We start from the raw sequence: 57117 nt of genomic DNA, 5'->3' as shown, positions 1-57117 counted from the left end.
TTCGGGCGCCTTGATCGAATAGTCGATGCCGAGGATCGACACGACATTGATCGGCTGCTCCTGCAGTCTCATGCGCCAACAACGCCCGCGCTGGCGCGCTCGACCAGGGCCTGGATGCGTGCTGCGGTAGCGCCGTTCTTCTCTTCCTGCTCCATCAGCGACAGCTGCAGGGTTTCGTTCTCTTCCTTGGCCTGGGCCAGTTCCTGGCCAAGGGCGGTGTTCTGCTCGATGAGTTGAGCGTTTTTCTGCATCAGGTCGCTGACCAGTTGCTCGATTTGATTCAGGGAAGCTTCCAGCATGGGTCTATCTCAGGTTGTTGCGAGGGGCACACACGATAAAGAAAAGTGCGCCCTATCGCCATTAAATATCGGATTCATAAGGTGTCGAACCCGCAGATTGACAGGGTAATCGACCCCTTGTTCCGACCTGGATCAACCGCCGGTCAGGAAAAGGTCAGCGGTTGCACCATTTTCCCCGAACGCATTCAAGACTGGCCAGTCACGACCGATAGCCCGGCAAGTCATATTTTGTCGCTCTTTTCCCACTTGCCTGGATCCTCCTCTCCATGTCCCTACGCAACATGAATATCGCCCCGCGCGCGCTTCTCGGCTTCGCGCTCATCGGCCTGCTGATGCTCGGCCTTGGTATCTTCTCCCTGGTGCAGATGGGCAACATCCGCCAGGCGGGCGTTGCCATCGAGCAAGTCAGCGTGCCCAGCATCAAGATCCTCGACGAACTCACCGCGCTGAACCTGCGCATGCGCACGCTTTCCTACCGCCTGCTGCTCAACCGCGAGCCGGCAACCCAACGCGATACCCTCGATCTGCTGGACCAGCGCAACAGCCAGATCGACCGGGCACGCCAGGCCTACCTGCCAATGATCGTCGCCGCCGACGAACAGGCAGCATTCGACCAGTACGGTCAGTTGCTCAACCAGTACCGCCAGTTGGAATCGCGCATGCGCACACTGAGCCAGGCCGACCGCCTGGATGAATTGCGTGACCTGCTCAACCGCGACCTGCTGGCCAACTCCGAGCAGATCAACAAGGTCATGGACACCTTGGTACGCATCAACACTGACCAGACTCGCGCCACCAACGAAAAAGCCGCCAACCAGTATGCCGGCGCTTTCGCTCTGGTGATCGGCCTGCTGGTTGCCGCCACCGTACTGACCTTCGCCTGTGCTTTCCTGCTGACCCGCAGTATCGTCAAGCCGATCGAAGAAGCACTCAAATGCGCCGAGCAAGTCGCCGACGGCGACCTGACCCACGTCATCCGCGCAGAGGGCACCGACGAAGCCGCCCGGCTGTTGCGCGCCATGGCGCGCATGCAGGACAAGCTGCGCGACACCTTGCAGCAGATCGCCGGCTCCGCCACCCAGCTGGCCTCAGCGGCAGAAGAGTTGAATGCCGTCACCGACGAAAGTGCCCGTGGCCTGCAGCAGCAGAACAATGAGATTGAACAGGCCGCCACTGCAGTCACCGAAATGACCAGTGCGGTGGAAGAAGTGGCGCGCAATGCCGTGAGCACTTCAGAAGCCTCCAGTGAAGCCAGCCGCTCCACCGGTGATGGTCGTGACCTGGTGATGGAAACCGTGGGTGCGATCGAGCGCATGAGTGGTGATGTGCAGGCCACCGCCAAGCTGATTACCCACCTGGCAGAACAGTCGCGCGACATTGGCAAGGTGCTCGACGTGATCCGTGGCCTGGCCGACCAGACCAACCTGCTGGCGCTCAACGCAGCCATCGAAGCCGCGCGGGCCGGTGAAGCGGGCCGTGGTTTTGCCGTGGTCGCCGATGAAGTGCGGGCATTGGCCCATCGTACACAACAGTCGACCAGCGAAATCGAGCGCATGATCGGCAGCATCCAGGGCGGTACGGAAGAGGCGGTAGAATCGATGCGCACCAGCACCGAGCGTGCGGAGTCGACACTGAACATCGCCCGTGGCGCGGGCATGGCACTGGACACCATCGCCGGCGCGGTGGCGCAGATCAACGAGCGCAACCTGGTGATTGCCAGTGCGGCCGAAGAGCAGGCCCAGGTAGCGCGGGAAGTGGACCGCAACCTGGTGAACATCAATGACCTGTCGGTGCAGAGTGCTACCGGGGCGCATCAGACCAGCGCGGCGAGTGCCGAGCTGTCGCGCCTGGCGGTAGACCTCAATGGCCTGGTAGCCCGGTTCCGCACCTAGAAGCATTCGCGGGCACGCCCGCTCCCACAAGGTTCACCGCAGTCCTGAAGATAGCGATGACCCTGTGGGAGCGGGCGTGCCCGCGAAGAATCCAGACTGGCCACTGGATCAGTAATCGATCCGCACATCCCCTTTCGGCACGCTGCAGCACGACAGGATGTAGCCCTCGGCTTCGTCCTCTTCGGTAATCCCGCCGTTGTGCTCCATCTCCACCTCGCCGCCCAGCTTGAGCACCTTGCAGGTGCCGCAGATGCCCATGCCGCAGGCTTTCGGGATCATCAGACCAACCTTGGCTGCCGCCGCATGCACGGTCTCGCCCGGGGCGATGCGGATGCTCTTCTCGCTGCCGATGAACTCCACCAGATTGAGGTCGGAAACGTCCAGCTCAGGTGCATCGGCCGCCTGCTCGGCGTGCTCCACGGCATCGGCCTTGGCTTCCGCCGGCGTCGCGCCGAACGACTCCTCGTGGTAATTCGCCATGTCGAAGCCGACCGCTTCGAGCAGGCGCTTGACCGCTGTCATGTACGGCGTCGGGCCGCAGCAGAACACCACGCGCTCCATGTAGTCCGGCGCGATCAGTTCCATCAGCCGCTGGTTCAGGTAACCGCGGTAACCTGCCCACGGCTCGCCCAGGCCATGCTTTTCGCAAATGATGTGCAGGCTGAAGTTGGGGATGCGCGAAGCCATCTGCTCCAGCTCGCGGTGATAGATGATGTCCTTCGGCGAACGGGCGCTGTGCACGAACACCATGTCGACATTGGCGTTGGTGTCGTAGAACCAGCGCGCCATCGACATCACCGGGGTAATGCCCACGCCACCCGACAGGTACAGCACCTTGCCCGACGGGAAGTCGATGGCGTTGAAAAGGCCCACAGGGCCGTGCACCGGCAGCTCGAGGCCTTCGTGCATGGTGTCGTGCAGGAAGTTGGAGACCAAGCCGCCCGGCACGCGCTTGACGGTGATAGAGAAGCTGTAGGGCACTGACGGCGAACTGGAGATGGTGTAGGACCGCATCACGGGCTTGCCTTCGATCTCCAGCTCCAGGGTGACGAACTGCCCTGGCTTGAAGAAGAACATGATCGGCTGGTCGGCCATGAAGCAGAAGGTGCGCACGTCCCAGGTCTCCTGGATGACCTTGACGCAGCGCACGATGTGGCGGCCGTTGGCCCAGGTCTGGGTAGTGACCGGATTGAGGAAGGTATCGGACATGTTCATCTCCAGCGGCCGACTATGGCCCTTTTCATGGCTGCGATAATGCGCAAGCTGAAGGCGACGCACATTCCTGCCTGCGACATCGACGTGCTTATCGCGACCAGCCCCGTGGCACAAGGGCTGGCGCGTCGTTATTCAAATCGGCCATGTCGCCCATGGATACGGTTCGCGGCGTCTTCGGACGCACACTCCACGGCAAAAGAACTAGCTGTTTTATCTGAAGCAGCCTTGCGGCACCACAACAACGATTAGCCACCTTTTGCCGGCCGCATACGGCCCCGAGGAATACACGATGGACGTCACCGCAACCCTGAGCCTGGGCGATCCACTTGAACCTGCACGCAAGGCTACCGCCGAGATGCTGCAGACCCGCGAGCGCACCTACTCGCTGCCCCAGCCTTTCTACACCGACGAGCGTCTGTTCCAGATCGACATGCAGGAGATCTTCCATAAAGAATGGTTGATCGCCGGCATGACCTGCGAGATCCCGGCCAAGGGCAACTACATCACCCTGCAGATCGGCAAGAACCCGATCATTGTGGTGCGCGGTGCCGAAGGCAAGGTGCATGCCTTCCACAACGTCTGCCGCCACCGCGGCTCGCGCCTGTGCGTCAGCGAGAAAGGCAAGGTGGCCAAACTGGTGTGCCCATATCACCAGTGGACTTACGAGCTGGACGGCCGCCTGCTGTTCGCCGGCACCGAGATGGGTGCTGACTTCGATATGAACCAGTACGGCCTCAAGCCCGTGAACGTGAAGGTTGCCGGCGGCTACATCTTCATCAGCCTGGCGGAAAACCCGCCTGCCATCGACGAGTTCCTGGCCACGCTGGACCATTACATGGAACCGTACGACATGGAGAACACCAAGGTGGCGGTGCAAACCACCTTGATGGAAAAGGCCAACTGGAAACTGGTGCTGGAAAACAACCGCGAGTGCTACCACTGCAACGGTTCGCACCCGGAACTGCTGCAAACCCTGCTGGAGTGGGACGACACCAACGACCCGCGTGCCAGCCAGGAATTCAAGGACCACGTGGCCGCCTCCGCCGCTGCCTGGGAAGCCGAGAAGATCCCGTACCTGCACAAGAGCCACGGCCTGCGTAACCGCATCGTGCGCATGCCGCTGCTCAAGGGCACCGTGTCGATGACCATGGACGGCAAGCAGGCCTGCCAGAAGCTGATGGGTCGCATCAAGAACCCGGACCTTGGCTCGATGCGCATCCTGCACCTGCCGCACTCGTGGAACCACTGCATGGGCGACCACATGATCGTGTTCACCGTGTGGCCGATCAGCGCCCAGGAGACCATGGTCACCACCAAGTGGCTGGTGCACAAGGATGCCGTCGAAGGTGTGGACTACAACCCCGAGAACATGCGCAAGGTGTGGGACGCCACCAACGACCAGGACCGCCGTCTGGCGGAAGAGAATCAGCGTGGGATCAACTCCACGGCGTACCAGCCTGGCCCGTATTCGAAGACTTACGAGTTTGGTGTGGTGAACTTCATTGACTGGTACAGCGGGCGGCTACTGAACAACCTGGGAGCAGAGCCGGCACCGTATCTGAAGGAAGTGCAGGCGCAGTAAACCGTACCACCCACCGGCACGGCAAATTGCCGTGCCAGTGGGTTTATGGTCGCCTTATGTCCCGATTCGGAGACGGAGGCGGCGCACTGGCTTCAGTACCCCAGCGACGCCACGCATCCGCAGCTGCTCGACCTGCCGAAGCGATCCTGGCCCCTAGTGCCATGCTTCTGCCCCACACGTACGAAGCCCCTTCGAAAACCATCCGCACACCGGTGACTTCATAGACCGTCTCCCAGGCTACCCTTACCCCCGACACTCCGGGCTGTCCTACCCCCCTCCATACAGCCTGTGCCGCCTCGGCGTTGGAGAACAAGCCACCGCTGATGTTCCCAATTGCGTTGCCCAGCCCCAGGCGACGGCCGTGACTGGTCAGTACATTACCAATCCACCCTTGTTCGACTCCGCTCATTGCGGTGCCTGCAACCCCCATTACTCCTGTGTAGAAAAGGCTAGTATTACCAATCCGGGATCTTAGGCTCGGCGCGGTATATTCCGCACCGGAATGCTGGCTTTGCAGGTCGGCGACCACGTTTCTGGCCGTTCGTGCGACAGCCCCGCCCAGCGTCACCGAACTTGAAAACATGCTTATGCCACTGATCGCCGGGCTAATCACGTCGACCCGGTTGCGGGCGGAGGTGACCGGGTAAGCGCCACTGGGGTCGACCCGGTTGATCGGGTCGCCATTACAATAGGCATAGGCATTCAGCCCACCATCTGAGAAAGGGCTGAGTGAGTCGGCAGAGTGAAAGCGCATCAGCACAGGGTTGTAGGTTCGCCGGCCGTTGCCCAGGTGATAGCAACCCGTCAGGCGATCGACCATCTGCCCGGCGAAGGCAATATTCCTTGCACCAGCATAGGCCCCGTATGCTGAATACGACCTTGGAATCCCGCCCATATGGGTAGGGATAACGGGTTGCAGCATGCCATGCATGATGAACGCTCAGCCGATAGTGATCGCTCATTCTACTCGCCTGAAACAGGACTGCTAACTGATAGAAATGATAGGTTCTTGGTACTTATTCACAGGTTTTGACTTGGGTGATCCTGAGTTTTTACCTGCACTCACCAAGAACGTATGCCAGAGCAGTGTTAGAGCCCGATTGGCTGTTTTCTGATCAAAGCATTCGAAGACAGGAACGGCGGGGCCTACAGCCGCTCTCAAACAGATTATCCACAGAGCGGCTAACAGAGATTGTGGGAAAGCCCCGACAAGAACCAGCATTGACCGCCTCAGGCGAAGCCGACGGAAGCTGATCATTTTATGATCTAAACCGTGTAAGCGCCGTTATATAAGGCTCCTAGCCATGCACCAACAATTTATCCACACCTTGGCGAACAGATTCCGTGGGCAAAACGGAGCGTACCTGACAGTTCGTCCAGTTTGCTGGAATCCAGGCATGTGACGGGGGAAATGAATAACTTATGCACAGGGAACTGGGCTATGGATTGTGTCGCAGGGGCCGCAGCGCGGCCCCAGGATCTGGATTCTGCCTCAGGATTGTCAGGGGGCTGCCAAGCGGCCCATCGCGTCACACAGGCCGCCCCCACGGGACTCAGCGCAATACGCCCTCTTCCACCAGCAACTTGAGGATCGCCTCAGCGCCTTCCTGCGGCGAAACGTCCTTCAGCACCTTGCCACCACCGCCACTGGCCTTGGCCGTCGCGGCCTTCATGCGGTCGGCGCCACTCTTGGCCTTGATCACCTTCAAGCGCTTGGGCCTTGGACGGGCCGGTTGCAGCTCGGCTTCAGCCAACAGCTCATCTTCGACAATGGCCACGTTACGCGCCGCCAATACCCCCCGACGCGCAGGCCCAAAAGCACTCTGGCGCGGCTTGGGCGCAGCGTTATCCACAGTCGCCAGCAATGGCAGACGCACCTTCAAGCGACGCCGCTGACCACGCGGCAGAGCCTGCAACACCTGCGCGGTGCCGTTGTCGATCGACTCCACCTCAGCCAACCCGACAATCAGCGGCCAGCCGAGCTTTTCGGCCAGCAGGAACGGCAACATGCCCGACCCCTCGCCAGTCTCGGCCTGGCTGCCAGTCAGCACCAGTTGGGCCCCGGCGTCGCGCAGATAATCGCCCAGCACGCCCAGCACATCGGCCCCGGCCGGTTGCTCCAGCACATCGAGGTGGTCCAGGCCCATGCCCAGGTAAGCGCGCAAGGCCTCTTCCTGTGGATCGCCCGCATGCACCACCTGCAAGTTATCCCCAGCCAGCTGCAAACCCAGCTCCACGGCACGGGCATCCTGCTCGGCGCGGCGGGCGCGGCCAGAGCTGGGGTGGGCACCAATGGAAACCAGGCTGATCACTTTCGTACTCATGCTCGTGCCCTTATGCCGCGTCGCGCTGGCCGCCGCTGCGGTAGTTGTCCACAGCCTCGATCAGCGCCTTGAGAATCGCCGAGCTGTCGCCAATCACCGACAGGTCAGCCCGTTTGATCATGTCGCAGCCCGGGTCCATGTTGATCGCCACCACCTTGTCGCAGGCACCGATACCCTGCAGGTGCTGGATCGCGCCCGAGATACCCACAGCCACGTATACACGCGCGGTAACCCAGGTGCCGGTTGCCCCCACCTGGCGGTTGCGCGGCATAAAGCCATCGTCCACTGCCACCCGCGAGGCACCTTCGGTAGCGCCGAGGGCTGCGGTGGCCTTGTGGTACAGGTCCCAGTCCTTGACTCCGTTGCCGCCCGAGACGATGAACTCCGCTTCGGCCATGGCAATGGTGGCCGGGTCGACGGCCACCGAGCCAAGGTCTTCGATGCGCGGCAGGCTGCGTACCACGCTTGTGGACAACTCCACCGGCAGCGCTTCGTGACGGGTTTCGCTGACCGGCTCGGCGCACTCGGCCGCCGCCAGGATCAGGCGCGGCACGGCGCGTTGCAGGTCTTGCTGGCCGGCACCGGCGCGGCCGATGCACTGGCCGTCCTTGACCTGCCATACCCGCGTTGCCGGGCGCTCGCCCAGCGCGGCGCCCAGGCGCCGACCCAGTTCACCGCCACCGGTGCGGCTGTCGGGCAGCAGCCAGTGGCGCGGCGCGAACTGGTTATCCACAGCCCGCAGGCCTTGCACCAGTTGCTCCGGTGCATAACCTTCAAAGGCCTCGCCTTCGATAACCAGGAGGCGGTCGACACCGGCTGTGGAAAAGTTGCTTTCCTTGTGCTCGTTGAACACCACGGCCAGCACCGCCCCGTCGCTGCCGGCCAGGCTGTGGGCCAGGCCAAGCAGGTCGCGGTCGTGGCTGCTCAGGCGGCCGCCAACCATGTCCGGCACGACGGCAATGTAGAACGCCGGCGCCGCCACCTGGTGCAGGGGCAACTTGACCTCGGCTGCTGCCGTGCGCCGCCCGCCCGCGCCGGTGCCCTGCTGGGCGCCGCTGCGGTCGATGCGCTTGATGCCGGCCGGGCCGACAAAGCCCGCGGCAATTGCATGTGGGTTCTTGCGGATGATGCCGTTAGGCCCCATCCAGCTGGTCTGCTGCGTCTGCATCGCGGCATGCAGCGGGTGCAGACGGTTACGGGCGATCCACTCGGCGCGTGGGTCGCGGCGGATAATGTCGCTCATCAGTGCACCTCCGCAGGTTCACGTTTAGCCGTTTGCGGCTTTGGGACAGTGGATGCGTCCTCTTCGATCAGCACGTCGGCCACCAGTTCAGCCAGGTCCTTGATCTGCGGGCGCGGTTCCACCACGCCTTCAAGCATGGCAGTGCACTGCGGGCAACCCACGGCTACCAGCTCGGCCTCGGTCTCACGGATGTCGTCCATGCGCATATCGGGAATACGCTGCTTGCCAGGGATGTCAGTGATCGGCGCACCGCCACCACCACCGCAGCAACGGGAACGGAAGCCCGAGCGCTGCATCTCGCGCACCTCGATACCCAGCGCCTTGAGCACTTCGCGCGGGGCCTCGTACTCGCCGTTGTAGCGGCCCAGGTAGCACGGATCGTGGTAGGTGACGCTGCCGCCCTTGTGCTGACCAAGGTTGAGCTTCTTGGCCGCGATCAGTTCGGCGATGTAGGTGCTGTGGTGCTGCACCTGGTAGTCACCGCCCAGGGCGCCGTATTCGTTCTTCAGCACATGGAAGCTGTGCGGATCGCAGGTGACGATGCGCTGGAACTTGTACTTGGCCAGGGTCTGGATGTTGCGCTTGGCCAGTTGCTGGAAGGTCGCCTCATCGCCCAGGCGGCGCGCCACGTCGCCGCTGTCGCGCTCTTCCAGGCCGAGTACGGCGAAGTCCACACCCGAGGCTTTCAACACTTTGACAAACGAACGCAAAGTACGCTGGTTACGCATGTCGAAGGCACCATCACCGACCCAGAACAACACTTCGGTCGCTTTCACTTCAGACAGCAGCCGCAGGTTAAGGTCGGCAGCCCAGTTCATGCGCCCGCCGGGGGCGAAGCCGCCAGGGTTGTCGGTGGCGATCAGGTTGTCCAGCACCTCGGCGCCCTTGTTCGGGGTGGCGCCCTTTTCCAGGGTGAGGTGGCGGCGCATGTCGACGATGGCATCGACGTGCTCGATCATCATCGGGCACTCCTCGACGCAGGCACGGCAGGTGGTGCAGGACCACAGCGTCTCGGCGTCGACCAGGCCATTGACGATCGGCTGGTGTGGATTGCCGCCGTGTTCGCCGATCGGTTTGCCAGGGTATGGGCTACCGGCGAATTGCGCGTCAGTGCCACCGGCAAGGCCGATGACCATGTCCTGGATGAGTTTTTTCGGGTTCAGCGGCTGGCCAGCGGCAAAGGCCGGGCACATGGCTTCACATTTACCGCACTGCACGCAGGCATCGAAGCCCAGCAGCTGGTTCCAGGTGAAGTCCACCGGCTTTTCCACGCCAAGGGGAGCGTTCGGGTCTTCCAGGTCCAGCGGCTTGAGGCCGGTGGAGCGGCCGCCGCCGAAGCGATCGGCACGGCGGTGCCAGGCCAGGTGCAAGGCACCGGCGAAGGCGTGCTTCATCGGGCCGCCCCAGGTCATGCCAAAGAACAGCTCCGACACACCCCACAGCACGCCCAGGCCCAGAACGGCGACCATCACCCAGCCACCGGTGTTGGCCGGCAGGATACCGGCGACCGGCAGGGTGGCAATGAAGAAGCTCACGGCGAACGCCAGCAAACTCTTCGGCAGGCGCATCCACGGGCCCTTGGACAGGCGAGAAGGCGGGTTGAGGCGGCGTTTGAAGACAAAGATCGCACCGGTGAACATGATCACCGTAGCCACCAGCAGTGCGTAGCCGAGGATCTTGCTCTGCAGGCCAAAACCATGCACCAGAATGGCCAGGACAGCAGACAGCACAAAGCCGCCCGCAGTGGCCACGTGGGTCTTGGACATGTATTTGTCGCGCTCAACCACGTGGTGCAGGTCCACCAGGTAGCGGCGCGGCATGGCCAGCAGGCCGCCGATCAGGTTGACCTTGGACGGCCGGCCACGGCGCCACATGCGCACCCGGCGCAAGGCACCGAGCACTGCCAGGCCAAGGGCAGCGAACAGCAGGATGGGTAGAAGGGTGTTCAACATGGGAGACTCCCACAAACAGCTGGATTCTTGCGCCGACCAGAGGGCGAGACTGGCCCCATGTAGGAGCGGGTTTACCCGCGAATGCGTCCGGTCAGGCAACAGTGTTGTCAGTGCTGACGCATTCGCGGGTAAACCCGCTCCTACAGGGATCGCGCCCGATGGCGGCGACTGTTAACGATCAGAAGTCCTTACACAGGCGCAAGGCGTCGTAAATCGCCGCATGCACGTTGCGCTGGGCCACGCAGTCGCCGATGCGGTACAGCAGGTAGCCTTCGCCCGGCTGGCTCAGGATCGGCTGTGGCTTGATGGCGAACAGCGCCTCCACGTCGATCTGGCCCTTGTTGCGCGAACCTTCCTTGAGCGCGTAGTACAGCTCTTCGTCAGGGCGCACACCGTTCTCAACCACGACTTGATCGACCACGCGCTCTTCCTTGGCGCCGGTGTATTCGTTCTCCAGTACCGCAACCAGCTTGTCGCCTTCGCGGTAGACCTTTTCCAGCATCATGTCGCCGGTCATGATCACTTCTTTGGGGTACATGCTGCGGTAGTAGGTGGGGAAGGTAGTACCACCCATGGCCACGCCTGGCTTGATATCGTCGGTGACGATCTCGACCTGGCTGCCTTTGTCAGCGATGAAGTCAGCTACCGACATACCGGTGAATTCGCAGATGGTGTCGTACACCAGCACGTTCTTGCCCGGCGCTACCTTGCCATCGAGCACATCCCAGCTGCTGACCACCAGCCCTTCAGCGGCGCCCCAGTGCTCATTCTGCTCCAGGAACGAGTGCCCACCTACCGCCAGCACGATGACGTCCGGGCACAGGTCCTGGATGGCAGCCACATCAGCGGCGGTGCCAAGGCGCAAGTCGACTTTCAGGCGAGCCAGTTCAAGCTGGTACCAGCGGGTGATACCGGCAATCTGGTCACGCTGCGGTGCCTTGGCGGCGATGGTGATCTGCCCGCCAATCTGGTCCCTCTTCTCGAACAGAGTTACGTCGTGGCCGCGTTCAGCAGCCACGCGGGCCGCTTCCATGCCGGCAGGGCCTGCGCCAACCACCACCACCTTGCGCTTGACGCCGGTGGTTTTTTCGATGATGTGCGGCACCCCCATGTATTCACGGGAGGTCGCGGCGTTCTGGATGCACAGCACATCCAGGCCCTGGTACTGGCGGTCGATGCAGTAGTTGGCACCGACGCACTGCTTGATCTGGTCGATCTGGCCCATCTTGATCTTGGCGATCAGGTGCGGGTCGGCCATATGCGCACGGGTCATGCCGACCATGTCCACGTAGCCGCCTTCAAGGATGCGCGTGGCCTGGTTCGGGTCTTTGATGTTCTGCGCGTGCAGCACCGGGACCTTGACCACTTCCTTGATACCGGCCGCCAGGTGCAGGAACGGCTCCGGCGGGTAGCTCATGTTGGGGATGACGTTGGCCAGGGTGTTGTGGGTATCGCAACCCGAGCCGACCACGCCGATGAAGTCGAGCATGCCGGTGGCGTCGTAGTAGGCGGCGATCTGCTTCATGTCCTCGTGGCTGAGGCCATCGGGGTGGAACTCGTCACCACAGATACGCATGCCCACGCAGAAGTCGTCACCCACTTCGGCGCGTACGGCTTTCAATACTTCCAGGCCGAATTTCATGCGGCCTTCAAAGGTGCCGCCCCATTCGTCGGTACGCTTGTTGACCCGCGGGCTCCAGAACTGGTCGATCATGTGCTGGTGCACCGCCGACAATTCCACGCCGTCCAGGCCGCCCTCTTTGGCGCGACGCGCAGCCTGCGCGTAGTTGCCGATTACCCGCCAGATCTCTTCCACCTCGATGGTTTTGCAGGTGGCGCGGTGCACAGGTTCGCGAATGCCCGACGGCGACATCAGCGTCGGCCAGTTGAAGCCGTCCCAGCGCGAGCGACGGCCCATGTGGGTAATCTGGATCATGATCTTGGCGCCATGCTTGTGCATGGCGTCGGCAAGGTTCTGGAAGTGCGGGATGATGCGGTCGGTCGACAGGTTGACCGATGCCCACCATTCCTGCGGGCTGTCGATGGCCACCACCGACGAGCCGCCACAGATGGCCAGGCCGATGCCGCCCTTGGCCTTCTCTTCGTAATACTTCACGTAGCGGTCGGTCGTCATGCCGCCGTCAGTGGCGTAGACCTCGGCATGCGCGGTGCTGAGCACACGGTTGCGGATGGTCAGTTTGCCGATCTGGATCGGCTGGAACATTGCTTCGAATGCCATGACGCTATCTCCGGCTTACAACGGCTTTGTAACGAACAGGCCATCTTCGTGGCCTTCTTCCGACCCGCCATAGACCTGCTCGGCCACGGTGCGGATCTTGCTGCCGCGGGCAGCGAGAATCTGGTCCATCGCGCCAGCGAACCAGCCGGTGAACATGTAGTCGACCTTGCGGCCGCACTTGCCATAGACGTACACGAACGCAGAGTGCTTGAGCTTGACGCTGCAGGTACCTTTATCCAGGTCGATATCCTGGATCTCGAACAGGCCCCAGCCACGCTGGCTCAGGCGCTTCATGTAGTGCTCGAACACCGCCACGCCTTCCAGGCCATGGCACTCGGCCTCTTTTTCACACCAGTGCCAGGCAGACTTGTAGCCAGCCTTGTAGAGGATCTCGGCATAGGCGTCGGCGCCCAGCACTTCCTCGATGCCCATATGGTTATTGACGAAGAAATGCCGAGGCACATACAGCATCGGCAAGGCGTCGCTGGTCCAGACACCGGTCTCGCTGTCGACTTCGATTGGCAATTGCGGGGCGATTTTGGCCATGGAAACTCAACTCCATAAAATTTTTTGTGGGTGCCCCGGCGTTGCTGGCAGGGGCTATCAGGCTTGGAGAGCGGCTTACTCGCCCCAGACATCCTTGAGGACGTTTACCCAGTTCTCGCCCATGATCTTGCGCACCACGCGCTCGGAATGGCCGCGTTTGAGCAAGGTCTCGGTGAGGTTGGGGAATTCGCCGACAGTGCGAATGCCCAGTGGGTTGATGATCTTGCCGAAGTTGGTCAGGCGGCGGGCGTAGCCCTTGTCATGGGTCAGGTATTCGAAGAAGTCCTGGCCGTGACCCTGGGTGAAGTCGGTACCGATACCGATGGCGTCTTCACCGACGATATTCATGGTGTACTCGATGGCCTCGGCGTAGTCATCGATGGTCGAGTCAATGCCTTTGGCCAGGAACGGCGCGAACATGGTGACGCCAACGAAACCGCCGTGATCGGCGATAAACTTCAGCTCTTCGTCCGACTTGTTGCGCGGGTGCTCCTTCAGGCCCGAAGGCAGGCAGTGCGAGTAGCACACCGGCTTTTTCGATTCGAGGATGACTTCTTCGGAAGTCTTGGAGCCGACGTGGGACAGGTCGCACATGATGCCGACACGGTTCATCTCGGCAACGATCTCGCGACCGAAGCCGGACAGCCCGCCGTCACGCTCGTAGCAGCCGGTGCCCACCAGGTTCTGGGTGTTGTAGCACATCTGCACGATGCCCACGCCCAGCTGCTTGAACACGTCCACATAAGCGATCTGGTCCTCGAACGCATGGGCGTTCTGGAAGCCGAAGAGGATGCCGGTCTTGCCCAGCTCCTTGGCCTTGCGGATGTCGGCGGTGGTGCGCACCGGCATCACCAGGTCGCTGTTGTCGCGGATCAGCTTCTGGCTGGACGCGATGTTATCGACGGTAGCCTTGAACCCTTCCCAGACCGACACCGTGCAGTTGGCCGCCGTGAGGCCGCCTTTGCGCATGTCTTCGAACAGCTCGCGGTTCCATTTGGCGATGATCAGGCCATCGATGACGATGCTGTCGGCGTGTAGTTCGGCTGGGCTCATCAGGCTGTCCCCTTTTATAGAGTTGGGTCGCGCCAAACCTTCTGCCGGCGCTTTGAGGCCAGCATATGCCTGTGCCCCGAGGCGCCCCGGTGCAAAAACGACAGGGGGTTTGCCGAAAGCGTCAATGCGCGACAAGAGCGCGTCTGGCGCGTGTTCCGGGGATGAGAGACAGTCTCGATAACGACATTTGCGGCCGGTACATGAACATTTGGTCAGGGAGCTACCACCTGACCTCTGGCTGAGCGAGAATCCCTGCGATTCGACAGCCTGTTGAGGAGAAAACGGATGAAATCAATGGCATGGCTGGTGCTGCTGGCCATCGTGAGCGGGGCCCAGGCCGGTGAGGAAGAAAGCACACCTTGCGACAATGTGGAGAACGACCAGCAAACCTTCGCCTGTGCAGCATTCAACAAACAGGTCGCCGAGCGTGAGCTGCAGTCGGCCTATGACGACCTGGTTGCGCGCATGCGTGATCAGTTCGGCGACGAGGCAGGCCTGATGTCGCGAATAGAGGCAGCCGAGAAAGTCTGGAGCCAACTGCGCGATGCAGACTGCAAGGTCGAAACCCATGCTGAACAACCCGGCAGCAACGCCTACCAGATCGCCTGGAACAGCTGCATTGCACAGCGCAGCGATGAGCGAGCGGAGTATTTGCGCAGCCTGGGCTCGCAAAACAGTGACGAGCCGGCACCCGAAGATTGATCAGCACGCGCGAGTGAAGGATCAACTCCAGAGGAACAACATGCCGCTGATGCCCCCTGCGTAATTACTCGATAGTGCCCTCAGACCACGTGCTCACCATGTGTGTCTTGGAACTCACAACTATCAAGGAATTACAAAGTGGCTGACATCAAAGTTGAAATGGAAAAAATCCGCAAAGAGGGTCAAGAGCGCGTAGCCGCTACCGGCCAGACCATCTGCATCTTCGCTGACAATGTGCCTGCCAACATTGCAGAAGACATCCTGGCCGGCATGCGCTTGATGACCGAACTGGCCAACAAGAAGTTCGACAAGGAGACCCAGCAGCGCGAGTGGTACAACTTCTACAACGATGGCCTGATCAAGTTTGGCTGGACCATGACGGGCGCAGCACATGCCGAAGATGCCATTGATGAGGACAACCTGACCCTGGCAGAGCTGATTACCAAGTCCGTCACCATCAGCGTCTCCGCGGACCCTCGTCGCGCCGCCTGCGCCAGGCGAGTTCTGCAAATTGTCGTGCAGAAACCGGAAGTCAAGGCGCACCTGGAAAAGCACAGCCATAGCGAATCCGGCAAATCGAGCAACTTCGTGGTCGCCCAGTGCGAAATGACGCCACAAGGCCTGCCCGCGATGCACATGACCAGCTTCCAGGCCAGCTACGACTCGAAAGTCGAGCGTGAAGGCGCCCTGACGCGCAAGGTCGACAAAACCTCTACCCGCGTCTATCGCGCTTCGCAACAAGGCACGTTCAGCGTTCGTCACTTCGACGCTGCACGTGACCTTGTGAATGAGAAGATCAAAGGCGACCTCGGCGCGTTTCTCGCTATCTGATTAGCGAGGCCGGGTACCAGAGCGCGCTGGTACCCGGTTCTGGTCATCTGCATCCATCAAGGAGCAATGCCATATGGGTGATACGAGCCTGGATACCCGAATATTCGAGGAGCGGCTAAGCATCAAGCCTGCGCCCTGGCTGACACTCGATACATGGGAAGATTTGCAGCTATGCCTGCGTTATTCACAAGCAGTGGCCAATGAAAAATACTCGATGGAAACCCAGCCTCAGCAATGGTTCACTGTCGCTCGCGCCACCTTGCAATCATTGAAATTCACCCTGTTCGAACATACTCATAGAACCATCGTGTATGAGCCGAACTTGCTTGCGTTAAGCGATGTTTACAGTGGCTATCTCCCCCCGCCCCGCGAGAAAGGACCTTGGTTCAAGAGCCTCGAAGAGAATGTTCAAGCCGCTCTGCAATCGGCAGGTACGCGTACCTTCACCGTCATGAACGCCTCTTCACATCTAAGTATTGAAATGGACCATGAAGGGGACCATGTCCCGGTTGCGATCCTGTTTTATGCCTACTGCATTACCGACCCGGTCGAGCCCACCAGAAAGTTGAACCTGGTATTTGACCATCTGGGTGCACGCTTCAATGCAGCGGGTTTCGCCCCGCTTCGCGAGGATCTGCAAGCAAGGAATCGTGAAAAGCTAAGGGCCATTCTCGAGCGAGAACTGGATTGAAGCTCACTTTGTACCGCTGGGCCGTCGCTCTTCCCGCGGGCACCGTCCAAACCTCAGCTTGTAGCGCCGCGTGAAATAGGATGGCAGTTCAAACCCGCACGCAAGGCTGACTTCAGTCACCGACATGTCGGTCTGGGCCAACAGCTGGCGCGCCTTGTCCAGCCGTAACCCAAGATAGAAACCGCTCGGTGTTGCATCAAGGTGCATGCGAAACAAACGCTCCAGTTGACGCCGTGTCACCTTGATCGCGGCAGCCAGTTCCAGCGTAGTCAGCGGTGGCTCGATGTGTTTTTCCATTTCTCCAATGGCATGGACCAGCTTCTTGTTGCTGATGCCATAACGCGCACCGATCTGCATGCGCTGGTGGTCCTGGCGCTGACGGATACGACCCAGCACGAACTGCTCGGACACCTTGACCGCCAGTTCGCTGCCGTGAGATTGGGCAATCAGGTGCAGCATCAAATCGATTGAGGCCGTTCCGCCGGCACAGGTGATGCGGCTGCGGTCAATCTCGAACAGCTCCTGGGTAGCTTGAAGGCCTGGGTAGCGCTCCTTGAATGCCTCAAGCGCCTCCCAATGCAATGTCGCCCGGTAGCCCTCGAGCAGCCCTGCCTCGGCCAGCACCATCGCGCCCGTATCGATGCCCCCGAGCATGACAGCTTCGTGGTTGAGCCGGCGCAACGCATGCAGCAGTTTGGGTGCGACATTGGCCAGTGGTTCGAAGCCCGCGACCACCAGCAGGATGTTGGCCGGCTCGCCCTCCCCCAGGGCGGCATCGGCATTGATCGACATGCCATTGCTCGCCAGCACCGCCTCACCGTCCAGGCTAAGCACCTGCCACCGGTACAACTGCCCACCAAAACGATTGGCCACCCGCAGTGGCTCCACCGCCGAAATGAACCCCATGGCAGAAAAGCCGGGCACCAACAGAAAGGCAATCGTCTCCATCATCCTCTCCTCCACAGAAACTGGTCGCCCCGGTGCTAATTCCTGTCGCTAGCGTGCGCTTGGGCAAGGTAGCGCCAGCGTAGCGTATTCACACGGTCCGCAGAGGCCGCCCTCAATAACAATATGCACTGCCGATGGAGAGCCACCATGCACAGCTTGATCCGCCGCAGCCTGTTGCCCCTTGCCCTGAGCAGCATCGTCGCCACCCCGCTTTTCGCCGCCGAGCCCGCCGCCTGCAAAAACGTGCGCCTTGGCGTGGTCAACTGGACCGACGTCATTGCCACCAGCGCCATGGCCCAGGTACTGCTCGACGGCCTGGGGTACCAGACCAAACAGACCAGTGCCTCGCAACAGATCATCTTCGCCGGCATACGCGACAAACGCCTGGACATGTTCCTGGGTTACTGGAACCCGATCATGACCCAGACCATTACCCCGTTCGTCGATGCCAACCAGGTCAAGGTGCTGGACAAGCCAAGCCTGGAGGACGCGCGCGCCACCTTGGCCGTGCCGAAATACCTCTACGACAAGGGCCTGAAGACCTTCGCCGACATCCACAAGTTCGAGAAAGAGCTGGACGGCAAGATCTATGGCATCGAACCGGGTTCCGGCGCCAATACCCAGATCAAGGCGATGATCACCAAGAACCAGTTCGACCTGGGCAAGTTCCAGCTGGTCGAGTCCAGCGAGGCCGGCATGCTCGCCGCCGTCGACCGCGCGGTGCGGCGCAAGGAGGCCGTGGTGTTCTTCGGCTGGGCGCCGCACCCGATGAACGTGAACATCGACATGGCCTACCTGGGTGACAGCCAGGATGCGCTCGGCCCTGACGAAGGCCGTGCGACGGTGTGGACGGTGACGGCGCCGGACTACGCCGAACGCTGCCCCAATGCCCACCGCCTGCTGGCCAACCTGAAGTTCAGCGCCGAGGACGAGAGCCGCATGATGCAGCCACTGCTCGACCACAAGGACGCGCTGGAATCGGCCCGCCAGTGGCTCAAGGACCACCCCGAGGACAAGGCCCGCTGGCTTGAGGGTGTGACCACCTTCGATGGCAAGCCGGCTGCGGACAACCTCAAGCTTACCGCCAACTGACAGGGCCCTTTCGCGGGCATGCCCGCTCCCACAGGTACAGCGCCACACTCGGGATCACATTGATCCTGTGGGAGCGGGCATGCCCGCGAAAACGCCAACACCGACATCACAAGGAACTGCACCATGAACCACGACGTCATCATCACCTGCGCCCTCACCGGCGCCGGCGACACCGCCTCGAAAAGCCACCTGGTCCCGGTCACCCCCAAACAGATCGCCGAATCCGCCGTAGAGGCCGCCAAGGCCGGCGCCACCGTGGTCCACTGCCACGTCCGCGACCCGCAGACCGGCCGTTTCAGCCGAGATGTAAACCTCTACCGCGAAGTCATGGAGCGTATCCGCGAAGCCGACGTGGACATCATCGTCAACCTCACCGCCGGCATGGGCGGCGACCTGGAAATCGGCCCGGGTGAAACGCCGCTGGCGTTCGGCCCGGGCACCGACCTGATCGGCCCGCTGGAGCGCCTGGCCCATGTCGAAGCACTGTTGCCGGAAATCTGCACCCTCGACTGCGGCACCCTCAACTTCGGCGATGGCAACTCGATCTACGTGTCCACCCCGGCCCAACTGCGCGCCGGTGCCAAGCGCATTACCGAACTGGGGGTGAAGGCCGAGCTGGAAATCTTCGACACCGGCCACCTGTGGTTCGCCAAGCAAATGATGAAGGAAGGCCTGCTCGAAGACCCGCTGTTCCAACTGTGCCTGGGCATCCCTTGGGGCGCACCGGCCGACACCACCACCATGAAGGCCATGGTCGACAACCTGCCCGCCAACGTCACCTGGGCAGGCTTCGGCATCGGCCGCATGCAAATGCCGATGGCCGCTCAGGCAGTGCTGCTGGGCGGCAACGTGCGGGTGGGCCTGGAAGACAACCTGTATCTGGACCGTGGGGTGCTGGCCAGCAACGGCCAATTGGTGGAACGCGCGAGCGAGATCATCACCCGCATGGGTGGCCGCGTGCTCAGCCCGGCAGAAGGCCGGGAAAAAATGAACCTCAAGCGCCGCTGATCCTTTCAACGATCGCAAATGCGCCGAAGACCCTGATGACTGTGTTTTACCCTGAGGACTAGCTATGCCCTTTATCACTGAAATCAAAACCTTCGCCGCCCTGGGTAGCGGCGTGATCGGCAGCGGCTGGGTCGCCCGCGCCCTCGCCCACGGCCTGGACGTGGTGGCTTGGGACCCGGCGCCCGGCGCCGAACAGGCACTGCGCAAACGGATCGCCAACGCCTGGCCGGCACTGGAAAAACAAGGCCTGGCCCCTGGCGCATCGCAAGACCGCCTGAAGTTCGTGGCAACCATCGAGGAATGCGTGCACGACGCCGACTTCATCCAGGAAAGCGCGCCAGAGCGCCTGGACCTCAAGCTTGAGTTGCACGCAAAAATCAGCGCCGCAGCCAAGCCTGACGCAATCATCGGTTCCAGTACCTCGGGCCTGCTGCCAAGCGAATTCTACGAGTCGTCCACTCACCCGGAGCGCTGCGTTGTCGGCCACCCGTTCAACCCGGTGTACCTGCTGCCGCTGGTCGAGATTGTCGGCGGCAGCCGCACCTCACCCGAAGCCATTGAAGCCGCCAAAACCATCTACACCGCACTCGGCATGCGCCCACTGCATGTGCGCAAGGAAGTGCCAGGCTTCATCGCCGACCGCCTGCTCGAAGCGCTCTGGCGCGAGGCCCTGCACCTGGTCAACGACGGCGTGGCCACCACCGGCGAAATCGACGACGCGATCCGCTTCGGCGCAGGCTTGCGCTGGTCGTTCATGGGCACGTTCCTTACCTATACTCTGGCCGGTGGCGATGCCGGCATGCGCCATTTCATGTCGCAGTTCGGCCCGGCTCTGAAGTTACCCTGGACGTACCTTCCGGCACCGGAGCTGACCGACAAGCTGATCGACGACGTGGTAGACGGCACTTCCGAGCAACTGGGCGAGCACAGCATCGCCGCACTGGAGCGCTACCGCGACGACACCCTGCTGGCGGTGCTGGAAGCGGTGAAGACCAGCAAGGCCAGCCACGGCATGTCGTTCGGCGATTAAGGAGACCAAGATGCCTGCTCTGATCACCTACCGCACCACGGTCCAAGAGGACTGGGTCGATTACAACGGGCATCTGCGGGATGCCTTCTACCTGCTGATCTTCAGCTACGCGACCGATGCGCTGATGGAGCGCATTGGCCTGGACGCCGACAGCCGAGGGCAAAGCGGTAATTCGCTGTTCACGCTGGAGGCGCATATCAATTATCTGCACGAGGTGAAGCTGGCCACCGAGGTGTGGGTGCAGACGCAGATCATCGGCTTCGATAAAAAGCGACTGCACTTGTATCACAGCTTGCATCGATCAGGTTTTGACGAGGCGTTGGCCGCCAGTGAGCAATTGCTTTTACATGTGGACCTGGCGGGGCCAAAGGCAAAGCCATTTGGAGAATCCAGCACCCATCGACTACAAAGCGTGGTCGATGACCAACGGGATTTACCAACGCCAGCCTTTACAGGCCGTGTGATAAAGATTCCTAGTTGATACCAACGAGAGCAGTCAGACCATGGCTGCTCGCTAGGCCTCGGTTATTGTGGGATATCGAGATTTATCCAGCTTTGGTACCTACCGTTATCACATGTCAATAACTCAGGCCCCGGCTTCAAGCTGGGCTGAGAGCCTAGGCAAAGGTTGCGATTATAACTCTGTATTTTCAAGGTATGATCGGGCTGCGCTGATACCATCCAGAGAAGACCATCTTTGACTGTTGCAGGGCATGACTCAGCCAAAACATAATTATCAGCCCGCGCGACCATACATTTACCGCCCGGAGCCACAATCCTGAACGTACCCGCCTCGCCCCACGGCTCTAACGTCCATTTTTGCTGGGGGCCAGGAGAGCATGCGACGAACTGGATACTTGATCCGGCAAAATCCTGCAGGCAGGGGTGAGTGGAACCTTGATCCAGCCGACCTTTATTTTTAAGCACTCCCGGCATGGGAGGGTAGAAACTCTCTATACTTGCCCTACGCTCGTTGATCGCGCGGGCGACATCATGATGTGCGACAGTTCCCAGAGGTTGTCCTTGATAACTCAGCCGCGGATTGGAGTAAAACGGTACTCTCGGACATGTCGGGCTACAGTTAGCAGACATCTGAGTTCGGAATCTGAGGTTCCCCCCATCCGGAGCGTAGCGATATCCATGGATATAATTATCACTTTGCCCATCCCAGTTATGAGTCATGCCAAAGTTGTGGCCGATCTCGTGGGCTAACGAGGTAATGCAATTAATCGCCGAAAAGCCTTGCGTCTTATTACTCGACGGCTTACCCGCGCCGCAAAACTCACTATTGGCAACGTACATCGAGACTAGATCAGCCCTAAGCTCCACCCTTTTGGCATTGACAGCGGGATTATTATATTGAACCTCATTGAGGAGCGTTCCAAAGTCTTTCCCCACTTCGTCAATAGCAGAATCTATAAACCCCGCAAACTCGTAAGTAATATCCACCTTGCTATTTTTTGCAATTTGATTTACATCCTGCAACCCTAGCATCAAATCAGCACGATAGTTTGGATTTTTCGCGCGAGACTGCACTGTACTTACAAATAGCAGCCTTATTATACTGTAGGCAGACGAGACCTGCTGCGATTCTTCTAGAGCAGGGGATGCCGGAAACCCAACGTCTACGCCCAGTGCATCTTCAGAGGGTAACTTTGACTCATCAACCTTGATCAGCACGTGCGTATCTGAACCGATATAAACCAATCGGTATCGCTGGCCATCCACCAAAAAATTGCCTGCCAACTGATTACCAAGGCGAATGATTGACATATAATACTCAGGATCGAAATCAATTTCTGCTTCCGCCCCTGAGCGGCCTGCCTTCCACTTTGAAGGCTGATAGCCAACCCATCCTTCGTACCCATCAGCCAAGACATTGAAGTTCCGCCGGTTAAACTTCTCAGCCTTTCGATTCGGCAGTGTTATAGCTATATTTTCAGTGTTCCCTCCAATCAATGATGCATCAACATTCACTAGCGTGAATTCTTCATTAGCGGGGTCGGCCAACAAAGTTTTTAGATGACCTTTTGCTGTTTTCTGAAGCATCTGGCGGTTTTGAGTAGGCTGCAGTGTAAACAGCTGCGGAACAACACTCGCAACAGTACTCGTTTGCGGGGTAGATGACGAACATGAAGCCATTATCAAGGTCGCGCCCAGGACAATGATCATGCAGATATTCTTTTTCACGTTTTCCGCTCCTGTGGAATCCATCTGCCACAAAAGAGCACAAATTTCTGCAGTCCGTCACCTGACATAAATGCTAGGTGTATGAATGTATAGGGGAGTCTGGCGGAATAAAAATAACCCCGGAAAGCCGTGAGCTACCGGGGCCAAGAGCGAGCAACATCCACTGTGCGTGAGCGAGGGTGACCAAACCCTCTGTACCGTGAATGGCTCCAGTGTGCGTGCTTGCCTGGCAGGGGATTTAGTCGTAAACGACCTGTTCTTAGCCAAAGCAGCCATGGCGACATTCTGTCCTTGCGAGGCTGTCGCGCACGTCACAGAATCGGTCGTAAATCACAGCAGCACTCTCTTAGCGATAAAAGGGACAACAGCCATGATGCATGCGGATTTGATTGATCAGGACGACCTCGCCGGCCACCTGCGCTCGCGCGGTTTCGATATTCCTGCAGGAGCCAGTGCCGAGCAGGCTTGCGAAGCGGTGGTGCGTGGGCTGACCGAGCCCAATGCACGGGCGCTGAAGGGGATGGTGGAGCAGATGTACACCGGTAGTGCGACGATCCTGCCGGCGGTGCGCCAGGCCATCGACAAGCAACTGTTGCCGGCATTGGCGCAGTTCAACAAACGCGCGTAATTCATTTACCCAGGACCGGACCCTTCGCGGGACAAGCCCGCTTCCACAGGATCACCGCTGGCTCAAGCTCAGCGGGTGACCTGCGGGAGCGGGCTTGTCCCGCGAAAAAGTCGACTCGGTGTCAGAGCCTTACACTGGCAAAGGTCGACTCGTTGCGTGCCTGGCTCAGGGCCGCCATCGGCCCGCTGTGCGGCGACAGGGTCATGGCCTGCGGAATCGGCATCATGGCCACCTGCTGCGCGGTGTTGGACCCCACGCGCTCGTCACGCGGCGGAATGCCGAAGTACTCGCGATAGCACTTGGAGAAGTGCGGGGTCGACACAAAGCCGCACACCGATGCCACTTCGATGATCGACATCGGCGTCTGCTTCAGCAGCTGCCGCGCACGGATCAGGCGCAACTTCAGGTAGTAGCGCGACGGCGAGCAGTGCAGGTACTTCTGGAACAGGCGCTCCAACTGGCGTCGCGAAACCGCCACATACACTGCCAGTTCGTCCAGGTCGATCGGTTCCTCCAGATTGGCCTCCATCAACGCGACGATTTCCTGCAACTTCGGCTGGTTGGTGCCAAGCATGTGCTTGAGCGGCACGCGCTGGTGGTCTTGCTCGTTGCGAATACGCTCGTAGACGAACATCTCGGAAATCGCCGCCGACAGCTCACGGCCGTGATCACGGCTGATCAGGTGCAGCATCATGTCCAGCGGCGCGGTGCCACCGGAGCTGGTGAAGCGGTTGCGGTCAAGGGTGAACAGGCGGGTGCTCATGTTCACCCGCGGGAAGGCTTCCTGCATCGCGGCCAGGCATTCCCAGTGCACGCTGCAATCGAAGCCGTCGAGCAGGCCAGCGCAGGCCAGTGCCCAACTGCCGGTGCACACGGCACCCAACCTGCGCGACTGACGGGCCTGGGCTTGCAGCCAGGTGACGTGTTCACGGGTGACGGAGCGCTGGATGCCAACACCACCACAGACAATCACGGTGTCGATGGGCGGAGCATTGCTGATTGCGGCATCCGGTGTGATTTGCAGGCCATCGCTGGCCCACACCTGGCCGCCATCGATCGTCAGCGTGTGCCAACGATACAGCTCACGGCCAGACAGCTGGTTGGCCATGCGCAGCGGCTCGACCGCCGATGCCAGGGAAATCAGGGTGAAATTGTCCAATAGAAGAAACCCGATGGACTGGGGTGTTGTGCGGTTCTGGGTTGGATTCCCGGAGGTGTACGACGTCATCGCGATTTCTCCTCACACAAATGCAGGGTGTGCCTCAGGCGGGCACTTACTTCTTGTTATGACCCCTCGGTCATTTTCCGGGGGTAGGCTTGCCAATCTCAACGCAAACGCCGTGCCTAAAATTGAACGGCTATCCAAAAAAACCTGAAAACGACGCCTTTACTGGGCATTTCAAGTGCTTGCATCGTGTTGGCCAGTCGTCCAGAACAGGCGAGCTAGCGCGTTGCCTGTAACGGTTGAGCAGTTTAGTGACACGCGCCGCGTGGGTTTCCCAGAAGCGACACCTTTAAGTGTCACCGACAACCCTCACACTGATCGCGACATCCGACGATCGGTAGCGTGCCACCGCACCATAAAGAGGCATTGGCGGTTGTGTTGCACCTGCATCAACCTCAAGGGCCTCTTCGCGGGCAAGCCCGCTCCTACAGGGATTTCACCGTTCCTGTAGGAGCGGGCTTGCCCGCGAAGACGCCTTGAAGGTCAGATCAGCAAATCAGCACTCGATAGCGCTGACCGCCAGGCCGCCGCGCGAGGTCTCTTTGTACTTGTCGTGCATATCGGCCCCGGTATCGCGCATGGTGCGGATTACCTGGTCGAGGGAAATGAAGTGCTCACCATCGCCGCGCAACGCCATCTGCACCGCGTTGATGGCCTTCACGGCAGCAATCGCGTTGCGCTCGATGCAGGGCACTTGCACCAACCCGCCCACCGGGTCGCAGGTCAGGCCAAGGTTGTGTTCCAGGGCAATTTCAGCGGCGTTCTCAACCTGTGCCGGGGTGGCGCCGAGTACTTCGGCAAGGCCTGCTGCGGCCATCGCGCAGGCCGAGCCGACTTCCCCCTGGCAACCCACTTCGGCACCAGAGATCGAGGCGTTCTTCTTGCACAGGATGCCCACGGCGGCGGCGGCCAGGAAGTAGTCGACAACGCTGGACTCATCAACCTCATCACTGAAACGCATGTAGTAATGCAGCACTGCCGGGATGATGCCTGCCGCGCCGTTGGTAGGCGCGGTCACCATGCGCCCACCGGCGGCGTTTTCTTCGTTGACTGCCAAGGCGAACAGGTTGACCCACTCCATGGCACTCATGGTCGAGCCGATCACGTTGGGCTTGCCAATTTCCTGCAGGCTGCGGTGCAGCTTGGCGGCGCGCCGGCGCACGTTCAGCCCGCCGGGTAGCGTGCCCTCGTACTTGAGGCCGTTGTTGACGCATTCCTGCATGGCTTCCCAGAGCTTGTACAGGCCAGCGCGGATGTCTTCCTCGCTGCGCCAGACCTTCTCGTTGGCCATCATCAATTGCGACACGCTGAGGTCGTTTTGCTTGCACAGGCGCAGCAGTTCGGCGGCGCTGTTGAAGTCGTACGGCAACACCGTCTGGTCAGCATCCAACACACCGCTGGCGGCTTGGGCTGCATCGACCACAAAGCCGCCGCCCACCGAGTAATAGGTGTCGCGGTGCAACTCGCCCTGCTCGCCTTCGGCAATCAGGGTCATGGCGTTGGGGTGATACGGCAGGTTCTCGTCCAGCAGCAGCATGTCACGGGCCCAGACAAACTCGATGGGCAAGCGGCTATCCAGCTGCAGGGTGTTGGTTTCGCGCAGGTCGGCTATACGCGGCACGATCTGGGTCGGGTCAATGGCGTCAGGCCACTCGCCCATCAGGCCCATGATGGTGGCGTTGTCGGTGCCATGGCCGATACCGGTGGCCGACAGCGAGCCATACAGGCGCACTTCGATCCGTTTTACACGCTCCAGCTCACCGCGTTCTCGCAGGCCCTGAACGAACAGGGCGCCAGCACGCATGGGGCCGACGGTGTGGGAGCTGGAGGGCCCGACACCGATCTTGAACAGGTCGAACACGCTGATGGCCATTGTCGAATCACCTCTTGCTGGGCTTGTCTCTGCGCGCCATGCGCAGGGCGGGGTAGCTGCTAGGCTCAAACAGCGGGCCGCCTTGAATGCCAGCATCATCGGGCTTTTACCGCCCACCTCGCCGTCTGCAACCGACGTACTTTTGTCCAGCAGCGCCGCGCTGTTTTCAACCAGGAACTGCGCTCACCGCGCCGTTTTCCAGCGGCCTGGTGACGCAAAAATGCGTACGAGGGGGTGGAAAAATCCATAAGCGACATCGCCCATACTGGATACGACCCGTTCCGTACTGGATACGACCCCACCAGTAGGCGATTGCCCGGCGCTGGAGGATTATCGAAAGCGACTCGTAAAGCACGGCCACGCATCCTGCCCTCTGCAGGCCTGGTCGACCGGACCCTCAGAAAGCCCGGCGACCCACGCGAACCCGAAGACAATATCTCAGGAGTCCATCCATGAAAGGTTCACCCTCGCTGTTGCTGGTTGCGTTGCTGTCCGCGCCATTGCTGGCCCAAGCAGCCGAACCCGAGCAATGTCAGACTGTACGCTTCTCCGATGTCGGCTGGACCGACATCACAGTCACGACCGCGACCACCAGCGTTGTGCTCGAAGCCCTGGGTTACAAAACCCACACCACCATGATCTCGGTACCGGTGACCTACAAGTCGCTGGCCACCGGCAAGGACCTGGACGTGTTTCTCGGCAACTGGATGCCGACCATGGAGAACGACATCAAGCAGTACCGCGATGCCGGCACGGTAGAAACCGTGCGCGCCAACCTGGAAAACGCCAAGTACACCCTGGCAGTCCCCCAGGCGCTGTACGACAAGGGCCTGAAGGATTTCAGCGACATTCCAAAGTTCAAGAAGGAACTGAACGGCAAGATCTACGGCATCGAACCGGGTAACGACGGTAACCGCACCATCCAGAGCATGATCGACAAGAACGCCTTTGGCTTGAAGGACGCCGGTTTCAAGATCGTGCAGTCCAGCGAGGCGGGCATGCTGTCGCAGGTTGACCGCGCGCAGAAACGCGGCGAGGCATTGGTGTTCCTCGGCTGGGAGCCACACCCGATGAACACCCGCTTCAAGATGCAGTACCTGACCGGCGGGGACGAATTCTTCGGTCCCGACTTCGGTAAGGCGACCGTGCTGACAAACACCCGCAAGGGATATACGCAGGAATGCAGCAACGTTGGCCAATTGCTTAAGAATCTGTCGTTCGAGCTCAAGGATGAAAGCACCATGATGGGCTATGTCCTGGACGACAAGATGAAACCCGAAGCCGCCGCCAAGAAATGGATCAAGGACAACCCAGGCAAGCTGGATGCCTGGCTGGCCGGCGTTACCACCGTGGATGGCAAACCTGGCCTGGAGGCGGTCAAGGCCAAGCTTACGCAATAACGAACTACGCAGTAGCGCTACCTCGGGGCAGGACCGTGCCTGCCCCGGGTTGATTTCAATCTATGCAGGTGGAAGCTCGCTATCATGCTTATCGATCAGAAAATACCCCTGGGCCAGTACATCGCGTCGTTCGTCGAATGGCTGACCCAGAACGGCGCGAATTACTTCGACGCCATCGCGCAAGGCCTGGAGTTCATGATCCACGGCGTTACCAGCGCCCTGACTTTCTTCAACCCGTTCGTGCTTATCGCCCTGTTCGCCGCCCTGGCGCATTTCATCCAGCGCAAGTGGGCACTGACCGCATTTGTCGCCCTGTCGTTCCTGCTGATCCTCAACCTGGGTTACTGGCAGGAAACCATGGAGACCCTGGCGCAGGTCACCTTCGCCACAGTGGTATGTGTGGTGATCGGCGTGCCATTGGGCATCCTCGCCGCGCACAAGCCGATGTTCTATACCGCCATGCGCCCGGTGCTCGACCTGATGCAGACGGTGCCCACCTTCGTCTACCTGATCCCAACCCTGACCCTGTTCGGCCTGGGCGTGGTGCCGGGGCTGATCTCCACCGTAGTGTTCGCCATCGCCGCGCCCATTCGCCTGACCTACCTGGGCATTTGCGACGTGCCGCAAGAGTTGATGGACGCCGGCAAGGCCTTTGGCTGCTCGCGTCGTCAGCTGCTTACCCGTATCGAACTGCCGCACGCGATGCCAAGCATCGCCGCCGGTGTCACTCAATGCATCATGCTGTCGCTGTCGATGGTGGTCATTGCCGCCCTGGTTGGCGCTGATGGCCTGGGCAAACCTGTGGTCAACGCACTGAACACCGCCGATATCTCCCTGGGCTTCGAAGCGGGCCTGGCGATCGTGCTGCTGGCAATCATGCTCGACCGTATCTGCAAGCAACCGGAACTGCCGGTAAGGGGTGAGGCATGAGCATCATTCGTTTCGAAGACGTCGACGTCATCTTCTCCAACAAACCGCGCGAGGCACTGGCGCTACTGGACCAAGGCCAGACCCGCGAGCAGATCCTCAAGCAGACCGGCCTGGTGGTGGGTGTCGAAAAGGCCAACCTCGATATCAACAAAGGCGAGATCTGCGTGCTGATGGGCTTATCCGGCTCGGGCAAGTCGAGCCTGCTGCGCTGCATCAACGGCCTCAACACCGTCAGCCGTGGCAAGTTGTTCGTCGAGCACGAAGGCAAGCACATCGACATTGCCAACTGCTCCGCGGCCGAGCTGAAGATGATGCGCACCAAGCGCATTGCCATGGTGTTCCAGAAGTTTGCCCTGATGCCTTGGCTGACGGTGCGCGAGAACATCAGCTTTGGCCTGGAAATGCAGGGTCGCCCGGAAAAGGAACGGCGCAAGCTGGTCGACGAGAAGCTTGAGCTGGTGGGCCTGACCCAGTGGCGCAACAAGAAGCCAGATGAGCTTTCTGGCGGCATGCAGCAGCGCGTGGGCCTGGCCCGGGCGCTGGCGATGGATGCCGACATCTTGCTGATGGACGAACCGTTCTCGGCCCTGGATCCACTGATCCGCCAGGGCTTGCAAGATGAGCTGCTTGGCCTGCAGGCCAAGCTGAGCAAAACCATCGTGTTCGTCAGCCACGACCTGGACGAGGCGCTGAAACTGGGTACCCGCATTGCGATCATGAAAGACGGTCGGATCATCCAGTACAGCAAGCCGGAGGAGATCGTGCTGAACCCGGCTGACGAATACGTGCGCACCTTCGTCGCCCATACCAACCCGCTGAACGTGCTGTGCGGGCGCAGCCTGATGCGCAGCCTGGACAACTGCAAGCGGGTCAATGGCTCGGTGTGCCTGGACCCAGGTATCGATTCGTGGCTGGACCTTGGCGAAGGCGGCGCGCTCAAGCGTGCACGCCAAGGCCAGAACGGGCTGGACATGCAGAAATGGGCACCAGGACAAGATGTGGAACTGCTGGAGCGCAGGCCGACCGTGGTGCACGCCGACATCGGCATGCGTGAGGCACTGCAGATTCGTTATCAAACCGGCAACAAGCTGGTGCTGCAGGATAACGACAGGGTGGTGGGGATACTCGGGGATACCGAGCTTTACCACGCACTGCTCGGCAAGAACCACGGTTGAGGCAATTGGGGCCGCTTCGCGGCCCTTTCGCAGGCACGCCCGCTCCCACAGGTTTGGACTGCCCCCAAGAAGTTGGACACCAATCCAACTCTTGGGGGGCAGTCCAGGTTTGCTGAGATCTCTGTGGGAGCGGGCGTGCCCGCGAAGGGCTGCAAAGCAGCCCCGATCAATGGATCAGCGAACGACGATCCCGCGCGAAGCCATGTAAGCCTTGGCTTCAGGCACTGTGTACTCGCCAAAGTGGAAGATGCTGGCCGCCAACACCGCGCTGGCATGCCCTTCCAGGATGCCGTCTGCCAGGTGCTGCAGGTTACCCACACCCCCCGAGGCAATCACCGGAATCCCCAGCGCATCACTGATAGCGCGGGTAACGCCCAGGTCGAAGCCGTTCTTCATGCCGTCCTGGTCCATGCTGGTCAGCAGGATCTCGCCAGCGCCCAGGCCTTCCATCTTCTTCGCCCACTCGACTGCATCCAGCCCGGTCGGTTTGCGCCCGCCGTGAGTGAAAATCTCCCAGCGCGGCGCTTCACCTGGCCCGGAGACTTTCTTGGCATCGATGGCGACAACGATGCACTGCGAACCGAAACGCTCCGCCGCCTCGCCGACAAACTCTGGGTTGAACACCGCGGCGGTGTTGATCGAGACCTTGTCGGCACCGGCGTTGAGCAGGTTGCGGATGTCCTGCACGGTCCGCACGCCACCACCAACCGTCAGCGGGATGAACACCTGGCTGGCCATGCGCTCGACGGTATGCAGCGTGGTATCGCGCCCATCGACGCTAGCGGTAATGTCGAGAAAGGTGATTTCGTCGGCACCTTGCTCGTCGTAGCGACGGGCGATTTCCACCGGGTCGCCGGCATCACGGATGTTCTCGAACTTGACGCCCTTGACCACCCGGCCGTTGTCCACGTCCAGGCAAGGGATAATGCGCTTGGCCAGTGCCATGGTTCAGTCCTCAGCCTTGGTAATTGTCACAGAAGGCCTGGGCCTCAGCGACATCCAGGGTGCCTTCGTAGATGGCACGGCCGGTGATGGCGCCGATGATGCCCGGGGCCTTGGCGTCCAGCAGGGCCTTGATGTCACCCAGGTTGTGAATGCCGCCCGAGGCGATCACCGGGATACGGGTGGCTTCAGCCAGTGCCTTGGTGAAGGGCACGTTGCAGCCCTGCATCATGCCGTCCTTGGCGATGTCGGTGTAGACGATCGCCGAGACGCCATCGGCCTCGAAACGCTTGGCCAGGTCGATGACCTGCACCGAGCTCACTTCGGCCCAACCGTCGGTGGCGACGAAACCGTCCTTGGCGTCCAGGCCGACGATGACCTTGCCCGGGAAGGCTTTGCACGCTTCAGCGACGAACTCGGGCTGCTTGACGGCCTTGGTGCCGATGATCACGTAGCTGACGCCAGCCTTGACGTAGTGTTCGATGGTTTCCAGCGAACGGATACCGCCGCCGATCTGGATCGGCAGGTTCGGGTAGCGCTTGGCGATGGCGGTAACCACTTCACCATTGACCGGCTGGCCTTCGAAGGCGCCGTTGAGGTCAACCAGGTGCAGGCGGCGGCAGCCACCCTCGACCCACTTGGCGGCCATGCTCACCGGGTCGTCGGAAAATACCGTGGAGTCTTCCATACGGCCCTGGCGCAGGCGCACGCAAGCACCGTCCTTCAGATCGATAGCGGGGATAATCAGCATCTTGGGAACCTGTCTATTTGTTGGGTTTCAGGGCTTCTCGAGTGCCCACAGGTCGCTTTCGATGCTCTCGAACCGCTCCTTGAGGTGCAGCTGAACATCGGCAATCGCCCTGTTGTAGTAATGGGGTGCAATCTCTTTGCTGAACAGCTCGAGGACCTCGGCCACCTCGAACGACCCCAACTGCAGCTCGAAGCGGTCTTCGAGAAAACGCTTCAAGGTGTCGAGCGCTTCGCGCTCCTGCTCGGGGGCCAGGGTGATGGTCGGGGCCTTGGTCTTCGACCTGCTCATTTACCAGCGCCCGTCCCAGGCGATGAAGTTCTGCAGCAGCTGCAGGCCATGGGTATGGCTCTTCTCCGGGTGGAACTGCACGGCAAAACGCGAACCGTCGGCCAGCGCTGCGGCAAAGTCGACGCCATAGTGACCGCGACCCACCACCTGGCCCGGCTTGCCGGCATTGATGTAGTAGCTGTGCACGAAGTAGAAACGTGCGCGGTCAGGGATGTCGTGCCACAGCGGGTGGTCGATGGTCTGGCTGACTTCGTTCCAGCCCATGTGCGGCACCTTCAGGTGCTCGCCCTCTTCTTGCAGGTCTTTGCCGAAAAAGCGCACCTGGCCAGGGAACAGGCCAATGCAGTCGACGCCGGTGTTTTCCTCACTGTGCTCGAGCAGCGCCTGCATACCGACGCAGATGCCGAGGAACGGGCGGTCCTGGCTGACTTCGCGCACCAGGCTGTCGAAACCCAGGCGGCGGATCTCGGCCATGCAGTCGCGAATCGCGCCCACGCCCGGGAACACCACACGGTCGGCCTCGCGGATCACTGAGGCATCGCTGGTCACCAGCACTTTACCGGCACCTACGTGCTCAAGCGCCTTGGCCACCGAGTGCAGGTTACCCATGCCATAGTCGATTACGGCTACCGTTTGCATTTACAGGCACCCTTTGGTGGAAGGCATCTGCCCGGCCATACGCTCGTCGAGGGTGATGGCCATGCGCAGAGCGCGGCCGAAAGCCTTGAATACGGTTTCGATCTGGTGGTGGGTGTTGTGGCCACGCAGGTTGTCGATATGCAGGGTTACCAGGGCGTGATTGACGAAGCCCTGGAAAAACTCCTGGAACAGGTCGACATCGAAGCCGCCAACGCTGGCACGGGTATACGGTACGTGCATCTGCAGGCCTGGGCGGCCAGAGAAGTCGATGACCACGCGTGACAGCGCTTCGTCCAGCGGCACGTAGGCGTGGCCGTAGCGGAAGATACCTTTCTTGTCACCGATGGCTTGGGCGAATGCCATGCCCAGGGTGATGCCGACGTCTTCGACGGTATGGTGATCGTCGATATGCGTGTCACCCTTGCACTCGATATCCAGATCGATCAACCCATGGCGGGCGATCTGGTCCAGCATGTGTTCAAGGAAGGGCACACCGATATCGAATCGGGCCTTGCCGCTGCCATCGAGGTTGATCGAGCACTTGACCTGGGTTTCCAGGGTATTGCGCTCGACGGAAGCCTTACGTTCAACCATCACCAGCTCCGCAAAATCATTGGGCGAAAAGGGTTTCATTATAGGCCCAGAACGCGCCAGCTTGAAACGCGGATGACATATGGCAAAGCCAGGTTTTACGCGGGCTGGATGCCGCTACAGGTCTATACAACCACAACGGCCCGCTCCTGCATCTGCGAAAGGGGCGCAACGCGCGCCCCCTTTGCTGATCAATGGAACAGCACAGCGGTCTTCTGCAAGGTCACCCAGACACCCCAGGCCAACGGCACGACCACCACCGCCCAGGCCAGCAGCACCAGTGGCAGGCTGCCTGGCGCCGCTTTCCACTCCAGCGACCGCGCCCCGTCGGCGCCCTTGTCATGGCTCAACGCCCGCTCGGCCGCCAGTTCGGCATCACTCATGAAGTGCTTGTCGGCCACCGGGCGCACCAGCATGTTGCAGATAAAGCCCAGCACCAGCAGACCCGCGAGGATGTACAAGGTCATGTCATAAGCCGCCGCCCGCTCCACGCCCGCTGCCAGTTGATACTCGCGCAGGTAGGTGATCAGCACCGGCCCCAGCACCCCCGCTGCCGCCCAGGCGGTCAGCAGGCGGCCATGGATGGCACCCACCATCTGCGTGCCGAACAGGTCGGCCAGGTAGGCCGGCACCGTCGCAAAACCACCGCCATACATCGACAGGATGATGCAGAACGCTGCCACGAAAAGCGCCACGTTGCCCAGGTGCCCCATGTTCGGCACCAGGCTGTACAAGCCCACGCCCAAGGCGAAGAAGGCAAAGTAGGTGTTCTTGCGGCCGATGTAATCGGAGAACGATGCCCAGAAGAACCGGCCGCCAATGTTGAACAGGCTCAGCAGGCCGGTAAAGCCGGCGGCGATCGCGGCAATCTGCGCCAACTGCGCAGTGCTCAGCTGGCTGAAGGTCAGTTCGTTGCCCAGTAATTTACCGGCGAACACTTCCTGCAGCAGCGGTGACGCCATGCCCAAAATGCCGATGCCCGCCGACACGTTCAGGCACAGCACCAGCCAGATCAGCGCGAACTGCGGGGTCTTCCAGGCCACACTGACGTGCACGTGGCGGTCGGTGACCATGGCGTTACTGGCATTCTTCAACGGCGCAGCCCAGCCTTCAGGCTTCCAGCCGGTCGGTGGTACGCGATACGCCAGGGCGCCAGCGGTCATGAACACAAAGTAGATCGCCGCCATGGCGACAAAGCTCTGCCATACGCCAACTTCGTGCTCATTGCCAAAATGCCCCATAAGCGCGGTGGCCAGCGGCGCCCCGACCATGGCCCCGCCGCCGAAGCCCATGATCGCCATACCGGTGGCCATGCCGCGTTTGTCCGGGAACCACTTGATCAAGGTCGACACGGGTGAGATGTAGCCCAGGCCCAGGCCGATACCGCCAATCACGCCGGAACCAAGCCACATCAGCCACAGCTGATGGGTTTTCACACCTATCGCCGAAAGCAGCATGCCACCGCACCAGCACAAGGCCGACACCAGGCCAGCCTTGCGCGGGCCGGCGTGCTCCAGCCAGCCGCCCAACACCGCCGCCGAGCAGCCGAGAAAGACGAAGAACAGGGTGTAGATCCAGCTCAGCATCGAGATTGGCCAGTCGCATTCGGCGCTGAACATCCGGGCCATGAAGCCCATGTCTGCCGCACAGGCGACGGGGGCGGTGATCCCCAGGGCTTGCGACAAAGGCAACCAGAATACCGAGAAGCCGTAGGCCATACCGATGCACAGGTGAATGGCCAGGGCAGCTGGCGGGACCAGCCAGCGGTTGAAGCCCGGGCGGGCGATTATGCGTTCCTTCGACAGGAAGCCTGGCTCACTGGCCAAGGTTCCCGTCGCGACGGTACTGGTCATGAATCTGATCCTTGTTATAGGGAGGGTGCTCGCGAAGCGGCGCAAGGGTAGCAGCATCAAGCAGAATGAAAGCAATCTGCCATCGTCCATTTTTGCCTGACTGAATCGGTCATGTCCCCGGCAAAAGCTCAATATTAAGCTGTCGAAAGCCGTACCCTCTGATACAGGCGTAGGAATTTCCTACATCTCTAGTCGTACAAGCAGGGGTAACCGCTACAGCGTTATACTCTGCCGCCTGAACTCACTAACGGACTAAAAGGACTCGCCCATGAAAGCGTTCGGCAAAATCCTGGGACTGGGGCTTCTCGGGTTACTGCTGATCATCGTGGCGCTGGGCTTCGCCCTGACCCACCTCTTTGATCCCAACGACTACAAAGACGAGATTCGCCAGCTGGCACGCGACAAGGCGCACGTCGAACTGACCCTCAACGGTGACATCGGCTGGAGTCTGTTCCCGTGGCTGGGCCTGGAGCTGCACGAAGCCAGCATCGCTACCTTGAACAAACCCAAGGAACCGTTCGCCGACCTGCAGATGCTTGGCCTTTCAGTCCGTGTGCTGCCGCTGCTACGCCGCGAAGTGCAAATGAGCGACGTACGTGTCGAGGGCCTGAACCTGACCCTGGCGCGTGACGAACAGGGCCATGGCAATTGGGAGGACATCGGCAAGCCGCTGCCCGCGCAGAATGGCGCAGGCACCGATGCACCCGCACAGGCACCGGCACAGGCCGAGCAGGCGCCTGCGACCAGCGACAGCAACGACCGCGCCATCAAGCTGGACATTGACAGCCTGACCGTGAACAACGCGCGCGTGCAGTACACCGATGCCAAGACCGGCCACAGCTACAGCGCCGAAAGCATCCAGCTGAGCACCGGCCCAATCCATGAAGGCGCAAACATTGCGCTCAAGACCAGCGCCTTTATCAGCGCCAGCCAGCCGAACATCAAGGCCCGTACCGAGCTGGCCGGCGAATTGCGCTTCGACCGCAAGCTCAAACGCTACAACTTCGAAGACATGCGCCTGTCGGGCGAGACCTCGGGTGAGCCTACCGGCGGCAAGACCGTGACCTTCGCCGCACAAGGCCAACTGCTGGTCGACCTGGCCGCCAATGTCGCCTCGTGGAACGGCCTGAAAGTTTCGGCCAACCAACTGCGCGCCCTCGGTGAGCTGAACCTGCGTGATCTGGACAAGGCACCCCAGCTGAGCGGCGGCCTGTCCATCGCCCAGTTCAACCTGCGCACCTTCCTTGAAAGCATCGGCCACCCGCTGCCGGCCACCCATGACCCGGCCGCCTTCGCCAAGCTGGAGCTGGTGACCCGCCTGCAGGGGACGCCCAGCAGCCTGGCCCTCGAAGACCTGGCAGTGAAGCTGGACGACAGCACCTTCAGCGGCCGCGTGGCCGTCGAAGATTTCGCCAAACAGGCCCTGCGCCTGCAGCTTAAGGGCGACACATTCGACGCCGACCGCTACCTGCCGGCCAAAAGCGAAGAAGCCAAGGGCGCCACCGCTGCGCGCCAGGCCGAGGTCAAGCAACAAGAGGCCAGCGCCGTAGCCGGTGCCGGCACCACGCCACTGCCCAACGCCCCAACGCAAGTGGCATGGAGCGACGACAAGCTGCTACCGGTCGACCGCCTGCGCGCCCTCGACCTGCAGGCCGACCTGGCCTTCGGCTCGTTGACCCTGGACAAGCTGCCGATCGAGGGCGCCCAGCTCAAGGCCGTTGGCCAAGGCGGCCTGCTGACCCTGCAAACCCTGCGCGGAGCGCTGTACAACGGCACCTTCGAAGCCAAGGGCACGGTCGACGTGCGCCCTGCCGTGCCACAGCTGGGTGTGAACACCAATATCCAGCGGGTGCCGGTGGAACACTTCATCAAGGCCGAAGGCAAGGAACAGACGCCGCCGGTCAAGGGCCTGCTGACCCTGACCAGTGATCTGACAGCCACCGGTAACAGCCAGAAAGCACTGGTCGACACCCTGAACGGCAGCGCAAACTTCGCCATCAACGATGGCGTGCTGGTCAATGCCAACCTGGAACAGCAGCTGTGCCAAGCCATCGCCACGCTCAATCGCAAGACGCTGAGCAGCGAACCACGCGGCAAGGACACCCCGTTCCAGGAACTGCGCGGCAGCCTGGTGGTACGCAATGGCGTCGCCAGCAACCCGGACCTCAAGGCGCGCATACCGGGCCTGACTGTCAATGGCCATGGTGACCTCGACCTGCGCGTGCTGGGCATGGACTACAACATCGGCGTAGTCGTCGAAGGCGACCAGCGTGCCATGCCGGACCCGGCCTGCCAGGTCAACGAACGTTATGTGGGTGTTGAAGTCCCCCTGCGCTGCCGTGGTCCGCTGGAACTCGGCGCAAAGGCCTGCCGCCTCGACCAGAACGGCCTGGGCAAGGTTGCCGCCAAGCTGGCCGGTAACCGCCTGAAAGACAAGATCGATGAAAAACTTGACGAAAAACTTGGAGACAAAGTGAGCCCGGAACTGAAAGACGCGCTCAAGGGGCTGTTCAACCGATGAGCCCCGAGCAGTTCTCCAGCGCAGTGCTGGACTGGTATGACGAGCATGGCCGGCACGACCTGCCCTGGCAACAGGGCATCACGCCGTACCGGGTGTGGGTGTCGGAAATCATGTTGCAGCAGACCCAGGTCAGCACCGTGCTCAATTACTTCGACCGCTTCATGCAGGCCCTGCCAACCGTGCAAGCCCTGGCCGAAGCACCGGAGGACGAAGTGCTGCACCTGTGGACGGGCCTGGGCTACTACACCCGCGCACGCAACCTGCAAAAGGCCGCCAAGGTCGTCGTCGAGCAACATGGCGGCGAATTCCCGCGCAGTGTCGAGCAGCTTACCGAGTTGCCCGGCATTGGCCGCTCCACTGCCGGCGCCATCGCCAGCATCAGCATGGGCATCCGCGCGCCGATCCTCGACGGCAACGTCAAGCGCGTGCTGGCACGCTACACCGCCCAGGCGGGCTACCCCGGCGAACCCAAGGTTGCCAACCAGCTATGGGCCACCGCCGAGCGCTTTACCCCGCAACAACGCGCCAACCACTACACCCAGGCGATGATGGACATGGGCGCCACGCTGTGCACGCGCAGCAAGCCCAGTTGCCTGATCTGCCCGTTGCAGCACGGCTGCGAAGCGCACCTGCACGGCGAAGAAACCCGCTACCCCGAGCCCAAACCGCGCAAGGCGCTGCCGCAACGGCGCACACTGATGCCACTGCTGGCCAACCACGAAGGCGCCATCCTGCTTTACCGCCGCCCTTCCAGCGGCCTGTGGGGTGGTTTGTGGAGCCTCCCGGAGCTGGACGACATCGCCCAGCTCGACGACCTGGCCTACCAGCACGGCCTGCGCCTGGCTGGCCGCCACGCCATGGACGGCCTGACCCATACCTTCAGCCACTTCCAGCTGGCGATCGAGCCCTGGCTCGTGCACGTCGACCCGGTCGGCGAGCACGTGGCCGAGGCCGACTGGCTCTGGTATAACCTCGCCACCCCGCCGCGCCTGGGCCTCGCCGCCCCGGTGAAAAAGCTGCTTGAACGCGCGGCCGACGAACTGATCGCAGGAGACGCCCGATGACCCGCACCGTGATGTGCCGCAAATACCTAGAAGAACTGCCAGGCCTGGAACGCCCGCCCTATCCCGGTGCCAAGGGCCAGTACATCTTCGAACACATCTCGCAGAAAGCCTGGGCCGACTGGCAGAAGCACCAGACCATGCTGATCAACGAGAAGCGCCTGAACATGATGAACGCCGAGGACCGCAAATTCCTCCAGGCTGAGATGGACAAGTTTTTCGCCGGCGAAGAATACGCTCAGGCCGAAGGCTACGTTCCGCCGGCCGAATGACCTCAAAAATCGTAAGCGACGGAATTAATTTAAAATTTTTTCAAAAAGTCGTTGACGAGCGGTCCGGAAATCTATTTAATTCACCTCGTCGCCCAGATAGCTCAGTCGGTAGAGCAGAGGATTGAAAATCCTCGTGTCGGCGGTTCGACTCCGTCTCTGGGCACCACCTTCAAGCTTCTGGTGGTTGCAAAGTTACCCGAAGCGACAACAAGAAACCCGCCTAGTGCGGGTTTTTTGTTGCCTGCGATTTTTAACTTCACGCGGCGTCGAAGAACACGAGACCTCACAACGCAACCTGAAGGCTCGCCATGCAATCGAGAAACCCGCAGCCAGAAGCAGACTGCGGGCCAAACCTTACTCGTCCGACATGGAACGAAGATGCTTGAATGCGTCCTCGGTCATGTGCCCCATGTAGGAGATGCTGTGCAACTGAAGCTGGCCGTGGTGCTTGCCTTTTTCGATAATGGCGGCGATGTCAGCCTTTGTAATCCTTTGCTCGTCGCAACCGGCGAAACCGGTTGGATAGTAAACCCTGCCATCGTCCGTGTAGCTGTACAGGGTGACCAGATAAAAGTGCTTCATGACTCCTCCTTTGTAGCGCAAACGTGCGCATCACTCCCAGACGCCGAATTGGCGCAGTGAAAGGCTGCCAGCCAGCATGGCTGGCAGCAGGAGAGAAGCTACGCAGGGCCCACGGTCCGCATAATCTGGATATGTATCCCACAGACATCCCAAGCTGCAGCGCCCAGGCGCGCTGCTTGGGTTTATCGGGCAATTGCGCTTCAATACGCGCACTTTCAGACACACCCAAGGATTTCCCCATGGCCACCCCTACCAAGCAACAGAAACGCGCCAAGCGCGCCGCCAGCAAGGCCAAGCAGAACCGCATGGTTCGCAGCGGCCAAGCGGTCAAGGCCAGTGCCGGCGACAGCGCCAGCGTCGAGCAGGTGTACAACAAGGCCATGGAGTCGGGCAGCTACGACGCGATGTTCAACAAGATGAAGGAAGCCCAGGAAGGCGGCCTGGTGCCAATGATCTCGGTGTTCCTGGTGGATCCGCTGCTCGCCCTGGTGCTCAAGGGGCACAAGGAAGAACACGCCACCGACTACATCGTGCTGGTGTTCAACGCCTACCGCAAATGGCTGGACGGCGCTGACGAAGAGACCACCATGGCCTGGCTGGAGAGTGATGAGTTCCAGGACGCCTATATCGCCGCTTCCGAACTCGTGGCCAAACAGCAGCAACAGCAGAAGCAGTTTGGCTGACAGGGCCATATAACCTGTTGCGGCCCCTGTAGGAGCGGGTTTACCCGCGAATACAATGGCGGCTGCGACGGTGATTAGCCAGGGAAATCGGCCAGCAGCCCCGGCCCTTTCGCGGGTAAACCCGCTCCTACGGGCCTGTGGTGAACCTGCGGGCTTGCCCGCGAAAGGGTCATCACAGGCCACAAAAAAAGGCCGCACCCTTCACAGGGCGCGGCCTTTTCATTTCAGTCAGCGCGGATCAGCTGTCCAGCGCCGCCCGCCCGGCAGCCTCGCGCTTGCGGTGCACCAGCAAGCCAGCCGCCACCACACCAATACTCAGCAACGCAGTCGCAATGATCTCCGCACGGTGATCCTCACGCAGCGCCATGACCACCAGAATGGCAACGATGAAGGCAATGGTCGCCCAGGTCAGGCCCGGGAACAGCCACATCTTGAAGGTGATCTTCTCGCCGCGGGCTTCACGCTGGGCGCGCATGCGCAGCTGCGACACGGCAATCACCAGGTACACCAGCAGCGCGATGGCGCCAGAGCTGGCCAGCAGGAACTCGAACACCTGGGCCGGTGCCACGAAGTTGGCGAACACGCAGAGAAACGCAGCCGCGGTGGACAGCAGTACCGCCACGTGCGGGGTCGCCGCCTTGGTGGTGCGTTGGGCGATGGCCGGGGCGTCGCCACGCTTGCTCAGCGAGAACAACATGCGCGAAGAAGTGTACAGCGCCGAGTTCAGGCAGCTGGTCACGGCAATCAGCACCACAATGTCGACGATCAGCTTGGCATTCGGCACACCAATGCGGCTCAGCACGGTCTGGTAGGAGCCCGTCTCGGCCAAGGCCGGGTCGTTCCACGGCACCAGGGCCACGACCAGGAAGATCGATACCAGGTAGAACAGGCAGATACGCCAGATTACCGAGTTGGTGGCACGGCTGATCTGCTTGCCCGGGTCCTTCGACTCGGCAGCGGCGATGGTGACGATTTCGGTACCCATGAACGAGAACATGGTGGTCAGCATCGCTGCCAGCACCGCGCCCAGGCCGTTGGGCATGAAGCCTTGGGTATCGAACAGGTGGCTGGCACCGCTCACCTGGCTGCTCGGTACAAAGCCGAACAAGGCAGCACAGCCCACGGCGATGAAGCCGATGATCGCCAGCACTTTGAGCAGGGCAAACCAGAACTCGAACTCACCGTAGTTCTTCACACTGCACAGGTTGGTAAGTGTCAGTGCCAAGGTAATGATGAGGGAGAACGCCCACAGGTCAACCGCCGGGAACCAGGCATGCAGAATGGCTGCGGCGGCGTTGGCCTCCAGCGGAATCACCAGCACCCAGAACCACCAGTACAGCCAGCCAATGGTGAAACCGGCCCAGCGCCCGATGGCGCGGTCGGCATACGTAGAGAACGAACCGGTGTCAGGCGAGGCGACTGCCATTTCACCCAACATACGCATCACCAGCACGACCAGCGTACCGGCGGCAGCGTAAGCCAGCAGCACGGCAGGGCCGGCAGCTGCGATGGCGTGGCCGGAGCCTACGAACAGGCCGGCACCGATGACGCCAGCGATGGACAGCATGGTCACATGCCGTTGTTTGAGCCCCTGAGCGAGGTCATTGGAATTGTTACCGCTCATTGAAACTACCTTTGTAAGGAGTGGACCACGCCGACTGCGGGTACAGAGCGCGCCAGGGGATGACCTAGGCGTCGCTGCAATCGGCGGTTTCCAACGGGCAATAAGCGCGCCATATGACGAATGCACTCGTCAGAAAATTCTGCAGGCCTTTGATGATGCGGCCTGGAGGGCTTTCGGCCATTGCATGACCGAAAGGACCTCAAATTAGTGGATTACTGAAATACCCACTTACAAATGCACCAAAGGTGCTCCTCGGTAACACCTGTGCACCACTGCAATGCCAAAAAGTGCAACCCATGGGTACAACCTTGTGACATCAACATGGCATCCGTGGGTGAACCCGATTGCACTGGCAAAAGGTCGGGTTTACCCCTCCAATGGGTCAAAACAGCTTCCATGAGCCGGCCAAAGCTGGCACCATCGCGCCTTTTTTCATCAAGGCTCTGGTGCTGGGCGACACCTTCGCGGACATCTGCGCGACGTTACGCTGTAGCGATGCGACAAACTGCCCCACCAGCGCCCCCAGTCCCCGGCGACCCTGTTGGCCGTCATAATGCCGCTATGCTAGCTTGGCGCACGCCAGGAAGGCCGCCAACAGCTGGGAACGCACCCGAACACATGAGGACCGCACATGGCTCAGGCCACGCCCGCGCTGGAAATCCGCAATTTGCACAAACGCTACGGCGAGCAGGAAATTCTCAAGGGCATTTCGCTGACCGCTCGCGACGGTGACGTGATCTCCATCCTGGGGTCGTCCGGCTCCGGCAAGTCCACCCTGCTGCGCTGCATCAACCTGCTCGAGAACCCGCACCAGGGCGAAATCCTGGTCGCCGGCGAAGCCCTCAAGCTCAAGGCCGCCAAGAATGGCGACCTGATCGCAGCCGACAACCGCCAGATCAATCGCCTGCGCAGCGAAATCGGCTTTGTCTTCCAGAATTTCAACCTGTGGCCGCACATGTCGATCCTCGACAACATCATCGAGGCGCCACGCCGCGTGCTCGGCCAAAGCAAGGCCGAGGCCATCGAAGCCGCCGAAGCGCTGCTGAACAAGGTGGGCATCTACGACAAACGCCACAGCTACCCCGCCCAGCTTTCCGGTGGCCAGCAACAGCGCGCCGCCATTGCCCGTACCCTGGCCATGAAGCCCAAGGTCATCCTGTTCGATGAGCCCACTTCGGCGCTCGATCCGGAAATGGTCCAGGAAGTGCTTAACGTTATCCGCGCATTGGCCGAAGAAGGCCGTACCATGCTGCTGGTGACGCACGAGATGAGCTTTGCCCGCCATGTGTCCAGTGAAGTCGTCTTCCTGCACCAGGGCCTGGTCGAAGAGCAGGGATCGCCGCAGCAGGTCTTCGAAAACCCGACCTCGGCGCGTTGCAAGCAATTCATGTCCAGCCACCGCTAACGGAGCAATACATGCACACCTACAAGAAGTTTCTCCTGGCAGCTGCTGCCACGCTGGTGATGACGGCAAACGCCATGGCCGCAGAAAAACTGCGCATGGGCATCGAAGCCGCCTACCCACCGTTCAACAACAAGGATGCCAGCGGTAACGTGGTTGGCTTCGACAAAGACATCGGCGACGCCCTGTGCGCCAAGATGAAAGTCGAGTGCTCGGTCGTTACCTCCGACTGGGACGGCATCATCCCGGCCCTGAACGCCAAGAAGTTCGACTTCCTGGTGTCGTCGCTGTCGATCACCGACGAACGCAAGCAGGCTGTGGACTTCACCGAGCCGTACTACTCCAACAAGCTGCAGTTCATCGCGCCGAAAAACGTCGACTTCAAGACCGACAAAGCGTCGCTCAAGGGCAAGGTCATCGGCACCCAGCGCGCCACCTTGGCCGGCACCTACCTTGAAGACAACTACCCGGATGTCGATGTCAAACTCTACGACACCCAGGAAAACGCCTACCTTGACCTGGTTTCCGGTCGTATCGACGGCATCCTGGCCGACAAGTACGTGCAGTACGAGTGGCTGAAGAGCAAAGACGGCTCGAACTTCGAGTTCAAGGGCGAGCCGGTGATGGACAGCGACAAGATCGGCATTGCCGTGCGCAAAGGTGACACCAAGCTGCGCGACGACCTGAACAAAGCCCTGGCAGAAATCAAAGCCGACGGTACGTACAAGAAAATCAACGACAAGTACTTCCCGTTCAGCATCGAATGATCCGCCCTGACCGGCGCGCCCTTGCGGCGCGCCAGTCCCTAAAATGACCTGCCCATGAATATCGACCTGCACGGATTCGGTCCGGCCATGATGGCCGGCACCCTGATGACCGTAAAACTGGCGCTTTGCGCCTTGCTGCTGGGGCTGGTCCTGGGCCTGCTCGGCGCCCTGGCCAAGACCTCCCCGCTCAAGCCGCTGCAATGGCTTGGCGGCTTCTACTCGACCCTGGTTCGCGGCGTGCCCGAACTGCTGTGGGTGCTGCTTATCTATTTCGGCACCGTCGGGCTCATGAACAGCCTCGGCGAAGCCCTGAACATGCCGGGCCTTGAGCTAAGCGCCTTTGCCGCGGGCGTGATCGCCCTGGGCCTGTGCTTTGGCGCCTACGCCACCGAAGTGTTCCGTGGCGCCATCCTCGCAATCCCCAAGGGCCACCGCGAAGCCGGCCTGGCGCTGGGCCTGTCCAAGGGCCGCATCCTCTCGCGGATCATCCTGCCGCAGATGTGGCGCATCGCCCTGCCCGGCCTTGGCAACCTGTTCATGATCCTGATGAAGGACACCGCCCTGGTATCGGTAATCGGCCTTGAAGAAATCATGCGTCATTCGCAGATCGGCGTGACCGTGACCAAAGAGCCGTTCACCTTCTACATGGTCGCGGCCTGCATCTACCTGGGCCTGACCGTACTTGCCATGACCGGTATGCATTTCATGGAAAAACGCGCCGCTCGCGGCTTTGCGAGGGCTGAATAATGAATTGGGAAGTCATCTTCAAATGGCTGCCACGCCTGGCCGAGGGTGCGGTCCTGACCCTGGAGCTGGTGGCCATTGCCGTGGTTGCCGGGTTGATCCTGGCCATCCCGCTGGGCATCGCCCGTTCCTCGCGCCACTGGTACGTGCGCGCGGTGCCGTTCAGCTACATTTTCTTCTTCCGTGGCACGCCGCTGCTGGTGCAGTTGTTCCTGGTCTATTACGGCCTGGCGCAGTTCGATGCGGTGCGCTCCAGTTCGCTGTGGCCGTACCTGCGCGATCCGTTCTGGTGCACGGTGCTGACCATGACCCTGCACACCGCCGCGTACATTGCCGAGATCCTGCGTGGCGCGCTGCAGTCGATCCCCAAAGGTGAGATCGAAGCGGCCCGGGCGCTGGGCATGTCGCGGGGCAAGGCGCTGTTCTACATCATGCTGCCACGCGCCGCGCGTATCGGCCTGCCGGCGTACAGCAACGAAGTGATCCTGATGCTCAAGGCCAGTGCCCTGGCCAGTACCGTGACCCTGCTGGAGCTGACCGGCATGGCCCGTACCATCATCGCCCGCACCTACCTGCCGGTGGAAATCTTCTTCGCCGCAGGCGTGTTCTACCTGGTGATCTCGTTCATGCTGGTGCAAGGCTTCAAGCTGCTGGAGCGCTGGTTGCGCGTGGATGCCTGCCAAGGCCGCTGACATCTCCTAGCCTTCTTCGCGGGCACGCCCGCTCCTACAACAGGCCTATGCTGAACCTTCGTAGGAGCGGGTTTACCCGCGAATAGCCCCTCAACCCCAACACACATCCCCATGCCCAGCCCCCTCCACAGCCACCACCTCAGCACCCGCTTCCAGGCCCTCGACCAGTTCCTGATCGAGCACCAACAGCTGTGGAAACCCCGCCCCTTCACCACCCTGCAACTGCCTTGGGAAACCACCCACCCAGAACTTGCCGCCCACCTGCGCCAATGTTCCCTGGCAGACGCCGAAGCCGACAGCGCCACTGACCGCTTGCCTGCCCCATTCCCGCAACTGGCCGAACAAGCCCGACAGCTCGCCACGCTCGGCAGCCTTGCGCAAACCAATCTACCGCCTGCCGCCCACCGCCTGGACGTCGCCGTCCCCGGCCGCAAATGGCAGCAGATCGAAGCCTTCGCCAGCCACCTGGCCTTCCGCGAGCAGCCCCGGCACTGGCTGGACTGGTGTTCTGGCAAAGGCCACCTCGGCCGTCGCCTGCTGCAACCCGGGCAACACCTGACCTGCCTGGAGTACGACGCCGACCTGGTCGCTGCCGGTCAGGCCCTGAGTGCACACCACCACTTGCAAGCACAGCACGTACATCAGGATGTGATGGCCAGCGACAGCGCTCGCCACCTGGCTGACGATAAAAGCGTGGTTGCCCTGCATGCCTGTGGCGATCTGCATGTACGCCTGCTGCAACTGGCCAGCCAGCAAGGTTGCCGGCAACTGGCCATAGCCCCCTGCTGCTACAACCGCATCGCCGCGCAGCAATACCAGGCGTTATCCACAGCCGCGCAGGCGTCGAGCCTGCAGCTGTCGCTGGACGACCTAGGCCTGCCCTTGAGCGAAACCGTCACTGCCGGCGCCCGCGTGCGGCGCCAGCGCGACACCTCGATGGCCAGGCGCCTGGGCTTCGACCTGCTGCAACGCCAGCAGCGCCAGAGCGATGAATACCTGCCGACGCCTTCCCTGCCGGTGGCCTGGCTGGACAAGCCCTTCGAGCAATACTGCCGTGACTTGGCTGAACTGAAGCAATTGCCAGTGAGCGGCAACCCGGACTGGGCAATGCTGGAAGCTGCGGGCTGGCAACGCCTGGCCGAGGTTCGCAACCTGGAGCGCGTACGCAACCTGTTCCGTCGGCCACTGGAGCTGTGGCTGGTACTCGATCGCGCCCTGTTCCTCGAAGAACAAGGCTATGACGTGCGCCTGGGCCTGTTTTGCGATTACCCACTGACCCCGCGCAACCTGCTCATTCTTGCGGAACGCGACGGTTAGCCGCAGCACAACCTGTGGATAAGTCTGTGAACAAGCTTGTGATTTCCTGTTGGATCCAAGCGCTATTTCAAGCGCTTGGCTTATTCCTGCTTGCGGCTGCAGCCCAGTAAAAACAGGCGTTTGCGCAAAGACCAGCGGCGTAGCGATCCGGCATGCCTTTCGCTCAGGTCCCAAATGCCACTTGTGCATAAACATTTCTTGTGGTTAGCGCAAGCGGCTTTTGTGGGAGCGGCCTTGCGTCGCGAAAGGGCCGCAAAGCGGCCCCCGCACTCTCACATTTTCAATGCGCCTTGCCCTTGGCGATCTCGATATCGTTCATCAGCGCCTTGGCCATGTCGCACAGATAATCGGCTGCCCCCAGGAATTTATGGTCGTCCTCCATATCGCCCTCGCGCACCAGGTGCTTGATGTAGCCCATCAGGATCGAGACATGCTCGTAGGCAGCATCGATGGGGATGCCGGGCTCTACGCGTAGCAGATTGAGGGACGGGTTACCGGCAGCGAGGAAGGTTTCCACGCCTGCGGTTGTGATTGATTTGGGGCTGTTGGGATCAGCATCGATCGTTTTCACTTTTCAAACTCCCTAGTTCAAAGGAGTTGCCGTGTTCATTCTTTCTCACGGAACAAAGGCGGCAACCGTGCACGAGGTGAGAAACCGAGTGAACGTAGGAAGCTCGGCCAGACCAAGGTCTGCCCGCGCACGATCGCCATTACGCAGCCGATACGTTCAAAGTCGGGTTCTCACACCCGGTCGCCAGAGCGACCCGCAAACGGTATCTGTGAGCCATTTCCCCAACAACAGCGTTACTTCGACGGCGCGCGTAGGATACGTCCGAAGCATCCAAAGGCTGAAGCTTTTAGCCCCATGGTTCAGAATTGCCTTACACAGATAACCCGGCTTACCCGCCCCCCTGTAGGAGCGGGTTCACCCGCGAAGAGGCCAGACCAGACAACACAAGGCTAATGCTCCACCGCCGCAACGGTGTATCATCCGCCCCCCAAATCATTAAAAAGTGACGTCGCGCGCTGCCCGCCAGCCCCGCGACCTTCTGGCGTTGCGCCAGAACCGACAATGGACCACCGGACCTGAGCATCGTGACCCGAGCCACCCCCCTCGCCCTGCTGACCTTCGCCCTGGCCCTGACCGGCTGCGCCGGCGGCACCTCGCCCCACCCCAACAGCAACCTGGGCTGGAACCACCCCGGCATGCAGCTGGGCGGCGACAACGGCCTGCCCCTGCGCACAGAAGCCCCATGCCGCAAGCGCGGCTGCGACAACGACAAGCTGTTTTTCAACCCGGGTAAAAGCGAGCCTAGCGTCACCACCATGCACCGTGGCTGGTAGGAAAATTCTTCTTTTAGGCCGGTGACTTAGGTCTTTTGCGAACATTCGCAAGGAAGTGGTTTACAGGCGCCAAACGATCGCTATAATGACGCCCCATTGCCGGTATAGCTCAGATGGTAGAGCAACTGACTTGTAATCAGTAGGTCCCGGGTTCGATTCCTGGTGCCGGCACCATACGCAGTATCAAAAAAGGCTCACCGAAAGGTGGGCCTTTTTTGTTTTCAGTGTCGTTATGCCCCCTCGCCCTTACCCCTCTCAAACCCTCCGCAACCCCCGCCGCACCTCTTTATCGGCATACATCAACTGATCCGCCACTTTAAGCGCAGCCTGCAGCGAAGTCGCAGCGGGATCAACACTCGTAATACCAAAACTCGCACCCGCATAATCGAACCGGCAGTCGTCAAACTCGTAGCTACCAATCAGCAGCGGCACCAGCCGTCTGCGCATCGCTGCGGCAGTTTTGGCCATTTCGTCCGGGTGGACAGAAGCGGTCAAGCCGATCACAACGAACTCGTCACCACCCCAGCGCCCAAGCTCATCCGACGCCCGCAATCCACCCTGCAGGCGCCGGCTGCTTTCGATCAGGAACTTGTCCCCCACCTCGTGCCCGTACGTGTCGTTGATCGCCTTGAATTCATCGAGGTCGATAAACGCCACCAGCACCCCCTGCCCCGTTCGCTTCGCCAACGCGAAATGCCGATGCAAGGCAGCCAGGATTGCACGCCGATTCTTCAACCCGGTCAGCGCGTCATAGTTTGCCGCATAGCGTTCTTCCTGGCGGCGCAACAGCATCTGCCCGGCCACACGGCTGGAGAGCAAGATCAAGATCAACCCGAGCGCTGCTACAGAGGCACCGGTCCAGTAATACTGCTGACGCATCGGCTGCAGGTGATCAAGCTTTGCCAGCGTCAGCAGCTGATATTGCGCGTCGTTCAGAGGCTGGCGATGCACCAGATAAGGGTGCCCGTCAATGAGCCATTGATTGGCCTGACCCGCGTCTGCCACAGCGCGGATATCCATGGGCTCGCCCGGCTCTTCGTCGCCATCCAGAGGCCTGCGAATATCGGGCGGGAGCAGTGTCACCACGTTACGCAGCATGAAAAGTTCGCTGGACGCGGTGGTCACACGGCCCTGACGGTTCACTATCAAGGCAATGTGACGCCCTGTCAGGTAGAGGGCTATGTCCGGGGCATCGAACTTGACCGTGACAGAGCCAAGTGGCTTGCCGTCAGCATCGTCGATGCGGCTGGCGACGAAATAGGAGGGGGTTTTGTTCAAGCGGGCGATGCCGAACATCTCACCACTGCCGGTGCGCAATGCGTCGATGAGGTAGGCCCTGCCCGTATAGATCTGGCCAACGATGCTGAATGACTCCGCCCAGTTGCTGGCCGTCACCGTATCGTCTGAGAGATTGTTCATGTAGATACGGCCATAGTGGAGATCGCTGGCCAATCTATCCATGAAATCACCCACGCTTCGCACCAGCGGGTCACGGGTGAACTTCGAAGCGCGCTCCTCACGCGTGAGTGCGGCGAAGCCGGGCGGATCATGGCGATATCGGGCAGCGAGTTGGATCACTTCGCTTTGACGGGCCACCATGTTGGCCACGCTGGCCATTTCGGTGAACAGGCGGTCTACGACTCGCCCCGTAATCTGGGCTTCGTATTCGGCGCCTGCCGCAAGGTTGTCGAGTTCTTCTGCTGTAAGGCGCTGCACTATCCACCCGCCCAGGCTTGCCACAAGTGCCAACCAGACGACCACAACGCCCAGCGTCACCCGGCGCACGATGGATGGAATGTCCCTGCGTTGCCGCCGTTGCGGCGGATCGTAACTCACGCCGCGCTTGCCGGTTGAATGGGGCACCAAAGCAACTCCTTTTGCGATACAGCAATGTGCATCATCGACCCTGCGATACCCCGCCAAGGCGAGGCTCGCAAGATTGTAAAACATTCACCTCAGTGGATCGCCAGTGGATTGATGGCGGTCAAACGACGGGCTGGGCGAGGAGTTTACGTTCAGAACAGGCAGCCCTGAGGGAGGATGAACATGGCCAAGAGATTCCCCACAACCCCTCGCCACCCCGAGCGTATCTGCTGGGGTTGCGACCTGTACTGCCCTGCCAAGGCGCTAGCCTGTGGCAATGGCGCAGACCGGACCATGCATCCGGTGGAGCTGTTTGGCGAGGATTGGGATAGCTTCGAGGGCCAGCTGGAGAAGCCGATTGATCCAGGGCAAGCGGTAAAGCCCAGGTAAGAAAGGGCCGCTTGGCGGCCCAGCGCAGGCCTTGAACCCAGCGCTGGTTCCGTGTGCGGGCGTGCCCGCGACGCTGGCGATGCGGTTGCAGGCACCGGCTGCGCCGGTGTTCGCGGGTGAACCCGCTCCTACAGGTACAGCGCCAGGCCTTGTGGAAGGGCTGATCAGAACGCGGTGCTCACCGTCAACGACAGGTTACGCGGGTCACCATAAATCGCCCCGGCATAGAACCCGTACTGGGTGTAGTAGTGCTTGTCGAAGAGGTTGTTGGCGTTGAGGCTGACGCTGGTCTCATCGGTGAGCTGGTACTTGGCCATGGCATTCCAGATGGCATAACCGGACCAGTTCACGTCAGTGGCGCCATTGCTCACACCGTTGGTGGGCTGGCCAGCCGGGCTGGAAATGGCGCGGATGTTGGTCTGCGCAGTCACGCCGGCACCCAGGGTCAGGCGGTCGAGCGGGCCGCTCAGGCGGTAGGTGGTGGAGGCCTTGAACAGGTGCGACGGATCGCTGCGGCCGTCGCTGTCCACGCGACGGAAATGCAAGTAGGTGTAGCCGGCGTACACGTTCCAGTTGGGTGTCAGGGCGCCTGCGACTTCCAGGTCGATGCCGTCGGTTTCCTGCCCGGAACCGGCCTTGTATGCGTTGCCACCGGTCGGGGTGGTCAGGTCGCCGTCCAGCACGGCCTTGTTTTCCTGCTTGGTGCGGAAGTAGGCCGCCGAGGCGTTCAGGCGGCCATCGAACCACTCACCCTTGATACCTGTCTCGTAGCTTTGCCCACGAATCGGCTCGACCTTGCTGCCGCTGCTGGTTTCAGACGTTTGCGGCGTGAAGATATCGGTGTAGCTGGCGTATACCGAGTAGTTGTCGTTGAGGTCATACACCGCGCCCAGGTAGGGGGTGACGATGCCGTTCTCTTCCTGGCTGCTGCGCTCGCCGGCCACGCTGCGGGTGACCGAGGAATAGTTGCTGGTGCGCACGCCAACGATCACCGACAACGGGTCGGTGATGCTCAGGCGGGTGGCGGCGTACATGCCCTGCAGGCGGGTGGTGGTCTTGCTGTGAAGGCCGGTGCGCGAAGCGATGAGGTCGTAGTCGTCATCCACACCATTGTGCCAGTCGGTCACCGGGAAGCCGTTGTTGGCGCGGAACTGGCAACCCAGTGCAGGCGCGCTGGTCATGCCGCCGCCGACCATGGTGCAGGTGTACTGGGGCGACCAGCCAACGGTGCGGCTGTCGTTGTAGCCGACCATCGCCTGGTGGGTACGGCCGAACAGCTGGAACGGGCCAGACAGGTCGATCTGCGCCGACTGCTGGGTGGTGTCGCTGGAGCTGTGCAAACCATTCAGCACGGCGCCGCTGCCGTCCTGGTCCCAATAGCCGCCATAGCTGCCGCGCCCGGCCGAGTTCACCTTGGCAAGGCCCCGGTGGTTCAGGGCTTCGGTGGTGGCCTGGGCGGCTTTCAGGTCCAGGGTCCAGTCGTTGTCGAAGCGGTGCTCGAGCGAACCGAACGCAGTGCGGGTGGTGTACTCGCCAAAGCTCCAGCTGGGCACCACGTTGGTGCTGCGCGGCAAGTCGGTCTTGCTGCCGTCGCGGTACCAGATCGGGATGTTCGCGCCCCAGCCGCCACCCACAACCTTGTTGTACTCATACTGGTAACCGGCGCCCAGGGTGGTGGCGTCATCCAGGTCGAACGCGAAATTGGCCAACGCGGCGCGGGAACGTTCGGACTGGTTGTCGCGGAAGGAGTTGGCATCCTGCTGGGTCATCACGAAACGCGAGCGCAGGCGGCCATCTTCGGATAGCGGCAGGTTCAAGTCCGCCCCCAGACGACGCTTGTCCCAGCTGCCGTAAGTGGCATAGGCGCTGCCGCCGAAGGTTTTGGTCGGTGCCTTGCGGATCAGGTTGACGGTGGCCGAGGGGTCGCCGGTGCCGCCCAGCAGGCCGTTGGCGCCGCGCACGATGTCAATGCGTTCATACAGGTCCATGTTCAGCGCATTGCCGCTGCCACTGAAATCGGAGCCGCCCTGGGTCTGCAGGCCATCGACCTTCCAGTTGCTGATCGAGTAACCACGCGCGCGGTAGTCGGTACGCCCACCCACCTCGGACTTGTTGGCCGTTACGCCTGGGGCGGTTTCCAATGCCTGCTCGATGGTATGGATGCCGCGGTCATCCATCTGCTGGCGGGTGATGGTGGTAACCGATTGCGGTGTCTGCCGTGGCGTCAGTGCCAGGCCAGTGGAGCTGCGGGTGCTCTCGACCGTGTAGCCCAACTGGCCGGCCTCGTCGGCAGGCTGTAATACGCTGTCTTCGATCTGTGTGGCGTCGAGTTCAAGGGGTTTGCCGTCGGCAGCCACTGCACCACCGCTGATGGCGACGGCAACGCAGAAGGCCAGCGGCTTGAGGCAATTGCCACTTTGACTGAAGGGGATGAACACTGGCGTGATGCTTTGGGGATTCATTTGGGAAGGCTTCGTATTTGCAGATGATTTTTTGTTAGGATTCTAGGGATCAGCCCTCCGGGCTCCAGGCCCGACATGTACGGGGATGTAATTGAACGTAACGAGCGCCACCGGCCCTCACCGAACAGGTGTTTTTCTGCATGAGCACGACCCTGCTGGTTGTCGATGATGACGACGAGATCCGCGAACTTCTTTGTGATTACCTGACCGATGCCGGCTACAACGTACTGGCGGCAGTCGACGGTCAACAGATGCGCGACCAGCTGGCCCGGCACAAAGTGGAGCTGGTGGTGCTCGACCTGATGCTGCCGGGTGAAGACGGCCTTAGCCTGTGCAGGCAGTTGCAGGCCACCCCCGGTTTGGCAGTGATCATGCTGTCAGCCAAGGGCAGCACGCTGGACCGCATCATCGGCCTGGAAGTAGGCGCCGACGACTATCTGGCCAAGCCCTTCGAACCACGCGAACTGATCGCCCGGATCAAAGCCGTACTGCGTCGCCCGCAACGCCTGGGCACCTCTGCCGAAGAACCCGTGGTGGACGCCCAGCTGTTCGCAGGCTTTCGCCTGGAACACGTCAAGCGCCTGCTCACCCGCCCGGATGGCGAGATCCTGACCCTGCCGCGCTCCGACTACCGCGTGTTGCGCAAACTGCTGGAAGCCAACAACCGAGTGGTCTCCCGTGACCAACTGACCCGCAGCGCGTTCGGCCGCGACCACCTGCCCGACGACCGATCGGTGGACATGTGCGTCAGCCGCCTACGCCAGCAGCTGCGCCGGGCGCCGGCGGGGGCCGCGCAAATCCTGACCATCCGCAACGAAGGCTACCTGCTGAGTATCGCCCCCCTCGCGGCCGGTGCCTGACATGCGCTGGTTTCACCGGCTATGGCCCCGCACCTTGTTTGGTCAACTGCTGCTGATCATGGTCAGTGGCACGCTGGTGATCCAGTTGATGTCGAGCAGCATCTGGTTCGATGTGCGTTTCGCTCAGGCGCTAGAGGTGCCCGTGCGACTGGTTGCTGCACGCAGCGCACCCCTGATTGCCCAGGCCGACTGCCACGGCGGTACGCTGCAGGCGCCATCCCACTACCAGCTTCGCTGCGTCGAAAGCCTGCCTGCGCAAGAGCATGACGAGCGCCGCGGGCACAGGCGGGTGGAGCTGTTGTTGCAGCAGGCCCTGAAGTACGAGCTGGGGCGTGCCCAGGACGTGCGCCTGATGAACGTGCAACTCACCGACGAACTGGGCCAGCCGATCGTCTGGCGCAGCCTGTTCGGCCTGCGCACGGCCCAGGCGCATATCCAGTTTGCGGTGCCGTTACCCGATGGCCAGTGGCTGACCGTTGCAGGCCAGGAACTACAGGGCTGGAGTGGCGAGTCGGCCTGGGTGCTGATCAGCGATTACCTGCTGCGGGTGTATGCGCTGCGCATCGTCGCGGTGTTGCTGGTATGCCTGGTTGCCGTGCGCCTGTGCCTGCGACCGTTGCGGCGCCTGGCCGATGCCGCACGCGGCCTGGGCAGTAACCTCGAGCAGCCTCCCCTGGCGCTGGATGGCCCGGAGGAAGTGCGCCAGGCGGCGCAGGCGTTCAACGCGATGCAGCAGCGGCTGATTGCCATGGTCAACGACAAGGCCTACTTCCTGGCCGCCGTGTCTCACGACCTGCGCACCCCACTGACCCGCATGCGCCTGCGCCTGGAGCGATTACACGATGACGAACACCGCCAGCGCCTGCGGCAGAACATCACGCAGATGGACGATATGATCGGTCAGGTTCTGGATTACCTGCGTGCCGGAGAGCAGCAGAACTTGCAGCAGGTGGACCTCGACCGATTGGTTGCGCGCCAGTGTGCGGACCTGGCGACTGACCAGGAACCACTGCCGGTGCACGGCCGGGTGAACAGCTTGCGTGGGGATGCCCTGCTGCTGCAGCGCTGTCTGCAGAACTTGTTGGTCAATGCGTTGCGTTATGCCAAGGATATTTCTGTCACGCTGGAGCGGACCACCACAGGGGTGTTCATCCACATCGACGACCGCGGTCCAGGGATTTCGCCAGCGCTGCTGCCGATCATCACCGACCCGTTCGTGCGCGGTGAAGGGTCGCGTAACCAGGCATCCGGCGGATATGGGCTGGGGCTGAGCATTGCCCAGCGGATCGCCGCCAGCCATGGGGGTGAGCTGATGCTGTCGAACCGTGAGAGCGGTGGGTTGCGGGTCAGCATACTGCTGCCTGGCTAACGCGATTTTCTGTAGGAGCGGCCTTGTGTCGCGATGGGCTGCGCAGCAGCCCCAGATAGTGGTGTCACGGCACAAACCGCCGGGGCTGCTGCGCAGGCCTAGGAATTCGCATTCAGGTAACAGTCTTTTACCGATTACCCAGGTTTTCCCTCCCCTGCGTTTGCCTATCCTATGCCCGGTCATCCTGCCTGCGATGGACCCATGAAACACTCTCTTCCCAGCCGCTACGCCAGCCTCGTACTCTGCCTTGTCTTCACTTTCGCCAGCCTGCCCCTGCTGGCCCAACATGCCTGGCTGTGGCCGGTAACGCTGATCACCGCGCTGCTCAGCCTGGTCGGTCTGAATGACCTGCGCCAAAGCCACCATGCGGTGCGACGCAACTACCCAATCCTGGGCAATATCCGTTACCTGATCGAAACCATCCGCCCGGAAATCCGCCAGTACCTGATCGAAGGTGACGACGACAAGCTGCCGTTCTCCCGCTCGCAACGCTCGCTGGTCTACGCCCGCGCCAAGAACGAAAGCGCCGAGAAAGCGTTCGGCACGCTCAACGACGCCTACAAACCTGGTTTCGAATTCATCAGCCATTCCATGCTACCGGTGGCCACGCCAGACCCTGCGTCGTTCCGCATTGCCATCGGCGGGCCGCAATGCCGAATGCCCTACTCGGCCTCGATCTTCAACATCTCGGCGATGAGTTTCGGCGCCCTCAGCGCCAACGCCATTGCTGCGCTCAACCGCGGCGCGCGCATGGGCCGGTTTGCCCATGACACTGGCGAAGGCAGCATCAGCCCGTACCACCGTGAACACGGCGGCGACCTGATCTGGGAAATCGGCAGCGGCTACTTCGGCTGCCGCACCGAGGACGGTCGTTTCGACCCACAGCGCTTCGCCGAACAAGCCCGCTCGGCACAGGTGAAGATGATCGAGATCAAGCTCAGCCAGGGCGCCAAGCCTGGCCACGGCGGCATTTTACCGGGGCACAAGGTCAGCCCCGAAATTGCCGAGACCCGTGGCGTACGCGCAGGCGAGGACTGCATCTCGCCGGCAGCGCACAGCGCCTTCCGCACACCAGTCGAGCTGCTGCAGTTCGTAGCCGGCCTGCGCGAGCTTTCGGGTGGCAAGCCCGTGGGCTTCAAGTTCTGCCTGGGCCACCCTTGGGAGTTCATGGGCATTGCCAAGGCCATGCTCGCCACCGGCATCACCCCTGACTTCATCGTTGTCGATGGCAAGGAAGGTGGCACCGGCGCGGCACCTCGCGAGTTCAGCGACAACATGGGCGTACCAATGCGCGAAGGCCTGATGTTCGTGCACAACACGTTGGTCGGCCTGAACCTGCGCTCCAGCATCCGCATTGGCGCGGCGGGCAAGATCGTCAGCGCCTTCGACATTGCCAGCGTATTGGCCATCGGCGCTGACTGGGTCAATTCGGCACGCGGCTTCATGTTTGCCATTGGCTGTATTCAGTCGCAGAGCTGCCACACCAACAAGTGCCCGACCGGCGTGGCGACCCAAGACCCTCTGCGCCAGCGCGCCCTGGTGGTGCCAGACAAGGCCGAGCGGGTAGCCAGCTTCCACCGCAACACACTGCACGCACTGGCCGAGATGCTGGCTGCCGCAGGCCTGGAGCACCCTTCGGAGCTCAAGCCCAAGCACCTGGCGCGGCGCATAAGCCCCAGCGAAATCGGGTTGTTTTCGGACTTGCACACATTCCTCAAGCCGGGCGAATTACTCAGTGGCTCGATCGAAAGCGAGTTTTATGCGCGGATGTGGCGGATGGCGCGTAGCGACAGTTTTGCGCCGGAGACGGGGGACACTGCAACACGAACTGTGGCATCAAGACTGCGCCACGAAGAGACTGAACCTGCATGACAAACATGACTGGGGCTGCACTGCAGCCCTTCGCGGGCGTGCCCGCTCCCACAATTTGGACTGCCCCCAAGAAGTTGGACACCAATCCAACCCTTGGGGGATCTATGGGTAAGTACACCGAGCAATTCAAGCTCACAGCGATCACAGCCTACCTGGACGG

52 protein-coding genes and 2 tRNA genes (1 of these 54 only partly in view) are annotated in these 57117 nt (G+C 61.2%); 29 read left to right on the top strand and 25 right to left on the bottom strand.

The features are described 5' to 3' along the window. Positions 1–72: the 5' end (the start) of a cell division protein ZapA gene (locus QYE47_RS07820; protein ID WP_301158931.1), read on the bottom strand. It extends 288 nt beyond the left edge of the window; only the first 72 of its 360 coding nucleotides appear in the window; it begins with the start codon at positions 70–72; its stop codon lies beyond the left edge, outside the window. Then, entirely contained in the window at positions 69–299 is a 231-nt protein-coding gene (locus tag QYE47_RS07815; RefSeq protein WP_003255686.1) for a hypothetical protein, read from the bottom strand. Before QYE47_RS07815 ends, QYE47_RS07820 begins: the two co-directional genes overlap by 4 nt. A gap of 266 nt (positions 300–565) precedes the next feature. Between QYE47_RS07815 and QYE47_RS07810 the strand changes: the two genes are divergently transcribed. Beyond that, positions 566–2191, top strand: coding sequence for a methyl-accepting chemotaxis protein (locus QYE47_RS07810; protein WP_003255688.1), 1626 nt, complete (start codon positions 566–568; stop codon positions 2189–2191). Between the two features lie 108 nt (positions 2192–2299). Here QYE47_RS07810 and gbcB read toward each other — a convergent pair whose 3' ends face one another. Beyond that, positions 2300–3400 carry a glycine-betaine demethylase subunit GbcB gene (gene gbcB, locus QYE47_RS07805; RefSeq protein WP_014589387.1) on the bottom strand — a complete coding sequence of 367 codons (1101 nt, stop codon included), beginning with the start codon at positions 3398–3400 and terminating at the stop codon, positions 2300–2302. Positions 3401–3695: 295 nt separating this feature from the next. Here gbcB and gbcA point away from each other — a divergent pair, with 295 nt between their 5' ends. Beyond that, positions 3696–4988, top strand: a complete 1293-nt coding sequence (gbcA, locus tag QYE47_RS07800; RefSeq protein ID WP_014589386.1) for a glycine-betaine demethylase subunit GbcA — start codon at positions 3696–3698, stop codon at positions 4986–4988. 43 nt (positions 4989–5031) lie between these two features. Here gbcA and QYE47_RS07795 read toward each other — a convergent pair whose 3' ends face one another. From QYE47_RS07795 to QYE47_RS07765, 7 genes are all read right to left on the bottom strand, one after another. Beyond that, positions 5032–5883: an RHS repeat-associated core domain-containing protein gene (locus tag QYE47_RS07795; protein WP_257785622.1), complete on the bottom strand. Its 852-nt coding sequence runs from the start codon at positions 5881–5883 to the stop codon at positions 5032–5034. Positions 5884–6541: 658 nt separating this feature from the next. Next, entirely contained in the window at positions 6542–7312 is a 771-nt protein-coding gene (locus tag QYE47_RS07790) for an electron transfer flavoprotein subunit beta (protein WP_003255694.1), read from the bottom strand. Between the two features lie 10 nt (positions 7313–7322). Next, positions 7323–8555, bottom strand: a complete 1233-nt coding sequence (locus QYE47_RS07785; RefSeq protein WP_014589384.1) for an electron transfer flavoprotein subunit alpha/FixB family protein — start codon at positions 8553–8555, stop codon at positions 7323–7325. Then, positions 8555–10507, bottom strand: a complete 1953-nt coding sequence (dgcB, locus tag QYE47_RS07780) for a dimethylglycine demethylation protein DgcB (RefSeq protein ID WP_004575952.1) — start codon at positions 10505–10507, stop codon at positions 8555–8557. Before dgcB ends, QYE47_RS07785 begins: the two co-directional genes overlap by 1 nt. A 178-nt stretch (positions 10508–10685) precedes the next feature. After that, positions 10686–12746: a dimethylglycine demethylation protein DgcA gene (gene dgcA, locus QYE47_RS07775; protein ID WP_070383360.1), complete on the bottom strand. Its 2061-nt coding sequence runs from the start codon at positions 12744–12746 to the stop codon at positions 10686–10688. 15 nt (positions 12747–12761) lie between these two features. Next, complete coding sequence (locus QYE47_RS07770) at positions 12762–13292, bottom strand: DUF5943 domain-containing protein (RefSeq protein ID WP_003255698.1); 531 nt, start codon at positions 13290–13292, stop codon at positions 12762–12764. A gap of 75 nt (positions 13293–13367) precedes the next feature. Beyond that, positions 13368–14345 (bottom strand): dipeptidase, encoded by a 978-nt coding sequence (locus QYE47_RS07765; RefSeq protein ID WP_003255700.1) that lies wholly within the window; start codon positions 14343–14345, stop codon positions 13368–13370. A gap of 285 nt (positions 14346–14630) precedes the next feature. Between QYE47_RS07765 and QYE47_RS07760 the strand changes: the two genes are divergently transcribed. The 3 genes from QYE47_RS07760 to QYE47_RS07750 all read left to right on the top strand — a co-directional run bounded on the left by QYE47_RS07760 (position 14631) and on the right by QYE47_RS07750 (position 16569). Beyond that, on the top strand, positions 14631–15047 hold the full coding sequence (locus QYE47_RS07760; RefSeq protein WP_014589382.1) for a lysozyme inhibitor LprI family protein: 417 nt from the start codon (positions 14631–14633) through the stop codon (positions 15045–15047). A gap of 138 nt (positions 15048–15185) precedes the next feature. Continuing rightward, positions 15186–15878 carry a hypothetical protein gene (locus tag QYE47_RS07755; RefSeq protein ID WP_014589381.1) on the top strand — a complete coding sequence of 231 codons (693 nt, stop codon included), beginning with the start codon at positions 15186–15188 and terminating at the stop codon, positions 15876–15878. Positions 15879–15951: 73 nt separating this feature from the next. Further along, positions 15952–16569, top strand: coding sequence for a hypothetical protein (locus tag QYE47_RS07750; protein WP_014589380.1), 618 nt, complete (start codon positions 15952–15954; stop codon positions 16567–16569). A gap of 3 nt (positions 16570–16572) precedes the next feature. On the opposite strand, the gene QYE47_RS07745 is transcribed toward QYE47_RS07750, so the two are convergent. After that, on the bottom strand, positions 16573–17520 hold the full coding sequence (locus QYE47_RS07745) for a GlxA family transcriptional regulator (protein WP_019436921.1): 948 nt from the start codon (positions 17518–17520) through the stop codon (positions 16573–16575). 144 nt (positions 17521–17664) lie between these two features. On the opposite strand from QYE47_RS07745, the gene choX reads away from it, so the two are divergent. From choX to QYE47_RS07725, 4 genes are all read left to right on the top strand, one after another. After that, positions 17665–18609 (top strand): choline ABC transporter substrate-binding protein, encoded by a 945-nt coding sequence (choX, locus tag QYE47_RS07740; RefSeq protein WP_070383359.1) that lies wholly within the window; start codon positions 17665–17667, stop codon positions 18607–18609. Positions 18610–18732: 123 nt separating this feature from the next. Further along, positions 18733–19617 carry a 3-keto-5-aminohexanoate cleavage protein gene (locus QYE47_RS07735; RefSeq protein ID WP_003255710.1) on the top strand — a complete coding sequence of 295 codons (885 nt, stop codon included), beginning with the start codon at positions 18733–18735 and terminating at the stop codon, positions 19615–19617. Between the two features lie 64 nt (positions 19618–19681). Then, positions 19682–20647, top strand: a complete 966-nt coding sequence (locus tag QYE47_RS07730; protein WP_014589377.1) for an L-carnitine dehydrogenase — start codon at positions 19682–19684, stop codon at positions 20645–20647. 10 nt (positions 20648–20657) lie between these two features. Then, the gene (locus QYE47_RS07725; RefSeq protein WP_014589376.1) at positions 20658–21128 is read left to right on the top strand and encodes a thioesterase family protein; all 471 of its coding nucleotides are present in this window, start codon (positions 20658–20660) and stop codon (positions 21126–21128) included. 44 nt (positions 21129–21172) lie between these two features. Here QYE47_RS07725 and QYE47_RS07720 read toward each other — a convergent pair whose 3' ends face one another. Next, positions 21173–22837 carry a reprolysin-like metallopeptidase gene (locus tag QYE47_RS07720; RefSeq protein ID WP_014589375.1) on the bottom strand — a complete coding sequence of 555 codons (1665 nt, stop codon included), beginning with the start codon at positions 22835–22837 and terminating at the stop codon, positions 21173–21175. Between the two features lie 370 nt (positions 22838–23207). Here QYE47_RS07720 and QYE47_RS07715 point away from each other — a divergent pair, with 370 nt between their 5' ends. Continuing rightward, positions 23208–23465 carry a hypothetical protein gene (locus QYE47_RS07715; RefSeq protein WP_014589374.1) on the top strand — a complete coding sequence of 86 codons (258 nt, stop codon included), beginning with the start codon at positions 23208–23210 and terminating at the stop codon, positions 23463–23465. Positions 23466–23586: 121 nt separating this feature from the next. On the opposite strand, the gene QYE47_RS07710 is transcribed toward QYE47_RS07715, so the two are convergent. Then, on the bottom strand, positions 23587–24693 hold the full coding sequence (locus QYE47_RS07710; protein ID WP_011953240.1) for a GlxA family transcriptional regulator: 1107 nt from the start codon (positions 24691–24693) through the stop codon (positions 23587–23589). Between the two features lie 493 nt (positions 24694–25186). After that, positions 25187–26563 carry an L-serine ammonia-lyase gene (locus QYE47_RS07705; protein WP_014589372.1) on the bottom strand — a complete coding sequence of 459 codons (1377 nt, stop codon included), beginning with the start codon at positions 26561–26563 and terminating at the stop codon, positions 25187–25189. A 452-nt stretch (positions 26564–27015) separates the two neighbouring features. Between QYE47_RS07705 and QYE47_RS07700 the strand changes: the two genes are divergently transcribed. The 3 genes from QYE47_RS07700 to choV all read left to right on the top strand — a co-directional run bounded on the left by QYE47_RS07700 (position 27016) and on the right by choV (position 30068). Next, positions 27016–27963: a choline ABC transporter substrate-binding protein gene (locus QYE47_RS07700; RefSeq protein WP_014589371.1), complete on the top strand. Its 948-nt coding sequence runs from the start codon at positions 27016–27018 to the stop codon at positions 27961–27963. 81 nt (positions 27964–28044) lie between these two features. Beyond that, positions 28045–28893 (top strand): choline ABC transporter permease subunit, encoded by an 849-nt coding sequence (gene choW / locus QYE47_RS07695; protein WP_172830946.1) that lies wholly within the window; start codon positions 28045–28047, stop codon positions 28891–28893. Further along, positions 28890–30068, top strand: coding sequence for a choline ABC transporter ATP-binding protein (gene choV / locus QYE47_RS07690; RefSeq protein ID WP_010951660.1), 1179 nt, complete (start codon positions 28890–28892; stop codon positions 30066–30068). The genes choW and choV overlap by 4 nt, the downstream gene beginning before the upstream one ends. A gap of 174 nt (positions 30069–30242) precedes the next feature. Here choV and hisF read toward each other — a convergent pair whose 3' ends face one another. The 6 genes from hisF to QYE47_RS07660 form a co-directional block, all read right to left on the bottom strand. Continuing rightward, complete coding sequence (hisF, locus tag QYE47_RS07685; protein ID WP_014589370.1) at positions 30243–31013, bottom strand: imidazole glycerol phosphate synthase subunit HisF; 771 nt, start codon at positions 31011–31013, stop codon at positions 30243–30245. Between the two features lie 10 nt (positions 31014–31023). Continuing rightward, on the bottom strand, positions 31024–31761 hold the full coding sequence (gene hisA / locus QYE47_RS07680; RefSeq protein ID WP_003255731.1) for a 1-(5-phosphoribosyl)-5-[(5-phosphoribosylamino)methylideneamino]imidazole-4-carboxamide isomerase: 738 nt from the start codon (positions 31759–31761) through the stop codon (positions 31024–31026). 27 nt (positions 31762–31788) lie between these two features. After that, the gene (locus QYE47_RS07675; RefSeq protein ID WP_003255734.1) at positions 31789–32049 is read right to left on the bottom strand and encodes a DUF2164 domain-containing protein; all 261 of its coding nucleotides are present in this window, start codon (positions 32047–32049) and stop codon (positions 31789–31791) included. Then, positions 32050–32688 carry an imidazole glycerol phosphate synthase subunit HisH gene (gene hisH, locus QYE47_RS07670; protein WP_014589369.1) on the bottom strand — a complete coding sequence of 213 codons (639 nt, stop codon included), beginning with the start codon at positions 32686–32688 and terminating at the stop codon, positions 32050–32052. Next, entirely contained in the window at positions 32689–33282 is a 594-nt protein-coding gene (gene hisB, locus QYE47_RS07665; RefSeq protein ID WP_003255736.1) for an imidazoleglycerol-phosphate dehydratase HisB, read from the bottom strand. A gap of 188 nt (positions 33283–33470) precedes the next feature. Next, a complete protein-coding gene (locus QYE47_RS07660) occupies positions 33471–35132 on the bottom strand; it encodes an OFA family MFS transporter (RefSeq protein WP_014589368.1) in 1662 nt (553 codons plus the stop codon). Positions 35133–35400: 268 nt separating this feature from the next. On the opposite strand from QYE47_RS07660, the gene QYE47_RS07655 reads away from it, so the two are divergent. The 4 genes from QYE47_RS07655 to QYE47_RS07640 all read left to right on the top strand — a co-directional run bounded on the left by QYE47_RS07655 (position 35401) and on the right by QYE47_RS07640 (position 39152). Further along, positions 35401–37653, top strand: coding sequence for an AsmA family protein (locus QYE47_RS07655; RefSeq protein WP_014589367.1), 2253 nt, complete (start codon positions 35401–35403; stop codon positions 37651–37653). After that, positions 37650–38717 carry an A/G-specific adenine glycosylase gene (gene mutY, locus QYE47_RS07650; protein ID WP_014589366.1) on the top strand — a complete coding sequence of 356 codons (1068 nt, stop codon included), beginning with the start codon at positions 37650–37652 and terminating at the stop codon, positions 38715–38717. Before QYE47_RS07655 ends, mutY begins: the two co-directional genes overlap by 4 nt. Further along, positions 38714–38986 carry an oxidative damage protection protein gene (locus tag QYE47_RS07645; RefSeq protein WP_014589365.1) on the top strand — a complete coding sequence of 91 codons (273 nt, stop codon included), beginning with the start codon at positions 38714–38716 and terminating at the stop codon, positions 38984–38986. The genes mutY and QYE47_RS07645 overlap by 4 nt, the downstream gene beginning before the upstream one ends. Before the next feature lie 90 nt (positions 38987–39076). Further along, positions 39077–39152: transfer RNA gene (locus tag QYE47_RS07640), tRNA-Phe, on the top strand. Between the two features lie 188 nt (positions 39153–39340). Here the strand turns inward: QYE47_RS07640 and QYE47_RS07635 are convergent. Continuing rightward, on the bottom strand, positions 39341–39568 hold the full coding sequence (locus QYE47_RS07635; protein WP_041166821.1) for a hypothetical protein: 228 nt from the start codon (positions 39566–39568) through the stop codon (positions 39341–39343). A 239-nt stretch (positions 39569–39807) separates the two neighbouring features. Between QYE47_RS07635 and QYE47_RS07630 the strand changes: the two genes are divergently transcribed. Further along, positions 39808–40251 carry a hypothetical protein gene (locus QYE47_RS07630; RefSeq protein ID WP_014589364.1) on the top strand — a complete coding sequence of 148 codons (444 nt, stop codon included), beginning with the start codon at positions 39808–39810 and terminating at the stop codon, positions 40249–40251. 238 nt (positions 40252–40489) lie between these two features. On the opposite strand, the gene gabP is transcribed toward QYE47_RS07630, so the two are convergent. Beyond that, a complete protein-coding gene (gene gabP / locus QYE47_RS07625; protein ID WP_003255745.1) occupies positions 40490–41875 on the bottom strand; it encodes a GABA permease in 1386 nt (461 codons plus the stop codon). A gap of 631 nt (positions 41876–42506) precedes the next feature. Here gabP and QYE47_RS07620 point away from each other — a divergent pair. The 5 genes from QYE47_RS07620 (at position 42507) to QYE47_RS07600 (ending at position 46797) form a co-directional block, all read left to right on the top strand. Then, the gene (locus QYE47_RS07620; RefSeq protein WP_003255746.1) at positions 42507–43280 is read left to right on the top strand and encodes an ABC transporter ATP-binding protein; all 774 of its coding nucleotides are present in this window, start codon (positions 42507–42509) and stop codon (positions 43278–43280) included. Positions 43281–43291: 11 nt separating this feature from the next. Next, positions 43292–44044, top strand: a complete 753-nt coding sequence (locus QYE47_RS07615) for an ABC transporter substrate-binding protein (RefSeq protein ID WP_014589363.1) — start codon at positions 43292–43294, stop codon at positions 44042–44044. A 54-nt stretch (positions 44045–44098) separates the two neighbouring features. After that, positions 44099–44791, top strand: coding sequence for an ABC transporter permease (locus QYE47_RS07610; protein ID WP_003255749.1), 693 nt, complete (start codon positions 44099–44101; stop codon positions 44789–44791). Beyond that, the gene (locus QYE47_RS07605; protein ID WP_014589362.1) at positions 44791–45480 is read left to right on the top strand and encodes an ABC transporter permease; all 690 of its coding nucleotides are present in this window, start codon (positions 44791–44793) and stop codon (positions 45478–45480) included. The genes QYE47_RS07610 and QYE47_RS07605 overlap by 1 nt, the downstream gene beginning before the upstream one ends. 111 nt (positions 45481–45591) lie before the next feature. Beyond that, entirely contained in the window at positions 45592–46797 is a 1206-nt protein-coding gene (locus QYE47_RS07600) for a methyltransferase (protein ID WP_014589361.1), read from the top strand. 280 nt (positions 46798–47077) lie between these two features. Here the strand turns inward: QYE47_RS07600 and QYE47_RS07595 are convergent, their stop codons facing one another. After that, positions 47078–47368, bottom strand: a complete 291-nt coding sequence (locus tag QYE47_RS07595) for a DUF3077 domain-containing protein (protein ID WP_014589360.1) — start codon at positions 47366–47368, stop codon at positions 47078–47080. Between the two features lie 524 nt (positions 47369–47892). Between QYE47_RS07595 and QYE47_RS07590 the strand changes: the two genes are divergently transcribed. Both QYE47_RS07590 and QYE47_RS07585 read left to right on the top strand, forming a co-directional pair. Beyond that, entirely contained in the window at positions 47893–48141 is a 249-nt protein-coding gene (locus tag QYE47_RS07590) for a hypothetical protein (protein WP_014589359.1), read from the top strand. A gap of 98 nt (positions 48142–48239) precedes the next feature. Then, positions 48240–48315 (top strand) — tRNA-Thr (locus QYE47_RS07585). A gap of 81 nt (positions 48316–48396) precedes the next feature. Here QYE47_RS07585 and QYE47_RS07580 read toward each other — a convergent pair. Beyond that, complete coding sequence (locus tag QYE47_RS07580) at positions 48397–50007, bottom strand: sensor domain-containing diguanylate cyclase (RefSeq protein WP_085983373.1); 1611 nt, start codon at positions 50005–50007, stop codon at positions 48397–48399. Between the two features lie 180 nt (positions 50008–50187). Here QYE47_RS07580 and QYE47_RS07575 point away from each other — a divergent pair, with 180 nt between their 5' ends. Next, complete coding sequence (locus QYE47_RS07575; protein ID WP_014589357.1) at positions 50188–50394, top strand: DUF3079 domain-containing protein; 207 nt, start codon at positions 50188–50190, stop codon at positions 50392–50394. A gap of 164 nt (positions 50395–50558) precedes the next feature. Here the strand turns inward: QYE47_RS07575 and QYE47_RS07570 are convergent, their stop codons facing one another. After that, a complete protein-coding gene (locus tag QYE47_RS07570; RefSeq protein WP_070383358.1) occupies positions 50559–52856 on the bottom strand; it encodes a TonB-dependent siderophore receptor in 2298 nt (765 codons plus the stop codon). 140 nt (positions 52857–52996) lie between these two features. Here QYE47_RS07570 and QYE47_RS07565 point away from each other — a divergent pair, with 140 nt between their 5' ends. The 3 genes from QYE47_RS07565 (at position 52997) to QYE47_RS07555 (ending at position 56957) form a co-directional block, all read left to right on the top strand. After that, a complete protein-coding gene (locus QYE47_RS07565) occupies positions 52997–53716 on the top strand; it encodes a response regulator (RefSeq protein ID WP_070383357.1) in 720 nt (239 codons plus the stop codon). Position 53717: 1 nt separating this feature from the next. Next, positions 53718–55085: an ATP-binding protein gene (locus QYE47_RS07560; RefSeq protein WP_070383356.1), complete on the top strand. Its 1368-nt coding sequence runs from the start codon at positions 53718–53720 to the stop codon at positions 55083–55085. 201 nt (positions 55086–55286) lie between these two features. Next, positions 55287–56957 carry an FMN-binding glutamate synthase family protein gene (locus QYE47_RS07555; protein WP_070383355.1) on the top strand — a complete coding sequence of 557 codons (1671 nt, stop codon included), beginning with the start codon at positions 55287–55289 and terminating at the stop codon, positions 56955–56957. Positions 56958–57117 lie beyond the last annotated feature (160 nt).

It is taken from the genome of Pseudomonas sp. 2,4-D, from assembly GCF_030418155.1.
Classification (GTDB): domain Bacteria; phylum Pseudomonadota; class Gammaproteobacteria; order Pseudomonadales; family Pseudomonadaceae; genus Aquipseudomonas; species Aquipseudomonas alloputida.
This window is presented reverse-complemented; position numbering and strand designations above follow the sequence as displayed.

Coding starts and splice junctions, on each gene's coding strand:
- QYE47_RS07710 (WP_011953240.1), bottom strand. CDS start 24,693: ATGACGTCGTACACCTCCGGGAATCCAACCCAGAACCGCACAACACCC.
- QYE47_RS07795 (WP_257785622.1), bottom strand. CDS start 5,883: ATGGGCGGGATTCCAAGGTCGTATTCAGCATACGGGGCCTATGCTGGT.
- QYE47_RS07600 (WP_014589361.1), top strand. CDS start 45,592: ATGCCCAGCCCCCTCCACAGCCACCACCTCAGCACCCGCTTCCAGGCC.
- QYE47_RS07610 (WP_003255749.1), top strand. CDS start 44,099: ATGAATATCGACCTGCACGGATTCGGTCCGGCCATGATGGCCGGCACC.
- QYE47_RS07810 (WP_003255688.1), top strand. CDS start 566: ATGTCCCTACGCAACATGAATATCGCCCCGCGCGCGCTTCTCGGCTTC.
- gabP (WP_003255745.1), bottom strand. CDS start 41,875: ATGAGCGGTAACAATTCCAATGACCTCGCTCAGGGGCTCAAACAACGG.
- QYE47_RS07770 (WP_003255698.1), bottom strand. CDS start 13,292: ATGGCCAAAATCGCCCCGCAATTGCCAATCGAAGTCGACAGCGAGACC.
- hisB (WP_003255736.1), bottom strand. CDS start 33,282: ATGGTTGAACGTAAGGCTTCCGTCGAGCGCAATACCCTGGAAACCCAG.
- QYE47_RS07785 (WP_014589384.1), bottom strand. CDS start 8,555: ATGAGCGACATTATCCGCCGCGACCCACGCGCCGAGTGGATCGCCCGT.
- QYE47_RS07715 (WP_014589374.1), top strand. CDS start 23,208: ATGATGCATGCGGATTTGATTGATCAGGACGACCTCGCCGGCCACCTG.
- gbcB (WP_014589387.1), bottom strand. CDS start 3,400: ATGTCCGATACCTTCCTCAATCCGGTCACTACCCAGACCTGGGCCAAC.
- hisH (WP_014589369.1), bottom strand. CDS start 32,688: ATGCAAACGGTAGCCGTAATCGACTATGGCATGGGTAACCTGCACTCG.
- QYE47_RS07765 (WP_003255700.1), bottom strand. CDS start 14,345: ATGAGCCCAGCCGAACTACACGCCGACAGCATCGTCATCGATGGCCTG.
- QYE47_RS07565 (WP_070383357.1), top strand. CDS start 52,997: ATGAGCACGACCCTGCTGGTTGTCGATGATGACGACGAGATCCGCGAA.
- hisA (WP_003255731.1), bottom strand. CDS start 31,761: ATGCTGATTATCCCCGCTATCGATCTGAAGGACGGTGCTTGCGTGCGC.
- QYE47_RS07615 (WP_014589363.1), top strand. CDS start 43,292: ATGCACACCTACAAGAAGTTTCTCCTGGCAGCTGCTGCCACGCTGGTG.
- QYE47_RS07605 (WP_014589362.1), top strand. CDS start 44,791: ATGAATTGGGAAGTCATCTTCAAATGGCTGCCACGCCTGGCCGAGGGT.
- QYE47_RS07560 (WP_070383356.1), top strand. CDS start 53,718: ATGCGCTGGTTTCACCGGCTATGGCCCCGCACCTTGTTTGGTCAACTG.
- QYE47_RS07815 (WP_003255686.1), bottom strand. CDS start 299: ATGCTGGAAGCTTCCCTGAATCAAATCGAGCAACTGGTCAGCGACCTG.
- QYE47_RS07660 (WP_014589368.1), bottom strand. CDS start 35,132: ATGACCAGTACCGTCGCGACGGGAACCTTGGCCAGTGAGCCAGGCTTC.
- QYE47_RS07745 (WP_019436921.1), bottom strand. CDS start 17,520: ATGATGGAGACGATTGCCTTTCTGTTGGTGCCCGGCTTTTCTGCCATG.
- QYE47_RS07790 (WP_003255694.1), bottom strand. CDS start 7,312: ATGAGTACGAAAGTGATCAGCCTGGTTTCCATTGGTGCCCACCCCAGC.
- QYE47_RS07725 (WP_014589376.1), top strand. CDS start 20,658: ATGCCTGCTCTGATCACCTACCGCACCACGGTCCAAGAGGACTGGGTC.
- QYE47_RS07620 (WP_003255746.1), top strand. CDS start 42,507: ATGGCTCAGGCCACGCCCGCGCTGGAAATCCGCAATTTGCACAAACGC.
- choV (WP_010951660.1), top strand. CDS start 28,890: ATGAGCATCATTCGTTTCGAAGACGTCGACGTCATCTTCTCCAACAAA.
- QYE47_RS07700 (WP_014589371.1), top strand. CDS start 27,016: ATGAAAGGTTCACCCTCGCTGTTGCTGGTTGCGTTGCTGTCCGCGCCA.
- QYE47_RS07575 (WP_014589357.1), top strand. CDS start 50,188: ATGGCCAAGAGATTCCCCACAACCCCTCGCCACCCCGAGCGTATCTGC.
- dgcA (WP_070383360.1), bottom strand. CDS start 12,746: ATGGCATTCGAAGCAATGTTCCAGCCGATCCAGATCGGCAAACTGACC.
- gbcA (WP_014589386.1), top strand. CDS start 3,696: ATGGACGTCACCGCAACCCTGAGCCTGGGCGATCCACTTGAACCTGCA.
- QYE47_RS07675 (WP_003255734.1), bottom strand. CDS start 32,049: ATGAGCAGGTCGAAGACCAAGGCCCCGACCATCACCCTGGCCCCCGAG.
- QYE47_RS07635 (WP_041166821.1), bottom strand. CDS start 39,568: ATGAAGCACTTTTATCTGGTCACCCTGTACAGCTACACGGACGATGGC.
- QYE47_RS07555 (WP_070383355.1), top strand. CDS start 55,287: ATGAAACACTCTCTTCCCAGCCGCTACGCCAGCCTCGTACTCTGCCTT.
- choX (WP_070383359.1), top strand. CDS start 17,665: ATGCACAGCTTGATCCGCCGCAGCCTGTTGCCCCTTGCCCTGAGCAGC.
- mutY (WP_014589366.1), top strand. CDS start 37,650: ATGAGCCCCGAGCAGTTCTCCAGCGCAGTGCTGGACTGGTATGACGAG.
- QYE47_RS07750 (WP_014589380.1), top strand. CDS start 15,952: ATGGGTGATACGAGCCTGGATACCCGAATATTCGAGGAGCGGCTAAGC.
- dgcB (WP_004575952.1), bottom strand. CDS start 10,507: ATGTTGAACACCCTTCTACCCATCCTGCTGTTCGCTGCCCTTGGCCTG.
- QYE47_RS07730 (WP_014589377.1), top strand. CDS start 19,682: ATGCCCTTTATCACTGAAATCAAAACCTTCGCCGCCCTGGGTAGCGGC.
- QYE47_RS07645 (WP_014589365.1), top strand. CDS start 38,714: ATGACCCGCACCGTGATGTGCCGCAAATACCTAGAAGAACTGCCAGGC.
- QYE47_RS07735 (WP_003255710.1), top strand. CDS start 18,733: ATGAACCACGACGTCATCATCACCTGCGCCCTCACCGGCGCCGGCGAC.
- QYE47_RS07655 (WP_014589367.1), top strand. CDS start 35,401: ATGAAAGCGTTCGGCAAAATCCTGGGACTGGGGCTTCTCGGGTTACTG.
- hisF (WP_014589370.1), bottom strand. CDS start 31,013: ATGGCACTGGCCAAGCGCATTATCCCTTGCCTGGACGTGGACAACGGC.
- QYE47_RS07705 (WP_014589372.1), bottom strand. CDS start 26,563: ATGGCCATCAGCGTGTTCGACCTGTTCAAGATCGGTGTCGGGCCCTCC.
- QYE47_RS07630 (WP_014589364.1), top strand. CDS start 39,808: ATGGCCACCCCTACCAAGCAACAGAAACGCGCCAAGCGCGCCGCCAGC.
- QYE47_RS07760 (WP_014589382.1), top strand. CDS start 14,631: ATGAAATCAATGGCATGGCTGGTGCTGCTGGCCATCGTGAGCGGGGCC.
- QYE47_RS07570 (WP_070383358.1), bottom strand. CDS start 52,856: ATGAATCCCCAAAGCATCACGCCAGTGTTCATCCCCTTCAGTCAAAGT.